Origin of the sequence: Brevibacterium picturae (assembly GCF_900105045.1) — a bacterium.
GTDB lineage: Bacteria > Actinomycetota > Actinomycetes > Actinomycetales > Brevibacteriaceae > Brevibacterium > Brevibacterium picturae.
Genome location: NZ_LT629739.1, coordinates 1,540,799 through 1,597,537 on the forward strand (window position 1 = coordinate 1,540,799; position 56,739 = coordinate 1,597,537).

The window sequence follows — 56,739 nt, forward strand, 5'->3', positions numbered from 1 at the left end:
GCCACATGAACGAGGTCCTCTCCCTCGACCCCGATGCGCAGGCCGCCTGGGTCCAGGCGGGATGCATCCACGCTCACCTGCAAGCCCAGGCGCGGCCACACGGTCTGCGCTTCGGCCCGGATCCTTCCACCCATACTCGCTGCACGATCGGCGGGATGATCGGCAACAACGCCTGCGGGCCACGAGCGCTGGGCTACGGTCGCACCGGCGACAACATCCTCGCGCTGGTGGTCATGCTCGTCGACGGCACGATCGTCACCCTCGACGACACCGATTCGTCCGAGCAGTTCCCGCGTCTCCACGAACTCGTCGGCAAGGAACTGGGCACCATCCGGATGAATCTCGGCACCTTCTCTCGGCAGGTCTCCGGGTACGGGTTGGAAGCGCTGCTGCCGGAGAACGACTTCGACCTGCGTCGGGCCTTCGCCGGGACCGAGGGCACCTGGGGCATCGTGCTGGCCGCGAAGATGCGCCTGGTCAAGGATCCGACCCACACCTCGGCGGTGGTGCTCGGATTTGAGGACATGGTCGCCGCCGCACATGATGCTCCGCTGCTGAAGGACTTCCCGGTCGCGGCCTGCGAAGGCCTCGATTCGCGCATGCTCGATCGAGTCATCGACACCAAGGGCGCCGAGGCGGTCCCCCAGTTGCCCAAAGGCGCCGGCTGGCTCGTCGTCGAACTCACCGGCGAGGACGAAGCCGAGCTCGTCGAAGAGACGAAGCGCCTGATCAGGGAGTCCAACGCAGTGGATTCTGCGGTGCTCGGCGCCAAGGCCGCCGCCGAGGTGTGGGGGATCCGCGCCGATGGTGCTGGCCTCGTCTCCCGCACCCCGGACGGACGCGACGCCCACGCCGGATGGGAGGATTCCGCGGTTCCGGTGGACCACCTCGGCGACTATCTGCGTGATCTCATGGATCTGCTCACCGAGCATGGTCTGTGGGGAATTCCCTATGGTCACTTCGGTGACGGCTGCCTGCACATGCGCGTCGATTTCCCGCTTGAGGATCCCGATGGCCCTGAGGTGATGCGCACATTCATGGTCGCGGCGACGAAGCTCGTGGCGCGCTACGGCGGATCGGTCTCGGGTGAACACGGCGACGGCAGGGCCCGGTCCGAGCTGCTGCGCCTCGTCTATCCCCCGGCGGTGATCGACCTGTTCAAGGAGGTCAAGGAGCTCTTCGACCCGCAGTATCTACTCAATCCCGGGGTCATCGTCGATCCGGATGCGTTGAGTGAGTCGCTGCGACTGACCCAGCTGCCCTTGCGAGAGGAGCTGCCCGGCACCTTGGCGATGGCCTACGAGGGAGAGTCGGCGGGGTTCGCCTCTGCCGTGCATCGGTGCACCGGCATCGGCAAGTGCCGCGCCGATTCCGCCGCTGGTGGCGAGGTCATGTGCCCGTCCTACCAGGCCACTCGCGACGAGCGGCACTCCACCCGCGGACGTGCCCGGGTGCTGCAGGAGATGGTGTCCGGCGACCTCCTCGACTCCTCGTGGCAGTCCCCCGAGGTCGCCGACGCCCTCGACCTGTGCCTGTCCTGCAAGGCCTGCGGAACCGAGTGCCCCACGGGCACGGACATGTCCACGTACAAGGCCGAGGTCCTCTACCAGTCCTATAAGGGCAGACTGCGCCCGATGAAGCACTATTCGCTCGGCTTCCTGCCGCAGCTGGCGCGCGTAGTCACGCCGCTGGCTCCCGTGGTCAACCGGGTCTCGGGCCTGCCGGGGCTGACGACCGTGGCGAAGAAGCTGGCCGGGATCGACGTTCGCAGATCCATCCCGCAGTTCGCGTCGACGACGTTTCGGAAGTGGTGGAAGACCGCTGACGGCACCGCCGCCGAGGTGGGGCCCGGGAATTCGGGTACGCCGGAGTCAGGTGCCGCGCAGTCGGATGCGACATCGGTGGGCCCACGGTCGAAGACCCATGAGGTGATTCTGTTCGCCGATTCGTGGTCGAATCATTTCGCGCCGCGCATCCTCGCCGCCGCCGTTGCCGTGCTCGAGCGTGCGGGTGTCACCGTGCGCGTCATCGACCAGACCGTGTGCTGTGGACTGCCGCTGATCTCAACGGGCCAGCTCGACGCGGCGAAGGCGAATCTGGGCGCGACGATCAGCGCCCTCGATGCGACCGGGGATGTGCCCATCATCGGGGTCGAACCCTCGTGTCTGGCGACGCTCAAGGACGATTCGCAGAAGCTGTTGGCCGATGAGGCCTCGGCCCGGGTTGCCTCACGCGTGCAGACCTTCGCCCAGTACCTGCTCAGCATGGGTGCCGAACTGCCACGCTTGGACGGAGTCGAGACGCTCGTGCAGCCGCACTGCCATCAGTCGGCGATCTTCGGCAACGCCGCGGATAAGGAGCTGCTGGCCAGAACCGGTGCCGCGTCGACGTTCCTGGGTGGGTGCTGCGGTCTGGCCGGGAACTTCGGAGTCGAAGAGGGCCACTACGAGACCTCGGTCGCGGTGGCAGAGGTGGCTCTGCTCCCGGCACTGCGCGAGCAGGAAGCACTGCGCAATCAGGAACCGCACGCAGTCGGAGCGGGAGGAGCTGCGGGGACAGGAGAAGTAGCCGGCGACGGTGACCGCACCCGGGTCGTCCTCGCCGACGGCTATTCCTGCCGCACCCAGATCGCTGACCTCAGCAACGCCCAAGGCGTGTCACTGCCGGAGCTGCTCGCCTGGGGCTGGGGTCTCGAACCCGCGCGTTAGGCCTTGGCTGTGAGGACCGGGACCTCTGCCTCGAGCAGGATTCGCTGGGCCTGCGAGCCGAGGATGAACTTGCCGATCGCCGAGCGCTTGCGCAGGCCGATGACGATGAGCTGAGCGTCGTGCTCTTCCACCAGTTCATTCAGCGTTCCCGGCAGGTCGTCCTCGTGATCGGGCTGAAGCACCTCGACCTCGACGTCCGAATCCTTGCCGAGAGAGACGATGCGGTCGATGACGTCTTGGTCGATCTCGGTCGGGGTTCCACTGGCTCCGCGTCGTTGGGAGTTGATCACGACAGCGTTGCTCGACCGAAGTTTGGCTTCTGCGAAACCCGCGCGCAGAGCCGCCTCACCCTCAGGAGCAGGAAGATAGCCAATGAGAATCGTCATATCGACTAGTGTATTAGCTCCGCTCTGATTCATTCATTCCCGTATCACCGTGAGGACACCCAGCGGTCATCGAACCGCACCGGCTACCCGAACCTGCAAGACCGCGCCGCCTGCACGACGCTTTTGCCGGTTCGGGTATCCGTTAGCACACACAGTGCCTCAGCCGCCGGCACACAGTTTCTCAGCCACCAGCGCACGTCATTGCTCAGGCGGGGCGGGTCGTGCCGGACCGGCTCACACGAGTCGCACGCTCTCCGAGCTCCTGCAGCGCGCTCAGCAGTTCCGGCGGCTCGACGACGCGGAAGGGAACCGGAGTCGCCGCAGTGATCACCGCCGCCCAGGTCAGGTCCTCGACTCCGAATTCGATACGGGAACCGGAGCGGGTCTTCGTGATCGTCGCCGTCCTCGTCGGGAACCAGGATTTGGTCTCGGGCACAGAGGCATCCACCTCCAAGACCACCGTGTGGCGGTACGCATCGGTGGTGACGGCGGAACTCACGGCCGCCTCGGCGTCGGGATGGTCCCTGTCAGCGAAGGCGAACGTCGTTTCGTGGACCTCGCTCATCCGGTCGAGTCGGAACACCCGCCAATCGCTTCGGGTGAGATCCCAGGCGTAGAGGTACCAGTGCGCGCCGAGGACGACCATCCGCACGGGCTCCACCCTGCGCCGCAACGTCTCGGATCCGGAGGCCTGTCGCTTCTCATGGGCGAATGTCAGGACGTTGCGAGATGCAATCGCCGAGGCGGTCGTCATCACAGCGCTCATATCGACCCCGGGCTCATGACCGGGAAGAACGGACACCGCCGCGCTGATGTCCCCGACGCTTTCGCGCGTCGTGGCAGGCAGCATCGCCCGCAGCTTCACGGTGGCCGAGTCCGCATTCGCGGTGCCCAATCCGGCGCCGTTGAGCAGGGCCAGGCCGACTGCCGTGGCCAGTGCTTCACCGGTCTCGAGCTGCAGCGGGGGCAGGAGGGTGCGCGACTGCGCTCTGTATCCGCCGGCAACACCGGGGAGGGACTCGACGATATAGCCGAGCTCGCGCAAGCTCGCGATGTCGCGTCGGATCGAACGAGGAGTGACCCCGAAGTGCGCGGCCAATTCGCGCGCGGAACAGGTCCGTCCCGCTGCGAGCATTCCCAGCAGAGAAAGCAGACGTGAGTCGGCGGTCATAGCGGACATTATACGTCCGCGTTCGACTGGAGACTTGTCTCATCGATCCGAACGAGCGGATCGACCACAGATGATCAGGAGCTCCCATGTCATTCTTCGCCCCGTCCGTCACGACCGAAGCCGACGCCCTGTTCTCCTACCTGGAGCAGCAGTGCACTCAGCTCAAACTCACAGCACTCGACCTCACCGATGAGCAGGCCCGCAGCACTCCGACGGCCAGCTCACTGAGCATCAAAGGTCTGTTGGCCCATGCGGCACAGGTCATCAACGGTTGGCTGCAGCAGGTGAAGGACCCGACCCGCTACATCGGTGAGGAGGAGTATCCGACGATCAATGACGGGCTCGGCCTCAACGGAATGTTCGACGGTTCTGGTCTCCCCGACCTCACCATCGCCGAGGTGGTTGCGATCTTCGAGAAGAGCCTGACCGAGATCAACGCGGCCCGTCGGTCCGTCGCGGAGAACGGAACCGACCTGGGGACCGTGGTGCCGACGCCCGGAAATCCGTGGATGCCGAAGGACTTCGTCATGAACGTCCGGTGGATCCTCAATCATCTGACTACCGAGATCGCTCGCCACGCCGGGCACGCGGACATCATTCGCGAGTCCATCGACGGTGCGATCGCCTATCAGCTCAATGCCCAGGCCGATGGCCAGCCCTGGCCACCCGCGGAGTGGAGCTGAGCGCCCGCCCACCGTGGCGCGACGCAAAAACTACCCGAACCGACAATAGCTCCGTGCACACGGGGAGCTATTGTCGGTTCGGGTAGCTGAAGGGTGGTGATCAGGCCGCGTATACGGTGCCCTTCGACACCCGGTCGACCAGGTGGTCGCTGTAGGCGGGCATCGTGAGGAACTCCGGGAAGTCCTCTTCGAGCGCGCTCTTGCGGAAGATCTCGACCGCCTCGGTGTAGTGATCGGCGGGATGGCGCTCGATGACCGCGAGCTCCTCGCCCATGTAGCGCTCCACCAGATCGCGGGTGAGCTGCTTCCCGTTGTCCAGGGTCACCGAGTGGCGGATCCACTGCCAGATCTGGGACCGGGAGATCTCCGCGGTCGAGGCGTCCTCGAGCAGGTTCTCGAGTGCGACGTTGCCATTGCCGCCCAGCCATTCGTTCATGTAGCCGATGGCCACGCGGATGTTCAGGCGAACGCCTTCCTCGGTGACGGTGGTGTCGAGTCCCGAGACGTCGAGCATGTGCTCGGCGCAAGCGTGGGCGTCGACCCGGCGGTTGTCGAGTTGATTCGGCTTGTCGCCGAGTGCCGCATCGAAGACCTCCAGCGCATCGTCGACCAGACCGGGCTCAGCCACCCAGGTGCCGTCGAAGCCGCGCGAGGCTTCACGAGCCTTGTCCTCGCGCATCTGCTCCAGCTCGGCCGCGACGAACTCCCTGTCCGGGTGCGTGGTCATGAGGTTGCTCATGGTGCCGATCGCGTGCGCTCCGCGGCGGTGGCAGGTCGACACGAGCCGGTCGGCGAACGCCTGCAGCAGGGGCAGTCCCATCGTCAGGTGTTCGCGATCCGGCAGCACCCACTTCGGGGAGTTGCGGAAGTTCTTCACCAGTGAGAACAGGTAGTCCCAGCCTGCAGCGTTGAGGCCCGCGCAGTGGTCGCGCAGCTCCCAGAGGATCTCTTCCATCTGGAACACGGCGGTGATCGTTTCGATGTGAGCCGTGGCCCGGATGGTTCCCTGAGGCAGGCCCATGTAGTCCTGGGCGAAGACGAAGATCTCGTTCCACAGACGAGCTTCACGGAAGGATTCGAGCTTCGGCAGGTAGAAGTAAGGCCCGGAACCGTTGTCGACGAGTCGGCGGGCATTGTGGAAGAAGTAGAGGCCGAAGTCGACCATGGCGCCCGAAGTCTCGCTCTGCCTGCCCTGGTCATCGACGCGCAGCAGGTGCTTCTCGGGCAGGTGCCAGCCGCGGGGGCGAAGGCCGATGGTGGGCTGGACACGGTTGTTCACGCCCGGCAGGTTGCCGCGGATGGCGTTGAACAGGTTGAGCTGTCCGCCGATGACATTGGCCCAGGTCGGGCTGGTGGCGTCTTCGAGGTCGGCGAGCCAGACCTTCGCACGGGAGTTCAGCGCTGCAACGACTTCAGGTTCGGACACGGGGCCGGTCAGCTCGACGCGTCGGTCCTCGAGACCCGGAGCGCCGGTCGCGCCGGCGACCTTCCAGCTGGTGTCGGCCCGGATGCCTGCGGTATCGGGGGTGAACCTCGGGAACGTGCCGTTCCGGATGCTCTGCGCCTGACGGCCGCGGACTCCCAGCAGCTTGCCCAAGCGGTCGCTGAAGCGATCGTGGAGTGCCGCGACGAAGTTGAGAGCGGACTCCGAGAGGATTGTGTCAAAGCCGGGTTCGATGGGGGCGTTGATCTTGATGTGAGACATGGGGCTTCTCCTCACCCGTCGGAATGTGTGCTGCTGATGTGCGTTGCGTTGGTGCGTGATCTGTATTGCGGTCAATCGGTACTGCTGGTGTCGCCGAGGTTGTGATTGGTTGTGGTGTGCGCCGGGGTGCCGGCGCGGATCAACAGTGCAAACCCCGTGAAAACGCTGTCGATCCGCGCCGAGTACTAGGTGACCGGGAACGAAGCGACCAGTCCACCGGCGTCTGCGGTGTCAGTCGTCGCGTGACCGGTCGGGTCACCGAAGGCTCAGTTGAACTGAGCGGATTCGGTCGAACCGGTCAGAGCAGTCGTCGAGCTCTCCGGGTTGAGTGCGGTCGAAACCAGGTCGAAGTAACCGGTTCCGACTTCACGCTGGTGCTTGGTCGCGGTGTAGCCGCGCTCCTCGGCAGCGAACTCGCGTTCCTGCAGCTCCACGTACGACGTCATCTGGTTGCGGGCGTAACCGTGAGCCAGATCGAACATCGAGTAGTTGAGCGCGTGGAAGCCGGCCAGGGTGATGAACTGGAACTTGTAGCCCATGGCTCCCAGCTCGCGCTGGAACTTCGCGATGGTGGCATCGTCGAGGTGCTTGCGCCAGTTGAACGAGGGTGAGCAGTTGTAGGCCAGCTTCTGGTCCGGGTACTCCGCGTGGATCGCATCCGCGAACTGCTTGGCAGCCTCAAGGTCAGGTGTCGATGTCTCCATCCACAGCATGTCCGCATAGGGAGCGAAGGACAGTCCGCGGGCGATGCCTGCTTCGATGCCGTTCCTGATCTTGTAGAAGCCCTCAGAGGTCCGCTCACCGGTGACGAAGCGCTGATCGCGCTCGTCGATGTCCGAGGTCATGAGCGTGGCTGCCTCTGCGTCCGTACGGGCGATGACGAGGCTGGGCACGTTCTCGACGTCGGCCGCCAGGCGAGCCGCGTTGAGGGTGCGGATGTGCTGCGAGGTCGGAACGAGAACCTTGCCGCCGAGGTGGCCGCACTTCTTCTCGGAACCGAGCTGATCCTCGAAGTGCACGCCGGCAGCACCGGAGGAGATCATCGAGCGCATCAGCTCGTAGACGTTGATCGAACCGCCGAATCCGGCTTCCGCGTCGGCCACGATCGGAGCGAACCAGTCATCGACCTGCTTGTTGCCCTCCGAAGTCTCAATCTGGTCGGCGCGCATGAGTGCGTTGTTGATCCGACGCACGACCTGCGGCACCGAGTTGGCCGGGTAGATCGACTGATCGGGGTAGGTCTGTCCGGCGGCGTTCGCGTCGGCGGCGACCTGCCAGCCAGAGAGGTAGATGGCGTTGAGACCGGCCTTGACCTGCTCAACAGCCTGGTTGCCGGTCAGCGCACCGAGTGCGTTGACGTACTCGCCGGACTTGATGTCGCTGGAAGAGACCTGGTTCCACAGGCGTTCGGCACCGTGGCGAGCCAGTGTGTGCTCTTCGATCAGCGAACCGCGCAGTTTGACGACATCCTCGGGCTCGTAGTCACGAGCGATTCCCGACCAGCGGGCGTTGGCCGCCCAGTCGCGACGGATGGCCTCAGCATCGTGCAAGTCGGCCTGCGTGGTGTTGTCAGTCATTGTCATTCACTCCTACTCGTTCGGGGTTGGTGAGATCAGTCTGCCGTGACTGCAAGGGGGTCGATAGAGGTTTTCGCTAGGAATAATCGACTATTTTCCGGTTTTAGAAATTTCGTGGTTATGTCATACTGATTGCAAGCGCGTGTGAACCAGCACACAACATCGATAGGGGCCGCAATGACGAGCAATCAGACGGATCTGGGAGCTGCCGAGCACGAGGCAGACACACTCAGCATCGGCAGAAGAATCCGCTTTTTTCGCAAACAGCGCGGGCTGACGCTGAGCGAGCTGGGCGAGAGAGTGGGGCGCGCAGCCTCTCAGATCTCGACGATCGAGAACGGTAAGCGAGAAACTTCTGTCACCCTCCTGTCCGCGATCGCGAAGGCCCTGCACACCGAGGTCGCCGAGCTCATCGACCCCACTCCCGTCGACGGCAGGCAGGCCCTCGAGCTCGAGGCCGAACGCAATCAGGCCTCGCCCATGTACTCCTCTCTGGGCTTGCCGCAGGTGCGGATCAAGTCGCTGCCGCCTGACGCTCTCGAGGCGATCGTGGGTCTGCAGCGACAGCTCGGCCAAGTCCTCGAACGCCGGGCCGCGACCCCGGAGGAGGCTCGTCGGGCCAACCGGGAACTGCGCGAGAACATGCGCGAGAAGAACAACTACTTCGCCGACCTCGAGGCTCAGGCCGCCGAGCTCCTGCGTCTGGCCGACTACGAATCGGGGACGGTCTCTCAGCGGCAGACGGCGACGATCGCGGAGAAGCTGGGCTTCAGCCTCCACTACGTCTCCGACCTGCCGTCATCGACCAGGTCGATCTCCGACACCGCGAACAATCGTCTGTACCTGCCCAATGCGGATGCTGCGGCTGACCCTCGTTCGCATCTGCTGACCAGCCTGGCCGCGCACGTCCTCGGCCACGATTCCCCGAAGGACTTCAGCGAATTCCTGCAGCAGCGCGTGGAGGCGAACTACTTGGCGGCGGCCGTGCTACTTCCGCAGAGTTCGGCCGTGCCGATGCTCGCCGAGGAGAAGAAGAAGCGCGAGATCTCGGTGGAGCATCTGCGCGACATGTTCGGCGTCAGCTACGAGATGGCCGCCCACCGATTCACCAATCTGGCCACCGAGCACCTGGGGCTGCCCGTGCACTTCATGAAGGTCCACCGCTCCGGAACCATCCACAAGGCGTATTCGAACGATGGCCTGCCCTACCCCACGGATCCGCTCGGCGCCATCGAGGGGCAGTTCGCGTGCAAACGCTTCACCTCCCGCACGGTCTTCCGCGTCGCGGACAGGTTCAGCCCGTACTACCAGTACACGGACACCCCGGAAGGTTCGTTCTGGTGCACCGCACGCGTACTGCCCGGCGGTGACTTCGCGATCAGCGTGGGAGTCCCGTTCGCCCACGTGAAGTGGTTCGAAGGTCGGGAATCTCAGATCCGTTCAAAGTCGGCCTGCCCGGATCCCGCCTGCTGCCGACAAGCACCCGAGGACCTGGCCGAGAAGTGGGAGAAGCAGGCGCTGCCCTCGGCGCAGATGCATGCCTCCCTGCTGGCGGCCGTTCCGCCTGGTGCCGTTCCCGGTGTCGACGACACCGAGGTCTACGAGTTCCTCGAACGCCACTCCGGCTGAGGCGATTTACCCCATCGAAGGTGGGTCCGTCAGTTCGTCGAATCGTCGGACGCGCCGAAGACTTGGTCCGCAATATGTTCGGCCACTGCCAGCGCCGAGGTGGCCCCTGACTTCGGCAGGCTCCTGACCATGGTGAGCCTGCCGCGCGTGGTCACGCGCAGTTCGTCGACCAACGAGCCGTCGGCATTGATCGCCTGAGCCCGGATGCCGCGTGTGCCCGGGCGAACGTACGAGGCATTGACGGCGGGAACGAACTTCTGGATCCCTTCGACGAAGGCGGAGGTGCTGATGCCCGGTTTGGCGCCGCGCGCGGCGGTCTTCGCGGTCTGCGCCGCGAATTTCCAGAACCCTTTGAACCCGACGGTCGATCCCACATCGCCGAGGTCGAAGCCGTGCTTGTCATAGCGTTCGCGGCCCAGGGACACGAAGGTGTTCGGGCCCAGGATCAGTCCATCGTTGATGCCTCTGACCACGGATTTATCAGAGAATGGGGAGGCCGGATCGGGAACTGTGCTGATGATTCCTCGAACCACCTCGGCGGAGTCGTCGACGGCGTAGTAGTCGCTAGTGAACGGGACGATGCGAGGTTCCTCGTCGAAGCCGGCCGCCGCTGCCAAACGATCGGCCTGGAGGCCGGCGCAGACGATGACGAGATCGAAGACCTCGGCGTCCTCGACGCGGGCTGGTTGTTCGCGTTCGTCTCCGGCAGGTTCCCGGTTCTCGTCTGCACCAGTGTGCCGGGGTTCGCCCCCGCCCGACTGGCGAGAGCGTCCCGAGGCGGGATTGGTGAACCGGTCGCTGAGGCTGTCGATCGTGTCTTCGACCTGTTTGAACCAGTCCTGAGAGCCGAAGCGGCTACGCAGCTCGTCGCGGAAGTCGATCACCGGTCCGCCGGTGTTATCCCCGCGATAAGTCCGCGGAGCCTCGTGCACCTGATCGTCGATATCGCCGTCGGATTCTGCGGCGGAGTCAGCGTCGCGGACTGCAGAGGAAGCATCGGAGCCTGAAGCGGAGTCATCGTCGGAGTCGGCAGCGGGCTCGCTGCGCTCGGGCGCTGCCACGCGCATGCGGACGCGAACCTCGTTGCTCATCACGTCGACGCCGGTGACCTCACTACCGAAGCGGAAAGCCCCGCCGGCGGCACTGACATCGGAGGCGAGTGCCTCGGTCAGAGCGGCGTAATCGGTCACGGCGGTGTGCGGCGAATACAGGGCGAGCACTCCCCTGGCGTTGGGTTCGATCTCCCGCATCTCCGTGCGGTCGAGCAGACGCACTCCCGGGACCTGGTTCGCTTCGGCGTGGGCGAGGATCTCCTCGAGTCGGTCGGCCTCGTCGGTGTTCTGCGCAACCAGCAGTTGGCCGCACTCGCGGTAGGGGATGCCGCGTTCGGACACGAACGGGACCAGTAGCTCAACACCTCGGCGAGCGAGCTTCGCTTCCGATGACCCCGGTTTCGCGTCGAGGGCGGGATCCACGATTCCCGAGCTGTGTCCGCTCTGATGTGCGGCAACCTGCTCGGCCTTGTCGAAGACGGTGACATCGGCTTCGGGGAGTCTGCTGATGATCTCGCGGGCGAGCGCCACGCCGACGATCCCGGCACCGACCACGGCTACTCGTGAAATACTCATACAACAATCTTGGCACCGATCGCGGCGAAGGAGAAGGATGTCGACGGCCCTGAACTGGACTGGCAAGGACGCCGCCTTCGCACTCGGTCGACGCCTGATCTCCGGTGACGCGGACGCTTCCGGCCACCTCGGCGACGGTCCGCACTTCATTCGCGACGGTGACACCTATGTTCCAGGCGTCGATGAGAATCTTCTGGTCGTCGGGGACAATCTGCCGGGGCTGACCGGGCTGCTGGCCACGCATCGCCGGCGAGTCAAGGTCGTCTACATCGATCCGCCGTACAACACGGGCAATGCGCTGGCGTACAAGGATCACGGGCACGATCACGCGAGCTGGCTGAACTTCATGACTCCCCGCCTGATGCTCGCTCGCGAACTCATGCGCGATGACGGGGTGATCTTCATCCACCTCGACGACGGTGAGAGCGCGTGGGCACAGCTGCTGGGTCACGAGATCTTCGGTGAGGACAATTCGCTGGGCACCCTCATCCATCAGCGTGCGAAGGGCGGCGGCAATTCGCCCTCGTTCGTCCGCGGCCACGACTACGTCCATGTGTGGGGCAGAGTCGGTGGTCAGGCGGGGGCGTTCCTGACTGAGAAGAAGGCACCGGCGAAGCTTGAGATCATCGACGGCAGACGCATGCTCGTTGAAACGGATGTGCTGCGCGCCGGGTTCGGCCGTTACGCCCGCGGCCAGGAGCGGCGGTTGATGTACGAGGACATCCTCGAGGTCAAGGGTGCGAAGAAGCTCGCCGAGGTGGACGCGAAGTTGGGCACGGGCGAGTACGTCCTGCGCCAATGGGGAGCGCAGGGAAAGCACGCGGTCGTGCGCGTGACGCCTGCTGAGAAGGCGAGCTCGAAGCTCTACTCGATCATCAAGGCCCTGGGCGGGCAGAACGACCTCGAAGACCTCGGGCTGGGTGGGATCTTCAGCTATCCGAAACCCGTCGACCTGGTCAAGACGCTCGTGGCCTCACAGACCTTCTTCGACCCTGAAGCCATCGTCCTCGACTTCTTCGCCGGCTCCGGCACGACCGCGCAGGCGGTGATGGCGGCCAACCAGCGCGACGAAGGCTCACGGAAGTTCATCCTCGTCCAAACCCCAGAACCCCTGCTGTCGAAGAATGCGCGCAGCCTCGTGGACGCGGATTCCGAAGACGGTTTCCCCGAGATCAGCAGGCTCACCGCGGAACGGATCCGACGTGCCTCGAAGCGCCACGACCCCGAGCTCCATTTCACCGAAATCGCAGTGACCGAGCAATGAATTCTCGCCAACACCCTTGAGTCTTTCCTGGTGACAGTGTATGAATGCATAAAGACTCATATGTCGGCAATGATTTCGAGAAGAGTGATCCAGTGCCCACCTACGTCTACCGATGCACGACCTGCGGCGACACCGAACAGGTCTTTCCGATGAGCCGGAAACCGGAATCCGTGACGTGCCCCGACTGCTGCGGAACAGCCGTCTCCGCATTCACCGCCCCCCACCTCGGCGCCGGTTCCGGCACTGCCTTCGGCGTCATCGACGCAACGAAGAAGACCGCAGAGTCACCACCCGTCGTCTCGCGCGTTCCCTCCTCTGGTCGCCGTGCGCAGCCGGTGAGTCGGGATCCGCGGCACGCGAAGCTTCCCCGCGCCTGAGGTCAAGCTTCCCCGCGCCTGAGGTCGATCGGCTTCCGGGCGGAGCTCCAAGAAAGGGAAAGAACAATGCCGGACAATGTATTTCCACTCGATTCGACTCAGCCCTTCACCGCCCAGGCGGTCACCGGTCACAACCGCTGGCATCCTGACATTCCTGCAGCCGTGCATGTGAAGCCGGGCGAATCGTTCCGGCTGGACTGCCGCGAATGGTTCGACGGCGCCATCAAGAACGATGACAGTGCCGATGACATCCGCGATGCACCGATGGACATCGTCCATGCCCTCTCCGGTCCCGTTGCCATCGAGGGTGCGAAGCCAGGCGATCTGCTCATCGTCGACATCCTCGATGTCGGGCCGATCCCGCAGGAGGAGGGACCGCTTGCCGGGCAGGGCTGGGGCTATACCGGAATCTTCGCGAAGAAGAACGGCGGCTCGTTCCTCGTCGACCAGTTCCCCGACGCCTACAAAGCAGTCTGGGACTTCTCCGGCGGCACCGCGACATCGCGCCACGTCCCCGGTGTCTCCTTCACCGGGATCGTCCACCCGGGCCTCATGGGCACCGCCCCGAGCAAGGACCTGCTGGGCAAGTGGAACACCCGCGAGGCCGCCCTCATCGCCACCGACCCGAACCGCGAACCACCCCTGGCCCTGCCTCCTGAACCTCAGGGTGCGATCCTCGGCTCGCTGAGCGATGCGGAGTTCGACCGCGTCGCATCCGAAGGTGCACGCACGGCTCCCCCGCGGGAGAACGGCGGCAACCAGGACATCAAGAACCTCACCAAGGGCACACGAGTCTTCTACCCGGTGTTCGTCGACGGCGCGAACTTCTCCGTCGGCGACCTCCACTTCAGCCAGGGCGATGGTGAGATCACTTTCTGCGGCGGCATCGAAATGGGTGGTTTCGTCGACATCAGCGTCGATCTCATCAAGGGTGGAATGGACACCTACGGGGTGAGCGAGAACGCCATCTTCCAACCCGGCAATACCGCCCCGCAGTACTCCGAATGGCTGGCGTTCTCCGGAACCTCGGTGACGCTTGACGGTGAGCAGCGCTACCTCGACTCCCATCTGGCCTACCAGCGGGCGTGCCTGCACGCCATCGATTACCTGGCCAAGTTCGGCTACAGCCCGGAGCAGGCCTATCTGCTGCTCGGCGCGGCACCGATCGAAGGCAGATTCTCCGGCGTCGTCGACATTCCCAATGCGTGTGCCACCGTGTACCTGCCGACAGCGATATTCGACGTCGACATCTCACCCAGTTCCAACGGGCCCACGCAGATCGATCCGGGCATCGGCGCACCCCACTCGGCGTTCTGAGGGCGGCGGCCTCTTTCATCTCACGCCGCTGAGACGCGGCGCGGTCTCATGTGGACAATTCAGCTCGGATCCAGATTTCGGTCGTAGCCTCGAGGAAGACACGAACGGTTTCGCCGTCGGTCTGTGAACCGTTGTTCTGCAGATAATTGTTCCCCAGCTTTAGGAGCCAGCATGTCCGTCGTCGCCATCAATACCCTCACCGTCCCCGAGGCGGCACGCGGTGAACTCGAGAAGCGCTTCGCGGCACGCAAGCACTCCGTCGACGGCTCACCCGGCTTCGAAGGCTTCCAGCTGCTGCGTCCGGTCTCCGGCGGCGACCAGTACTTCGTCTACACGCAGTGGGCCACACGTGAAGACTTCGATAACTGGCGCCAGGCCCGCCAGCCCGCACACGAAACCAACAGCAAGGAGCCCGTCTCGGAGCAGGCCAACCTTCTCGAGTTCGAGGTCGTCGACCTCGGCGAGTGATCTCCAAACAGGTCTGCCCTCACCGATCGGTGGGGGCAGACCTGTGTCAGCCTAGCCGTAGAAGCCGACCGAACTCAGTGCCTCGAGCCTGACCCAGTCGGCGTCGAGTCTGCCCGTATCCATCGTTTGGGACGAGCGCAGCTCATAGGCGATCATCGGTCGCTCGTCGATCGCGAGCACCGCCGCATAGATGCACGCGAGAACGTGTACGCAGTGCGTGGCTCGTGACCTGCAGTGACACCGGAATTCCAGTTGGTCGAGCGGAACCGAAACACTCACGTCTCTTTTCACAAGGTCATCGAACAGCTCCCGTGACAGCTCACCCCCGACAGCACCTCCACCGTGGACACGCAGCAGTTCCCCAGCCGTTTCACCCGCACCTTTGGTCCACGTGGGAACTGTGATCTCGACGGGAAGCGTCAATCCTCGTTCGACCACCTCGGCGGAGATCGTCCCGGGCGCTTCTCCCACCGAAACATCGAGATCACGGGCCATTCGTCTGGCGCGGGGCAGCTGTGGGCTAGGTGTGCCGCTGATCGGTTCCACGACACGCAGCCAGCTTCGGCCCCACATGGTTGCGCCGAAATCGATGCTCGCCATCAGCTCAGATCCTTTCCATCCAGGGCGAAGAGATCCCACAGCTGTTCATCGGGGAGTGTCGCAAGTGCTTGCTCCGAGTCCCCGGTGACGAGTTCGGAAAGCCCCTGCTTCTTCCGATGCAGCGCATCGATGTGGTCTTCGATCGTTCCGGCGGCGATGAGGGTATGGACATTGAGTACGCGGTGCTGGCCGATGCGATGAGCGCGGGCGGTGGCTTGCTCCTCGACTGCGGGATTCCACCACCGGTCGAAGTGGAGAACGTGTGATGCTCGGGTCAGGTTGAGTCCGGTGCCTGCCGCTCGCAGGCTGAGGATGAGAATCGGGGGTGCCTCGTCATCCGTCTGGAAGCGGTGCACGAGCTTGTCGCGTCGCGCAATCGGCATTCCGCCGTGGAGAAACGGTACCGGGCCGCTGCCCAAGTAGTCGGCGATGCCTGCTGACAGCAGGTCTCCCATCGCCCGGTACTGGGTGAAGACGATTGCTCGCTCACCGTTCGCAACGATTTCGGAGAGCACTTCGCAGGCGCGATCAAATTTTCCTGATCGGCCGAAGTAGGAGCCTTCGGTTACGTCACTGGTTCCGCCGCTGGTTCCGTCGCTGGTTACGTCATTGGTCTCATCGCCGGTGGTATCTCGAGCTGTGGCGGCCAGAGCCATTCGCCCCTTTCCCTTTGTCACCGCACGAGCCTCGTACTGCGCGGGGTGGTTGCAGATCTGCTTGAGCGCGGTGAGCAGTGTCAGCACGCGACCGTTCCTCTCAAATCCGGAGCCGAAGCCGTGGTCAAAGGCATCGTCGACCGCCGCGGAATAGAGTGCGATCTGTTCTGGAGTCAGCGTGCAGGTGAGCGTCGTGTTCACCTTCGGCGGCAATTCATCGATCACGGCAGATTTCGTCCGCCTGAGCAGATGAGGTGCAATCAGCTCTGTCAACGCGTTCGCGGCGCGCGTCGACCGTCCATTCTGTATGGGATTGACGAAGCGCTGCCTGAAACGCTTTCGAGGCCCCAGGATCGTCGGGTCCGCGATGGACAAGATCGACCACAGCTCCTCCAGACTGTTCTCCACCGGCGTTCCGGTCAGCATGATTCTGGCGTGAGTTTGCAGACTCTTCGCTGTGCGAGTCACTTTGGTTCCGGGGTTTTTGAGATTCTGTGCTTCGTCGAAGACGACGATGTCCCAGGCTCGAGCCGAGAGATCTTCGTCGGAGCGCAACAGTGTGTAGCTGGTGAGGACGACCTCGCCGGGAAGAAGGTCGGCCGGCAGCCGTCGGGTTGGACCGTGAAAAGTGCGCACGGGGAGTTGCGGTGCGAATCGCTCGAACTCTCTGCGCCAGTTGTTGACCAACGAGGTCGGGCACACCACCAGGTGCGGCAGCTCCGAACCACGTGCGGCAAGCAGGCCGATGGCCTGAACAGTCTTGCCCAGCCCCATTTCGTCCGCGAGGAGGGCACCGGTTCCAGCGCCGGCGTGTTCGCGCAGCCACGCGATCCCGTGCGCCTGATAGGGCCGAAGACGGGCTGTGAACCCTCGGTCCTGCAAGATGGACCCCGTACTCAATGCCTGCCGGAACCGTCGAATCGAAGCCTCTGCCGTCATCATCGCAGTCTCTGCTTCGTTGACGACTGCATGCGCCGCGAGCGGCAACGTGGTCAGTGCATCAGGATGTGCGCTGAGCTCACTCCACGAGCGAGCCGAGGGAGCCAGGGCCTCCGACCTAACCAGTGACTGCAGAGCATCGACTGTGGTGAGCAGATCGGTGATGTGGACGTCAACATCGTCAACGGCGATTCCGCTTCCGGATGGCTGGGCCAATCGCAGGCAGACACTGCGTCCGCGAGGCAAACCCAGGTCAGCAATCCACGTGGCGGTGTTCGGTGGCCCCCACCAGGCAAAGCCGTGTTCGGCAGGGACGAACGTAGCCTGGAGCATCTCCGAGTGCTGCTCGTGGACTGCGGGTCGTGGGGATCGGGCAGTGCATGTGGGCACAGTCTCTCCTGAGTGATTGGCGATGGTCCACGGCCGGGGAGTGCCGATGTGCTGGGTGGTGCTGGGTGGTGAAGCGGGGGCTGTGCCAGCGTAGTGAACCGGAATCTGGAGTTTCAAGAGAGATACATAAACTATTTTTTGGCAAGGTGACCTCGGCGACTGAGGGCGGTTCCTGGGGGCTCTGAAACGGCCGTTGCATCCGTTCGAAGGTTACTGGCACGGAACTTTCGGTTTTACTGCTACTGTGCAGAACTGTAATAGCGGGGACACGAGAGGCACGCAATGACGCAGCAGAATACGGAAATCGACGACCGGGGCCACGGCTTCGTCAAGGCACTCGGAACGGTCGATGCCCTGTTCATCGGGTTCGGAGCGATGATCGGCTTCGGCTGGGTCGTCCTCACCGGTGAGTGGCTCAGCGGTGCCGGAACCTTGGGTGCCATCCTTGCCTTCGTCGTCGGCGGTGTCATCATGTGCTTCGTCGGCACGGTCTACTCCGAGCTGGTTGCTGCCATGCCGCACGCCGGTGGTGAGCACAATTACCTCATCCGGGCGATGGGTCCTCGTGTCTCTCTGTTTGGCTCGTGGGCGATCACCGGCGGCTACATCAGCGTCGTCATGTTCGAAGCGGTCGCGGTGCCGAAGACCGCTCTCTACCTGTTCCCAAACCTCGAACATTTCAAGCTGTGGACCGTCGCCGACTTCGACGTGTACCTCACCTGGGCTCTCGTCGGCACTGTCACCGCAATCATCATCTCCTGGATCAACATCCGCGGCGTCAAGCTCGCCTCTCTGGTCCAGACATTCGTGGTCTCGTTCCTCATCATCGTCGCTTTCCTGCTGCTGACCGGTGGCCTGGTCGGGGGCGAGGTCGCCAATGCCGAGCCACTCTTCACCGGTGGTGGCGCCGGCTTCATCGCAGTCGTGGCCGTCGTGCCCTTCCTGTTCGTCGGCTTCGACGTGATTCCGCAGTCGGCAGAAGAGATCAAACTGCCACCGGCGAAGATCGGCAAGCTCGTCGTCATCTCAGTCCTCATGGCGATCGCGTTCTACATCATCATCATTTGGATGACCTCCCTAGCGATGCCTGCTTCGGAACTCGCCACCCACGACCTCGTCACTGCGGATGCTCTGGCCGCGATGTTCCACTCTGCGTTCTGGGGCAAGCTCGTCATCGCCGGTGGCCTGGCCGGCATCATCACCTCGTGGAATGCGTTCCTCATGGGGTCCTCCCGCCTGATGTGGGCTATGGCCGTCGCCGGGATGATCCCCGCCTGGTTCGGCAAGCTGCATCCGCGCTACCGCACTCCTGTCAACGCGATCATCTTCATCGGCATTCTCTCTGCGTTGGCTCCGTTCCTCGGCTCAGCGGCACTGGGCTGGATTGTCGATGCCGGCTCACCCGCCATCGTCATCGCCTACTTCCTCGTCAGCATCGGATTCCTCATCCTGCGCAAGCGCGAACCGGCGATGGACCGTCCGCTGCGCGTCGGCGGCAAGAGCAACGGCGGCATGATCATCGGCGTCATCTCGGCGGTGCTCACCCTGGCCCTCTTCGTCCTCTACCTGCCGATCACCACTTGGTCTGCACAGCTGGCATGGCAGTCCTGGGCCATGTTCGGCCTCTGGCTCGCAGTCGGAATCTTCTTCATGTTCCGCCTGCCCACCGGCATCAAAGCCGGACCGAACGCAGAGACCGAACTCCTCGCCAAGGTGAAGTCCCTGCGCAAGAAGTGACGTGATGAGAATCAGCCCGCCAAAGAGCGGCTGAAGAGCAACAGCGAACAGTTCTCGCTTCGTGAGAGTGCGGCTATCGGAGACATCTCCGGTAGCCGCACTTCTTTGCTCGAGGGCTGTGATTGAGGGCTGTGCTGATCGGATTGACGCTGCGCCGCCCGTGCTGGTGGGCTACCCCTCACCACGAGCAGCAAATCACCCCCGTGCACATGTATGAATTGGCGCTGCCGGTGCCGCGTGTAAAACCACCGGTTGTCATTGAGGCTGCGGGTAAGAAGTAATGGTGCGGGTAGAAAATGGAGCTACGGGTGCGGGGTGCACAGTTGAAGGGCGAAGGGGCAGAGGCGAGCGCGGCCACTGGCATGTCGCGCAGTGACCGCGCTCGGATCGGGGGATGACACCACGCGGCGGAGTCCCGCCGCTAGGCAGAAGCCCACCGCGGATCAGACGGCGGCGTCGAGGCCGTTCATCTTCAGGCGTTCGCGCTGGTTGGGGTTGACGCTCGCTCGGAACGGCATCTCCACCACCTCTGCGCGGACGGGCTCACCTGGGGTGTCGGCGAAGGGTTCGGGAAGCTGAACCCAGTACTCGGTTCCCAGTGCACTGCCCTCGACCGGCACATGTGCCATCGCGATATTGGCTTCGAGCTCCGGTGAGTACCAGGGCGACGTCACGTACCCGACCGGGTCGCCACCGGATGTGGCGCTGACCAGCCAGAAGTCGGGAGCGTAGTCCGTGATCGGCTTTCCACCGACCAGCAGGCCCACGAGCTGAGTCCTAAACGGTGCGGTGCCGGCAGCGATCTGCTCACGAACCGCCTCGAGTTTCGCCTTGCCGATGTAGTCGGCTTCCTTCTTCCTCGGCACCTGGTAGGCGAGGTTGACCTGGAAGGGGTAGGTCTCGAAGTCCATGTCCTGGCCCCACGAGAGGATGCCCGCGGCGATCCTGCGGTGGTGGCTGGGAGCAACGACCTTGAGGTTGTAGGGAATGCCGGCTGCGAGCACGGCATTCCACATGTCCTCGGCGTACTTCGTTGAGTCCTTGAGGTAGATCTCGTAGCCTTTCTCCCCTGTGAACCCGGTCTGGGAGATGATGACGTCGTGCCCGCCGACCTGGGCTTCCATGAGTCCATAGCTGGGCAGCGTGCGTCCCTCCTCACCGACGAGGTCGGCGATGACGTCGACGGATTTCGGTCCTTGGACCTGCACCGGCGAGACATCGATCTCGGCAATGGTGACGTCGAAGCCCTTGCCGACGTTGACGCCCTGCAGCCAGAGCATGAGGTCGGTGTCGGAGAGGCTGAACCAGAATTCATCGATCGCCACTCGCAGCAGGATCGGGTCGTTGAGAATGCCTCCGGCTTCATTGCAGAGGATCACGTAACGGGCGCGCATGACTGGAATCTTGGTCGCGTCACGGGTGATGACATAGTTCACGAACGCCTCGGCGTCGGGCCCTTTGACCTGGATCTGCCGTTCCACGGCGACGTTCCACAAGGTCACGTCGTTGACGAGAGACTGGTACTCGGCCATCATCCCGCCATCTTCGCGAGATACGTAGCCACGCGGGTGGTACATGCGGTTGTAGATCGAGGCTCGCCAGCACCCCTCCTGCATAGTCAGCTCCCAGTACGGGGACTTTCGCACCCTGGTGTCAATGAGCATCTCGACAGGCGTGGGGCCTGATTGGCGAAGGTTGATCGGGACTTGTCTGTCGCTTTGGTTCACTGATGGGACGTTGTTGTCCATGGTGTTCCCCCTGCTAAAAGGTTCTACATTGTAGAACTCGATTCCCATATGATGGGTACAATCAGTGTAGAATTGAAGTGTCGACGGAAGCAAGGGTTTCCATCCAGATTCATCAGCCGTCGGCCACTTTCCAGGGATCCTCTCAAAGGAGCATGGGATGTCACAGGAAGTTCTGACCACGCTGCTGAAATCCGCGCGCTATGAAATCCTTCCCACCGCGGGTGTCGTCGACCGTGTCCACGAGTACGTCGCACCCGGCCGTGTGATCACTGTGACCGCCTCGACCGGGCTGACCCTCGAAGCGACCCTGTCCACCGCCGAACAGCTGCAGGCGCTCGGCTTCCATGCGGTGCCCCATATTGCGGCACGGATGGTCCAGGGCAGAAGCGAGCTGGAGGAGATCGTCGACCGTCTGACGCAGGCCGGCATCGATCGGATCTTCGTCCCCGCCGGCGACGCCACGCCTCCGGCCGGCGGCTATGCGGGTGCACTCGACCTCATCATCGACCTCGCGAGCATGGCCGCACCGATCCAGCACCTCGGCGTCAGCGCCTACCCGGAGACTCACCCACTCATCCCCGATGACGTCACCATCCAGGCGATGTGGGACAAACGCGACTACGCCACCCACCTCGTATCGAATCTGTGCTTCGACCCCGGAACCATCGCCACCTGGCTGGCCAGGGTGCGAGCGCGCGGCATCGATCTGCCACTCGTCCTCGGCATCGCAGGCAAAGTGGAGCTGGCGAAGCTGGCCCGGGTCGCATCGAAGATCGGGGTCGGCGAATCCACGCGGTTCCTGCGCAAGAACACGGCCACCTTCACCCGGATGGCCAAGCCCGGCGGGTACAACCCTCGGAAGTTCCTCGACAAACTCGCACCTGTCCTGGATAACCCGGCCCTGGGCGTGACCGGACTCCACATCTACACGTTCAACCAGATCAAGGACACGGAGATCTGGAGGCGCAAGCAGCTCGGCATGGTCGACGAGGTGGAAAGTGTGCAGTAATTCCCCGGGGCGCCTCCCAACACGGTAGTCGCTGCGGCATCCCTCCCCCGCGAGCCCCCGTGAGGCCGTGCTCATCCGACGAAGCTCGAGTCGACCTGTCACACTTCACACCCGCGTTCAGGGGGACGTAGCTTGATCCGCTGACATGCGAAGAAGCGCGAGGTGGGTGTTCTGCTCTGAGCCTGAGAGATCGACCATTGGGTTAGTTCGGGAGCTCAGCGTCTCAGAACGAATTCCGGAGGTCACGGTCTACGGCCTCGACATCTTGGTCACCCGCAAGGACTCCATCAATGGAGAACGCGTCCTTGCGGGTGACCGAAATGTATCCAAACGGGGCACCCAGATTATTTCGCTGTCCGTTTGCTCCGCTGGGCTCTTCCTACCAGGAGCGCACTGATCGTGATCCATGCGATCAACGGCACTAGCACCCACCACGCGTTGTCGAGAACCGCAGTGGGAAGCAAGAACGAATCACCAGTACTCGAGGTGACAGCACTGTTGAACATTGAATTATCCGTTGTAAGTCGACCAGTTCGAAGTCCTTCTATCGCGACCAGCACAACGACGCCGGCAGCCAATAGCATTGAAATCATCAGCCCAGTGGTTCGAACTTTCATGACGTGCTCCTTCCCTTTCATGGATCCTGGTAACTCCACCATAGGAAGACTGGGACTGATGCGTAAGGATGGTGAGTCATCCATTTGAAGTCCGAATGTCATACCCGTGGTTCCGCGCTCCTACCGGAACGGATTGTGACCCGAGTCGAAATATCCAGAAAAATCGGGATTGTGTAGGTAGTTTTGCCGTCCCTAGCCTTGATATACAACCGAGTAAACCTACGCCTTATCAGAAACTGCGAGTTCAGGAGCTACTATGTTTCGCGACAACAACGATTCGACCGATCGGATAAACCTCGTTTCACCGAGTTGCATTCGGGAAGTCGACCGGTAGATGGTTCGGGCGAGCACTGCGCACTGTGAAGCACCCGCACTGACTGTTGCGGTCGCGTATCCTCGATCTTCATCTTCTGATCGCTTGTCCTGACTGAGGCAGTCTCAACTGACAGTTGAAGGAGAACTACGGGCCGAATTCGAGTCTCTCCTAGCCCTTTTCGCCTCAGGCCTGTCAGCAACCTTCCTGGACTCAGCCTGTCAGACACGCCGAAGTCCCAACCCGCAGCTGATTAAGTAGACATAATATGAACTCTCGCGTCCCATCCACCCGCCGTGCGTTCGTCGGTCTATACGAACATGGCCGTCGAGATGTGAAGGTTCAGCACCGCGCATACTCTGCGGATGCTCACCTTGAATGGGGATCGGTCACCAAGACAGTAACTGCAGGGTTGCTGAAGGTATTGTCGATTGACGGCGTACTTGACCTGCGCACCTCTGTCGCAGATTTACTCCCGATACCCAGCCTTGAACACACAAGTTTGCAAGAACTCACCCTGCATCGCGCGGGACTGCCGCCAATGCATGCAGGAGCCCCCACGGGGCTGGTTCGGGATCCGAGCACAGGTTGCGACCGTACTCGATTTCTGAGCGAGATCGCTCCACGGATCACGGTGAATGAGGAAATTTCCGGCAAGTTCAACTATTCCAACCTCGGATACGCCTTGTTGGGGCTAGCTTTGGAAGAAGCGACAGGACGGTCATGGTTTGAACTCGTTCGCACGCATCTGCTGCCAGCATCCAGATATCCGTCATTGACCACATGTCCACCGCTCGGTTCTTACCCCACGACAATGGGTATTTCGCGTAGACCTTGGCAGTTGGGTCGTGGCGTTTACGCGTCAGCCGGCGGCCTCTGGTCACGAGGAGACGACCTCCTCAGATATGCAGAGGACACCTCGTCCATGCCACCGTCCCCAGGGTGGTTCGTGCTCCGTGGCGGCGTACTCTTCCACAATGGTCAAACCCGCGATGCCGGGTGTTCAGTCATGGTCGATCAAAGGAACGGAAGGGCGAGTGTAGCCCACACACTTTTCCGGATGCCTCGGACACCGCAACGACTCGCCGAACATGCCCTGTTCGGAAATGGCGCGCATTCGTAGACGAACGAACCGTGCGAGCTACCAGAGTCCAGACGCCTGCAAGAGGCCGTATTGACCGGCCAGGGCGACTGCATGAGTCCGGTTATTGGCTCCAAGTTTCGCCCGTAGATGACGGGTATGTGAGTGGATTGTCGACACTTCGACGTAAAGGCGTCGTGCAATCATAGTGTCGGAGCATCCCTGAGCAATCAATAGCAGCACTTCAAGCTCACGCTCGGTTAGCGACGCAATACCTTTGGCCGTGGCCAAGTTCCGTGCAATGTGATTTCGAGCGATATACGTTCTCGGTTCCCTCACCGCGTGAATTGCGCTCAGCAGCTCCGAATAGTCCAATGGCGAACAGATAACCGCCGCCGCTATCCTGGTCATGGCATCGGGAACGCTCTCAAGACGCCTGGCTGCTAGGATCACCGGCGGCAGGTTCACCTGTTTGGGTATCTCAAGCTCCTCGAGAGCCTGCGGGCATTCGTCGACATCGATTAAAAGAGCTGCGCAGTCCGCGGGAATGCGCTGAGCCTTGTTGACCATGATCAAGTCGATGCTCATATCTTTGGCCGCTGAAGCTGCCCCGGCAATCACAGAAGGTCGCGACAAGGGCCCTATTACAGCTAGCTTTTTCATCTCTCTTGTTGCGTCCCTGGATCGTCTGCCCGGCGAAACACCGAAACAAGGGATGTCGTGTGTTCGGCGACAGGGGACTGCGCGAAATCGGCGTACCGAGACACGAGGAAAAGACCTGCCCTTTCTGCGACGAGCGTGAGCTCCCGCGGAGCGAGCCAGTAGCTCTCTTCTGGAAATGACTTTACCTTGTTGGGCGAGGTAACAGAGCGTAGTACAGTCACACGGTTTTCAAGTCGATTCACTATTGTCGTACTGGTCAGCAGTGTCGTGGCATCGAGAGGTATCGTCAGAGAGCTGGGCTCTGTCTGACGTTGGTAAATGAAAGGGTCGTAGGTCTCAACCACTAGTCGACCGCCCGGCTGAAGTTGAGTAGCAGCCTGGGCAAGTGCTTTGCCCTGTTCGTCTATTCCCGAGAGCATGAAAAGGGTATTCGTCGCGATCAGTACTATGTCATATCGCCCGTCAACCACGGCTCCTCGGAAGTCACCGCGGTGGCCAGTCACACTCAGATGATTCGTTCTCTCTTTCAGAATATCGAGCATCTTGGCCGAACTCTCAATCCCACTGACTTCGTACCCGGCCCGAGCCAAAGGAGCAGCCAGGCGCCCCGTCCCGATGCCGAACTCGAGCACATTCTTTGCGCTGGGGACTATTTCAGCGAGGAAGGGCGGCAGCTGATGCACGTCCGGTAGGTTCGCATAGAGGAGGTCGTATACGTCGATAAGCTCATCTCCGTAGACTCCGGTGGACGCGTCTATTGCACTCATACATTCTCCCTCAGTCGGTGAAAATCGGATAGAAAAACCGGGTCGGGAATCACGGAAGCCTCGTATTCAGCCGCACGCATGATGAGGAACTGAACACGGTCCGTTCCTGCTTCGTGCTGGCTTTGATAGGTCACAACGTTGAGCAGTGCTAGATACGATGTGCTGAGTTTGATGATGTTGAGATCGTCAGTGCTTTCCGTGACACTCAAGAGTTCGCTCGTGGCGTCAAACAATGCCTTCTCCAACCGTCGGTGCGGTGCCCACACAAGGTGCAGGGCTGACCGCCTCATACTCAGGTCAATCTCCTGCCACGAAGTCAGTGCCTCGTCCCCGCCCATGTCTCTGTATAGAAGGCGGTATTCATGCTCAGCCGGATGAGGCGCGAAGAATCTCCAATCTGGTATCAGTAGCCCTGTAGGATCAATCTTTCGGAGTAGATTACGGCCAATATTGAACTGGGCAGCGACAGTAAAGCCTGCCCACGCGACAAGCGGAAGCGTCATCGCGCCGGTCCCAACGATCGAACTCGTCCTAGTTTTCAAGACTGTTGCCCAACCTTTCTCGTGGTGAATGTGGCCTCGGCAACCACCCCAGCAATGGCAGAAGAGGCTAGCTCCGCGTACTCGGGTTCCATGATGAGCCCCTGGTGAGAGGCACCCTCCACTACCAAGTGGTGCCCCTTGTCGGATAACTGCGACAGTTCGGTCTGCAGCACCATGTGGGCAGGATCGTTCTCTGCCGTCAACCCCGCGGTGACAACTGCTAAGGGCAGATCACCGAAGTCCGTGGATTTACCTGCTTCCTTGGCCCAGCTTCCTCGCCACATTCGTAGCTCTGCCTTGCTTCCGCGAATGCCAGCTGGAGAATTCCCCCGGTGGTGTGTAAGGCTGGCATATGGCTCGGTCAATGGGGCGTACTCTGCGGGGGTTTCGTTCAGCGGTGGTGGGTTTCGCAACATTCGCAACATTCGAGCTTCTAAACGGTACATTACTTCGCGCTGACGAACCGAGCGCATCTGCTGATTCGGATGGCTCGAGTCAATCAACACCAGGCCGCTGACGAGTTCGGGATGCTGTGCAGCGTGGGAACGCACTAGTAGTCCTCCGACCGAGTGCCCGACGAAGACCGCTTCTCCTATATTTTCCGCAGCGAGAACCGATGCCAGACGACTCGCGTGTTTCACCGCTTTGTCTGGCCTGCGTCCGCCGGAGAACCCAATCCCTGGACGGTCATAGGCCAGGGATGATATGCCCCGCTCAGCGAGGGCTCTCTGCACAAGGACCCACGCTGTCGCGGGACACCCCAGCGCAGATTCGAGTACCGCCCATGGGCCACGTCCATTACCAGCATCATGACGGCAAACATGTATCTGCAACTCCTGTGCGTTGCAGAAATGCCCAGGTGCGGAACCGTCCGATGGACTGACCAGCCTTCGACCGTCTGAACTCGTCCTCATACTCCGCATGGCTCACTCCTTGTTTCCACGGTCGATAGCCTTGATCTTTCGCGCAGTGCTAACAACGAGAGGATAGGTACCGAGAAATGCCCAGAAGAACCTGTTCAGCCCCATAAATCTTGCGTTGCCAACGTGGAATCCCGCTGCCAGAAGTATGAGGCACTGCCGAGGTCCATGCGGAAGGACGAGCACCAGGGGAAATGCTGTCTCCGCTAAGGTAACCGACCAGGCTAGGGTCTTCTTCGCCCACGGACGTGCTGAAACAAACCGGTATAGCCATTCATCCCCGTAGGTTTGAGTGCGAAATATGCCGTCGATGGCTGAGCCGTCACGCCAGCTCGTGGACAGGACCTTCGCGCTACCGGCAACGAAGTACGACAGGACACTTTGGAAGGTGACAAAGCTTTCAAGGGCAGTGCGCTGCGCTGGCGAAATGCCAGGGAGCTGCGCGACGGCAGAAGTTGTGTGCACTATCATCGACATTTGGTCGGACCCGTCGGAACCGTAATTTCCTCTGTAGCTCTTCGCCAACAGGAGGGCGGTGAGCACACATGAGGATGCCGCGCGGATCCTAGAACGCGATGGCGCGGCGATCACTCCGAGTGCGGCAACGGCTCGCGTTGCGACTAATACTTGATATCGGGGATGCTCAAAGCATCTCAAGAGCGGCTGGGCTCTCTTCTTACCGAACGCGCGCAACGCCGTGCGGCGAATAGGCCAGGCGAACAGATGCCTATCCGCCATATCGGCTGGCCGCGAGAGTTCTTCGAGTGCACCGAGAAGACTCCCGATCGCTGCTAGCCGACTTCCCTTAGTGAAGGGGCTATGCCCAAAATGGACTTCATGTGAAGCCTGCGAGGTTGTAGCTGTCATCTCATCATCCCACTTTCATCCGTTGGCAATCTCAGCGGCGCGGTTCCCATTTGAAGAAGAATTTGGATGCGACGAAGGCGATTGCTGTCCAGGCCACAGTGACGATCAAAGGTATTGCCGCTTCCTGCCATTGAGTTCCCTGCCACGCACCGAGCAGGAGCTCGGCCGCGGCCCCTCCGGGCAGTGCTAGCTTGAGCAGCGTCAGTGTCTCGGTACCAGAAACAGCAACCCAGAATGCGACTCCCATGACACCGAGTGCGACCGGGAGAGTTGTCACTTGAGCGCTGTCAGGACTCTTTGTCACTCCTGCAGTAGCTAGACCAAAACCGACATAGAGTGCCAGCACCAAAGTGACTGCGACGATGAATAAGAAGAAGTTGGATGGAGGCGTCTGAAGAATGGAGAACACCGTTATCATCCCGATCGTCTCGGCTGCTGCCAAAAGAATGAATGTGAGGATCAGCCCAATCACGATTCCGGCCGACGATTCAGAAGTGCACCGGAGGCGCTTGAGGAAGAGGTTCTGTCGGCGGGCGGCCAATGTCGTCACTGAGCTTCCATAGATCACGAACGACCCCATGAAGAACGGAACGAAGACAGCAGCAAGAGCGATATTGGCGCTTCCCAAACTCCAATAGATGAATCCGCAGGCTGCCAGGGGAATCAGCGTCGACATCAAGAGCACAAGCGGATCTCGAAGCAACTGAATGCCTTCATATTTTGCGATTGTGAACATACTGCTTCCTTGATCAGTGTGAGAGTGTGCGGAAGATGTCGTCGAGATTGGCGCGTCGGACACTGAGCCCGTGTATGCCGATCCCTTGCTGACGCGCCCAGGACTGCAATTCGAAGACGTCGCGCTCAGCATTCTCGGTGGAAATTGCCCAGGCGTATGGCCCCTCGGCTTCCACTGGAAACGGGATCGCTGCCTTCTCCGCTGCTGCCTCGAAGTGAATCTTCGCGGGAAACGAGCTGGCTAAGTCGCTGAAGCATCCTTCCATCTGGATTTTTCCGTGGTGCATTAGCCCGATGCGGTTGGCGTACTGCTCTGCCTCTTCGAGGTAATGCGTTGTGAGGACAATCGTGCAACCTTGATCGCGGATCTCGTTAATGGCCGCCCACAATTGATCTCGCGCACCGATATCCAAACCAACTGTCGGTTCATCAAGGAAGATAAGTTCAGGATTGCCAAAAATAGCGGTAGCGAAGTCGAGTTTGCGCTTCTCTCCGCCCGAGAGCTGTGAGACGCGCACGTTCGCCTTGTCTGACAGGCCTGCAACATCGACAACTCTCCGCGCATCGTCAATGCGACCACTTAAGTCACCGAACAACTGCACCGTTTCCGCCACTTTGAGGGTCGGAGCGAAGCCGCTTTCCTGCAACATGATGCCAGTGCGCGGGCGTACTTTCTTAATGTCACGCGGATCCGCCCCGAAGACAGCGACCCTTCCGCTAGAGGGCCCGCGGTGACCTTGCAACGTCTCCAGCGTAGAAGTCTTGCCCGCTCCGTTGGTCCCGAGCAATGCGTAGAGCTCTCCTTGGGCTATCGCGAGGGAGAGTCTGTCGACCGCGATGAAATCTCCGTATCGGACTGAGAGCTCCTTGGCTTCGATCAGTGTGTTTGAGGTCATGTATCTAGTTGATCTCTTAGCCGGAAGCACTAACAGTCGTCATGCATCACTATTCGAAATGACTTTGCTTCATTGAGCATGTGACAGTGTGTCATAACAATCGACTACCGGTGAGCTAGTTAATCGGGTGCTCAGCAGTGATTTATCCATAGTTTTATGGATTCAAACTCCCCTCGCGCTTCGATACGGTTGTTGTATCCGGGAGGTAATGAATCCGGCCGTTTAAATCGCACATATAGTAGCAGGAGACAGACAATCATGCAGAACCGCATCACCCGCTTCGCCGACTCAGCCGAAATCACTCGGATTGGTCGAAACATCGACGCCCAGCCCGTACTTGCGACCCCCGTGACGACTACTGCGACAACAGCGGTCACATGTATCACGGCGGCCTTCGGATCCCACGATTCCGAGCGCAACGACGTGACGTCGTCCTTTGAATCCGATGAGACCGTTGACGGCCTTCTGAAGGCACGTGTGGTCGCCATGTCGAGCTGACACCACCCCAGCCGGCTGGCGGTGTGGAGACTTCATGGTCCTCCGCACCGCCAGCCGGCGTTATTGTCTCCGTCAACTTTTGCATCGGCAGTGACTGGTGGATTAACCATATTTTGCGCAGAACCAGAGTCGGCGTATCGGTTGTTAAATGCAAACGAAACGCTGCGATTACCCAGAACTGCACTAACCGCGTCCAAATGACGGAATCTCTCCGGGTGAGGCGCCGGACCGTCTATGAATATGACGCTGCGTCAGTTGTTCCGTGCCATCAGACATGGAAGGCTGGTGGAATGGCAGCGGAAGGAAGCAGATGAACAAGGTTCAGGTAGCCCTTCTCGCGATACTCTCTATTTCCGGAGCGATCGGTGGAGTCTGGATACTGGCAAATCTTCCCACTGGGATCAAAATCGTTCCGGGTTGGATTGCTTCCAACCTTCCGTCGCCACAATCGATTGGCGCTGGATGGTTGATCTTCGCTCTCGTCGGAACCATCGTTGCCACTGCAATAGCGCTTGCATTTGTCGGCAAGAACAGCGACAACGATTCCGACTCCCCCCACTCGGAGGACGACGAAGCATGACTGTCCCTGCGGAGACGACCAGCCCGACTAGAACTCTCGCGCGCATGCGTGTATTGGTCAGCCAGGGGTTTATCGTGGCCTGGGCAGTAACGTGGTTGACCACGCTTGCATCTGCCGCTGACTCTTGGTGGCACCCGTTGCTGCTCCTGCCATCGGCAGGACTCACGTTACCGCCGGTCCTTCGTTGGCAGCAGACCTACGCTGGAACAAGAGCGACCCTCGGGCTGTCCGTGGGCATTGTGACCTGGACGATATCGTCGCTTCTGCACATTTCACCAGGGGCCGTTGTAGCCGTTGCCATTCCTGCAGCGGCGATGATTCGCGGCAAGACAAACATCTCTCTATTCGCTAGCACCGGCACCATAATGGGTTGCGCAGCCATCGGTTTGCTCGTCTCCATCACACAGTCACAGTTGACCTTGCTCTACGTAGGCTTGGCCGTGTTGCTACCTGCCATTTGGGCATTGGCTTTCTGGGGTACACGTGTGTCATGGAACCTGCTAGTCGAACTTGACGCAGGCCACCAGACATACACAAACCTGGCAGTGTTGCGAGAGCGGTTCAGAATTGCTGCTGACCTTCACGACATACAGGGCCACACTCTTCATGTGGTCAAACTCAAGACTGCATTGGCACAGCGCTTGCTCCGTGCTGATCCAGATGCAGCTGAGGTGGAGATTGCTCAGATCCAGGAACTTCTCTTGGAGACGATCGGACAGTCCAAGTCGCTGGCTCACGGTGAGCGCAATCTGACTTTGGCAGGTGAGTTGGAGAATGCACGACAGCTCTTCGAAGCAGACAACATTGACGTCAGCGTCCGTAATGGGGGGACGCCTACGGGGATTGTCGAGACTCTGAGTAGTCTCGTGCTTCGGGAGGCAACGACAAATATTCTCCGACACGCTCAAGCCAATCAAGTGCATATCACTCTCACACCTGCGAGTATCCTCATCACCAACGACGGCCTATCCACGTCTGTGGACCCAGACCTCAATGGCTTGGCGGTACTACGAAAACGAATTAACGAGGCAGACGGCCATTTGATAGCCCGAATCGAGAACGATGAGTTCATCACGGAAGCAGAGTTTCCTGGCACCCAGGAGAGGAAATCACTATGACAATCTCTATCGTCCTCGCCGATGACGAAACCCTGTTGCGCAAAGCTCTCGCATCACTCCTTCCCCTCGAAGGTGATATTGAGGTCGTGGCAGAAGCCGCAGACGGCAAACAGGCTGTCTCAACTGTGTTGGCTCATTTGCCTGACGTCCTTGTGATAGATCTTGAGATGCCAGGCAGTGATGGCCTCGATGCAGTGGAAGCGCTTCGCCAGGAGCGATCCGAACAAGCAGTGCTGATGTTGACCCGCCATGCTCGACCAGGTGTGTTGCGCAAAGCGCTCTCCTTAGGCATCCGAGGATTCGTCAGCAAGTCGGCGGACCCTGCACAGATCGTCGAGGTCGTCGTCGCTGTCCACGAGGGACGCCGCTGGATAGATCCGGATGTTTCTGCTGCAGCTGTCATGGATGACTGTCCGCTCACTGATCGAGAGATCGACGTACTTCGAGTCACCAGTAACGGCTATTCCGTGGCGGACATCTCCGAGCAACTGCACCTGGCGCAGGGCACCGTACGAAACTATCTCTCCAATGCGATCAGCAAAACGAATGCACGTACTCGCCATGACGCTGCCCGCTATGCCCGTGAGAACGATTGGCTTTGATCCCTGCCCCTGGTTGAAACCAGAGCAGAAGTGTTTGGTTCCCGAAGTAGTCGAACGCTCGAAGGGGCCCTACAGCCAACGAATCCCTTCTTCATGGGCAATCTCGTCATCGAGTGGAGGCTGAACAAGGTGCGTTCTGTCAAACCCGGGGCTTGATAGAGGGCATCCACGAGTACCGCCTGAATCGCGCTTAGCGAGTCAGATCAGCTGTCACCCCCTATTGCACCTCAAACTCGGCCGGATCTGATCGCCTCTGCCTCGCCGACTCGGCACACATGAGCTCCTAAACCGATGTACCGACGGAGACAATCTACCGGTGAGTGACCTTGCGCTTGAGACTGCGGGAGAGCAGACCCGCCTCGTCGACGAGGAGTTTGCCGACGGTCTCGTGGTGGTCAGCGATGCGCATGGTCGGACCCGAGATGCCAACGGCTGCGACGACCCTGCCGTCAACGCCGTACACGGGTGCGGCCAGGGCATCGAGTCCCTCTTCGAACTCCTCGTGCACAATCGCGTACCCACGTTCGCGCACCTCGGCGAGGTTGTCCATGAGATCTTTCCGCGACCCCAAGGTGTACTGGGTGCGACGTTCCAAACGGCCGGCAGGAACCGGGATGATGTCGAAGGCGTACATGATCTTGCCCAGCGCCGAGCAGTGCGGTGGCACCTCTACGTCGACCCAGTTCGTGGCGCCGAGAACGAAGGTCGAATCGACCTGGGCGACCTGCACGACGCCCGTGGCACTGGGGACGGCGAGGTTGACCGTCTCGCCGGTCTCCTCGCTCAGCCGCTGCAGTGTGGGATCAGCCGCCGTGACCAGCGTTTCGACGCGATCAAAGCGCGAAGCGTAGGTCGCAAACAGGGAACCTCCACGATAGAGCCCGTCCCCGTCACGTTCGACCAGCCCGTTGCGTTCGAGGGCGGAGAGCAGACGTGAGACCGTCGAGCGCGCCAGCTCCGTCGACTCCACCACCTCGGTGTAGGAGATCGGGGCATCCGCCTTCACCACCAGCGACAATATCTCTGCCGCACGATCGATCGACTGCGTCCCATTGGTCATAGCGCTCAACTCCGTCGGGGAAAGATAGGCCGCAGCACCATCGGCACTCCGGCGGCATTCACCCTACAGCACACGTGATTCAGGCCTGTCCGTGTTGTGCCATGTGAGCTACAGTTTCGAAATGAGCAACAGCGAGACGAATTCCGGCTCCGTGCAGTCGGTCGACCGCGCGGTCACGATCCTCGAGGTCATCGCCCGCACCGGCCTCGCCGGCGTCACCGACATCGCCGCCGAACTCGGCGTGCACAAATCGACCGCCTCCCGCATCGTCTCCACGCTCGAGGCGCGCGGTCTCGTCGAACAGGACCAGCATCGCGGCAAGTACCGCCTGGGCTTGGGCATCCTCCGCCTCGCCGGCGCCACCACCGCACGTCTCGACATCGTCCAGGAAGCCCGCCCCATCGCGAAGCTCCTCGCCGAGCGCACCGGCGAGACGATCAACGTCGCCGTCCTCTCCGATGGCGCGGCCCTCTACCTCGACCAAGTCTCCGGCAACGCCTCGGTCCAGAGCCACAACTGGGTCGGCCAGCGCATCCCCCTGCACGCGACATCGAACGGCAAGGTCCTCCTGTCAGGACTGAGCGAGGCGGGCATCCGCACCGCCCTCGAAAAAAAGCTGCCGACCTACACCCCGCACACGGTGACCTCGATCCCCCACCTGCTCACCGAAATCGCCGAGGTGGTCGCCGCCGGGCATTCGATCGTCACCGATGAGCTCGAGGTCGGCCTCACCGCCGTCTCCGCGCCCATTCACAATGCCCACGGCGATGTCATCGCCTCAATCTCTGCCTCGGGACCGGGGTTCCGCTTCACGGAGAAGAAGGTCGATGCCGCCAAGGACCTGCTGGTGGCGGCGGCCGCTGACATCTCGTCACGGTTCGGCTGGCGCGAAGGCTGACTGGCGGCTCCCGATCCCGAGGTGCCTCACATTAAGGCCCAGGTTGTTGCTGGACGTTGGATGTCACAGGTCGGAGCCAGTAGGTACCTGTGTCCGGTCATCGATGTCGTAACGCACTTGCCAGCGTGCGCTCCTTCGTCGTTCTGAACATAAATTGGGTACGCCTTCCAGATGCCTACTTAGTTGACAAGGTTGACACTCCCCGGCACAGGTGACATCGTGTAATACATAGTCCTAGTTGACAAGGTTGACACTAAATAATCGAACGAAATAACGAACTGAACGAGGAATAAGCCATGACTGCTGAGGCAGCTGCTCGAAACAGGCAAGAAATTCTCGCCAGCGTGCAGCGCGGTCTTGAAAAACTCCCTGACACCGACATCGAAGGTGTGAAAGACGCTGTGTCCCTGGGCGCAAGTATGGCTGCGATGGTACCGCGCACGGCTGGTGAGTTCGGCAGAATCGTTGGGCCTCTCTACACCACGAAGGCGCTTACGGTGATGTGGAACATCGGACGCGCAGCGATAAGTAAGAGAGTTGCTGAAAACAAACTCCTAGCACTGAAGGTAGAGGGAGATAACCTGTTCCCCATCTTTCAGTTCGACGGAAAGATGATCCGCGACGATGTCATGGAGATCGTTCAAATTCTCCGCGCATCTGTCGATCCATTCACTATTGCTCAATGGCTGCGCACTCCCGTGCTCGAGCTTGATGATCAAACTCCTCTTGACCTGCTTGATGTAGGTAATAAAGCAGCCGCTGTTCGCATTGCCAAACGCACCGCCGCACGCTGGGCTATGTGACACTATCGATCTATGGATCGCGACGAACCCGCACAGCAGCCACCAAGACAGGGGGTTGACCTCACGGAGTTCCCCGCCCGCCGAGTCGAGCAGGGCACCCGATGGAGGCGCACCCACCAAAAGAAGTACAAACCCTGGTTCTTCGACTCTGCCTCCTTTTCTCGATTCAACCTGTCTCAGCCGATGGGAACCTGCTATTTGGCGAACAGCAACGAAGTCGCCGCCCGTGAATCTATCGGTCCGGACATAATGAAAACAGGGGTGGTTGCTGCGAACTTCGCTCAATCGCGCGTTGTTTCGTCTCTAGTGCTTCCAGACCCGATCAAGGCAGCACACGTCTCCACTGACGGCGCTTTCTCTTTCGGAGTTTCCAGCGAACTATGTTCGATGCCTAATTACAGCGTAACTAGACAATGGGCCCATGACCTGCAGAATGCAGGTTTTGAGGGAGTCTGGTACCACCCTAGATTTACCCCAGGGCTAAGCGCGCGTGCCCTCGCAGTATTTGGTGCAGCGGGAGAAGCGGAAGGTGAGGTGCATGAAGAGACATCATTCAGAAAAGTGCTGGAAAGCATGGGAGTTTCTGTAATCGACACTGACTGCCGCGACGAATACGAAATACTTGACGCACCTGTAGACCCATAGGGACCCGTGCGTGTAGCGGTTGAGGCTGGCACAGAGACGGCTACCGGAGGACCCCAGCCAAACGGGAAGATGCTGTCAGAGGGCGGACCGGTCCAGCCCACTGGGCACCCTTCCGCTCGATCAAATCTTCACATCAAAAACAACGCTTTTTGCGGAGCTAATTTCTCACGCGGCAGCGCATCTGCCGCCCATACAGCCGAGGCCAGCTGTCCCAGCAAAGGGTCCGATCGAGACTTGCCTAAATCGCGGCCCGACGCTCCGGGCGCGAGAGGACAGTGCGGGTCACGAACTTAAAGCACGCGCCGTCACAGGACAGGCGCATTTCGCCTTAGGCGCGTGATCCCTGTGCCGCCAAGGACCTGCTGGCGGCTGCGGCCGCCGACATCTCGTCAGGGTCCGGCTGGCGCGAGAGCTGACGACCAGTCGTCGGATAGAACCCTTGACACACCTCGGCGGGCGGAGGACGATCAAAGCACCCAGTTTCACATAGTGCGTCACGTTGCACAGTACGCAACATGTGTCGTTGAAGGCGAAGAAGCCTTCGGAGAGGAGCCTCCCGTGGCTTCCATTCCCACCCAGGCCAGTGTCGTTGTTGTCGGTGCAGGCATCGTCGGCAACAGCCTCGTCCATCATCTGGCCGAGCTCGGCTGGAGAGACATCGTCCAGGTCGACAAGGGCCCGTTGCCCAATCCGGGCGGCTCGACCGGACATGCCTCGAACTTCATCTTCCCGGTCGATCATTCCCGCGAGATCACGGACCTCACCCTCGACAGCGTGCGCCAGTACAAGGAACTCGGCGTCTTCACGCAGTCCGGCGGCTTCGAAGTCGCCCGCACCCAGGAGCGCATGCAGGAGCTGCAACGGCGGATGGCCTCGGCGAAGGCCTGGGGCATCGAATCCCACCTGGTCACTCCCGAAGAGGTCGTTGAGAAGGTCCCCTTCCTCGACCCGTCCGTCATCGTCGGCGCCTTCTGGACACCCACGGTCGGCGTCGTCGACTCCGTGGGGGCTGGCACGATGATGCGCGAATCCGCACAGAACAAGGGCGCGCTCACGGTGTCACCGAACACCGAGGTGACCGGCATCGACGTCGAGAACGGGGCGATCGCACGCGTCCACACGACCAAGGGGCCGATCGAGACGGATAAAATCCTCATCGCCTGCGGAGTCTGGAGTCCGCGCATCGCGGCCATGGCCGGTGCCGCGATCCCGCTGACTCCGGCGGTGCACCAGATGATCAGCGTCGGCCCGGTTCCGCAACTGGCCGAGCAGACGGGTGAGATCTCCTTCCCGATCGTGCGCGATATGGACACCTTCTGCTACGAACGGCAGCACGGCTCGGACATGGAGATCGGCTCCTACGCTCACCGGGCGATTCTCCACGAACCCGACGAGATCCCATCGATCGAGGCCGCGAAGCTCTCCCCCACGGAGATGCCCTTCACCGACGACGATTTCGACCCGCAGCTCGAACAGGCCCTCGAACTCATGCCCGATGTCCTGTCCAACCCCGACGTCGAGATCCGCTACGCGATCAACGGCCTCCTGTCCCTGACCCCCGACGGCGCTCCCATCCTCGGCGAATCACCCGAGGTCAAGGGCTTGTGGTCGGCGGCAGCGGTGTGGGTCAAGGAAGGCCCGGGCGTGGGACGAGCCGTGGCCGAGTGGATGACGAACGGATGTCCGGAGGTCGACGTCCAGGGCGCCGACATCGCCCGTTTCCATCCGCACCAACGCACGCGCGAACACGTGCGCGCCCGCACCTCGGAAGCCTTCATCAAGACCTACGGCATCGTCCACCCGGGCGAGCAGTGGAACTCCGACCGCAATGTCCGCCTCTCCCCCATGCACGAGCGCGAGAAGGAACTCGGCGCCGTCTTCTTCGAAGTCGCCGGCTGGGAGCGTCCCCAGTGGTACGAATCGAATGCGCCGCTGCTCGAGGAATTCGGCGAGCGCGTCATGGACCGCACAGCCGAATGGGACTCCCGCTGGTGGTCACCGATCATCAATGCCGAACACCTCGCACTGCGCGAGCGCGCCGGACTCGTCGATCTCTCGAGCTTCGTCATCTTCGACGTATTCGGACCTGCAGCCCTCGATGCCGTCCAATCCATCGTGCTGGCCCAGATGGACGTGAGCATCGGTCGAGTCGTCTACACCCCGGTCCTCGACGAGACCGGCGGGTTCCGCTCGGACCTGACCATCATGCGACTGGCCCACGACCGATTCCGCGTCGTCACGGGCGCCGCCCACGGCATGGTCGACGTCAAATGGTTCGCCGATCGGCTCCCGGCGACCGGCACCCAGATCGCCGAGCTCACCTCCTCGTGGACGACCATCGGCCTGTGGGGACCACGAGCACGCGACATCCTCTCCCAGGTCACGAACGCAGACGTCTCCCACGAAGGCTTCAAGTTCGGCACAGCCCGGACCATCGAAGTCGGTTCGCTGCAGGTCCTGGCCTCCCGCATCTCCTACGTCGGCGATCTGGGTTGGGAGCTCTACATCCCCATGGAATCCGGACTCAGACTCTGGGACGTCCTCACCGAGGCGGGGACAGAACACGGCCTCGCGCCGGTGGGACTCGGCGTCTACGGCACGACCGGTCGCATCGAGAAGGGCTATCGCGCCTTCGGTGCCGAACTCGACTCCGAGCGCAGTGTCATCGAGGTCGGCATGGCCCGGCCGAAGGTGAAGTCGCAGAACTTCGTCGGCCGCGATGCCCACCTGCGTCACCGTGAGGAGGATCCGAAGGCCATCCTGTGTTCTCTCACGGTCGACGATCACACGAGCGCCAGCGGCGAGAAGCGCTACATGCTCGGTGGGGAACCCATCCGATCGCAAGACGGGCAGCCGCTCATCGACGGGCACGGGCACCACGTCTTCGTCACCTCGGCGGGGTCGGCCCCGAGCCTGGGCAAGCATGTGCTCATGGCCTTCCTCCCTCCCGCCGAGGCGGTCCTGGGCAACCAGCTCACCGTCGTCTACATGGAGGAGGCCTACCCCGTGACGGTGGCCTCGATCGACGCCACCCCTCTGTTCGATCCCAGCAACGAGAGCATCAGGAGGTAGGTCATGGACATCCTCGTCTGCATCAAACGCATCCCCGACATCTCTGGCCAGATCACGCTCGACGCCTCAGGCACGGACATCGACGACTCCGGCCTGGGCCACACCACCTCGGCGCATGAGGAATGCGCGGTGGAGCTGGCCATCCAGACGGCCGCAGCCACCGGCGGCAAGGTCACGGTACTGACCTTGGGCCCCGCCGAGGCGGTCGAACAGCTGCGCGCGGCCGTGGGCGTGGGCGCCAACGACGGAATCCTCATCGAAACCGAGGATCCGGGTGCGTTCGGGCCCGAGGACATCGCCCAGGTCATCGGCGACGTCATCCGCGACCGCGCCGAAGGGGGCCAGAGTTTCGATCTTGTGCTGCTGGGCAATGATGCCGCCGACACCGGCGACTTCCAGGTTCCCATCCGCCTGGCCTACGACCTCGAATACCCGGTGCTGACGGGGATCCAGACGCTGAGCGCGAGCACGGGTTCCGGCTCAGACAGGTCCGGCAGCTCAGGTGGCGGGTCAATCGAGGCACGCGGGATCGGGCCGGCCGGCACAGAGATCTTCTCTCTCGAACTGCCCGCCGTCATCGCGGTCCAGGAGGGCGGCGTCGACCCGCGCTATCCCTCGATCACCGGACGGATGAAGGCGAAGAAGGCTCGCATCGCCGAATATGTGGCACCCGAACCGGGTGCCGGAAATCCGCGCATCGGCCTCGAGCTGCCACCGGACACAGCGAATGAGGTCACCATCCTCGGCGAGGGCCCGGATGCAGCTGGGGCCCTGGTCGACGTGCTGGAAGAGATCGGAGTGATCAGGTCATGACTCTCGTATTCGTCGAGACCGATGAGAGCGGTCAGGTGGCGCTGACCTCCGCCGAGGCGCTCACCTTCGCCCGCACGAACGCGGACGTCCTCGCCGCCGACTCGTTCTCGGCAGGAGTGGAGGCCGCTGTGATCGGCGCGCTTACCGAGGCCGCCACCGAGCAGTTGGCCGCCCTCGGCGTGGACCGAATCCACCACCTCGAGACTGCGGATCTCGAGGCCTATTCGGCTCCGGCTTGGGCGCAGGCCCTCGTCGACATCGCGCCGGAGACCGGGGCGGTTCTGGCCTCGGGCACTCCGCGCGGAATGGAGCTCATGACCCATGTGGCTGTGAGAACCGGGGAGCGGATGGCGGCCAATGTCGTGGCCGCCGATGAGGAAGGACTGCTGCGGCAGGTGCTCGGCGGGGCCGCGTTCGAACGTCTTCAGGTCGGCGGTGACTTGCAGGTTCTCACCCTCGCCGGTCACGCCTGCAACCCAGAGGAGACCACGCCGACGACGCCGGAGATCTTCACCCACTCCCCCGAAACAGCTGCAGAGGATCTGCGCGTTCGCGTTGTTCGCACCGAGGTCGAGACCGCTGACGACAATGACACCTCGGGCCTGACCCAGGCCCGCGCCGTCGTCGGTGCTGGTCGCGGGGTCGGTTCGGAGAACGGATTCGGCGAAGTCCTCGAGCTCGTCGACCACCTCGGCGGGGCGCTGGGCGTTTCTCGTGTGGTCACGGGTCTGGGCTGGCGCCCCCACACAGAGCAGGTCGGCCAGACCGGCAGCCGGATCACACCGGATGTCTACATCGCATGCGGGATCTCCGGCGCAATCCAGCACATGGCCGGAATCGAGGGGGCGAAGACGCTCATCGCAATCAACACCGATGAAGAATCGACGATGGTCCAGCGTGCCGACTACGCGATCATCGGTGACCTCCACGAGGTCATCGGCGCGGTCAACGAGGAGATCAGGAACCGGCGCGGCTGACCTCAGCCCCTGAGCTCGTTCACAGACCCAATTCGGCGAACACCGAGTCGGTGTCGGCACCGATGACCGGCGCCCGCCGAGGTTGGCCTGCACTGGCCATGCCATCCGAGGTGGGCACAGTTGAGGTGGCCGCTCCGGTTGAGGTGGCGACGGTTGCCGGGCCGAACCTCGGTGCCGGTGCGGGCTGCTCGATTCCGGCCTCATCGGTGTAGAAGAGCCCCCGCTGTACGTTATGAGGATCGGTCTTCGCCTCAGCCATGGTGCGGACCGGTTCGACGCAGGCGTCGCTGTCGGCGAAGAGTTCTTCGAGTTCAGCCAAGGTGCGTGAGGCGAGCTCCTCGGCGAAGACTGGCCGCATGAGGGGCCAGTGCTTCGGCTGCCAATGGTTGATCTCGCCCAGCGGTTCGGGCAGGCGGTCCTCGATGTCGAGAGTGCGGATGAATTCGGCGAAGAAGGCCGGTTCGATGCAGGCAACGGACACGTACCTGTCATCGGCGGTGGGATAGACGTCGTAGAACGGTGCTCCGGAATCCAGGAGGTTGCGCCCGCGTGCGTCGTGACGCCACATGCCGACCTCGGAGAAGCCATGCATCATCGAATACAGGAGATTCGCGCCGTCGATCATGGCGGTGTCGACGACGGTGCCGATGCCGCTGGTGCGGGCACTGGTGAGGGCGCCGAGAACGCCGACGACGAGGAGCATGCCGCCCCCACCGAAATCGCCGATGAGGTTTGCGGGGAACTGCGGTGGCCCATCAGCGCGACCGAGCTGGTTGAGCAGTCCGGCAGAGGCGATGTAGCCCAGGTCGTGCCCGGCCTTCTGCGCCTTCGGTCCGTCCTGTCCGTAGCCGGTGATGCGGCCGTAGACGAGGGCAGGATTGAGCGCGTGGAGATCGTCAGGGCCCAGGCCCAAGCGTTCCGCGGCGCCTGGGCGGAAGCCTTCGATGACGATGTCGGACTTCGCAGCCAGGGACCGGGCGAGGTCGATGCCGGCTTCGGACTTGAAGTCTGCGGTCATCGACCTTTTGCCACGGTCGAGAACAGGGTTCATGGGCTGGCCGGCTGTCTTCGGCGGATCAAGGCGAATCACCTCGGCGCCCATATCTGCCAACATCATTGAGGCGAAGGGGCCGGGGCCGATTCCGCCGAGGTCGAGGACACGCACGTCTTTGAGCACTGTCATGATTTCCTTTCGTCGATCTGTCCTGTTTAACTATAGAACGATCGATCAGGCCCGAAGAGGCAGCAGGGCCGCACCCGACGATAAGAGGTCCCGGTGATCTGGATCGTCCGGTCGCCCTGGTAGCGTCCCATAGTCGGAGGTGGAGAGTCTCCGAAGCAGATGAGTCGAAAGGTTGTCCGTGAAGACATTCGAGTATTCCCCAGAGGTTCGCTGGTCCGATCAGGATCTGCTGGGTCATGTGAACAATGCCCGCATGATCACCCTCATCGAGGAGTGCCGCATCAGGTGGCTCCACGAGGCCAAGGCCGGGAGTTTGACCGGCGGTGGCATGCTCGTCGCCAACCAGTCGATCGACTACCTGCTCCCCGTCATGTACGGCCCCGAACTCACAATGACGGTGACTATCAAGAGGATCGGCAACACCTCCTTCACCGTCCACACGCGCGGTGACCAGAGCGGCCAGAAGGTGTTCAACTCCGACGTCGTCCTCGTCCACATCGACCGGGAGACCGGCAAGCCCTCGCCGATCCCCGAGGGCATCCGCAGCATCCTCGGGGAATATCTCGCCGAAGCCGACTGATCACTCAGTGGACCATCGGCGCGCAGATGCAGGCTCGGTTGCCGTCGGGATCCTCGAGAACCCAATAGGACGGAGCAGCTGTGTCGCTGACGAGGTGGCCGCCCGCAGCGATAGCTGCAGCAATCCGCCCTTCGGCCTCGTCATGGCTCACCCAGACATCGAGATGCCAACTCTGCGGGACGGCTGACTCCGGCAGAGGGAACTGGCTGTCGTCTCGTGGCCTCTGCCACCACAGCAGCGTATTCATCTGACCAGTTGGGTCGACGAGGTCACCACCCGCATGCACTCCCGCAGGTTGACCGCCGAGGAGTGCCGCGTAGAAGTCAGACACTCGATCACTTGAATTCGTGTCGAGAGCGAATTCGGCCTGCATCAGGCTTGCGGTGTCAGCAGTCAGGCCCGCTTCAGCGGCGATCGTGCTGATCTTTCGAGCGAGAGTGATATCCCGGTCGGTCACACCGCCGACGTCATGACTGCTCACAGTCACGGTGACACCGGTCTTCGTCAGAGTGATGTCGGGGGCATGGTTCGACAGTTCTACTGCCTCCCCGATCGCGTTGACGAAGGCCAGACCTTGGCCGAATTCGTCGGTTCTGAATCTGGCCCTGATCGGCCCTGCCAACTGCCGCCAGTCCTCGACGTCAGCGTCGAAGATCTGCGAACTGGTGAGTACGGCATCGTGCCCCACAACTCGCTCCTCCCGTGATGCGTGATTGTGTTTGGTCGCAGGAGTCACGCTATCGGAGGAATGGTGATTCTGCGGGAAGATGGCCGTTCTGTTCATGCTCGACCGGGCCTCGTGCCCATAGCCTGAGAACATGAAACTCGACGCGATCTCAATCATCACCGCAGACATGTCCGCAGCAGTGCAGTTCTACTCTTCGCTCGGCCTCGACCTCGTCGACGGCGGCGCGGATGCTCCGCACACGGAGTTCTCCTCGGGCAGCCTCCGCCTGCTCCTCGATACTGAGGCGGTCATGCTCAGCATCGATCCCGAATGGACCTGGCCGACCGGTGGCCACAAGATGTCCCTGGCCTTCGACTGCACCACCGCCGAGGCGGTTGATACGACTTTTGCCCAGCTCACTGCCGGTAGTGCCGGTGGTGCCGGTTCAGATCCCGTGGCCGGAGTCGTCCACGAACCGTGGGACGCGTTCTGGGGCCAGAGGTACGCCGTGGTCTCCGATCCCGACGACAACTATGTCGATCTCTTCGCAGCACTGGGTTCACCGGCCCAGCAGTGACTTCTCGTCTCTCCACAGATGGGCTGCATCGGCGTAACCCGTCGCCGTTGCGGCCGCTGTGCGGGTGGAACCTGCGTCGATGAGTGCGCGCGCGGCCTGCCAGCGCAGGACCTTCGACAGGTGCTTGGGTCCGTAGCCGAACCATGCGGAAGACAGCCTCCGCAGCTGTCTGGGTGAGTAGGCGAACTGTGCGGCCACCTCGGCGATGTCCGGCGCTGGTGATTCCGCACGCACGCCCAGCAGACCCGCCAGCTGAAGCGGCGTCGAGTCGATGTCGGCCCGAGCCGTCAGCATCTCGGCGATGTCCACCAGCTGCCGCTGCTCGACGCCAGGTCCGAGTTCGGCGATGATTGCGCGGCTGCCTGCAGTCATCACAGCATCGAGAGGGGTCACTGTGTCGGCGAGTTCGGCCGCCGAGGTGGCCAGCAGCTGCGGGAGCACTCCGGGGTCGAAGCGCAGACCCACGACCGGATCCGCTGCACCACTCGTCGACGCAGAATGGAAGGTTCTTGCGGTGGAGTCTGCTCCAGCGATGACGACGCGGGAATCGATGACGATGAGATCCATGCAGCCATCGGGCACGATGAGGGAAGGCTCGGACGGGACGCTCACAGCCACCTCGGCGAGGGCCGATGTCGGGCGGGTGTCGGGGGCCGACGACCACAGCGAAGCGCGGAGCTTGGGGATGCGCATCTCCGTGTACATAGGGTGCTCGTCCTTCTTCAGTTTCGAGCGGTATTCTTGGAACTCGTCGGCCCGTCCCAGGCCGACGCCGTCTGTTCTCAGACTAACCGGAACTCGACTCCCCAGGAAGGAACAATGGCAGCTGCATCCGCCTCGCCGACACCGGCACGTCGACAAGCACGGCATGTCACTGTCTTCCTCGACGTCGACGGAGTGCTCAACTCCTACCCGGTGCCCAAGCTGCGCATCATGACCGAGGGACGCAAGAAGCTGCAGGCCTGGCATTACGAGCTGCACTACAAGCCCGCGGTCATCGCCTTCTTCGATCGTCTCGTCGAAACCCATGATGTCGACATCGTGTGGCTGTCGACCTGGTCCGAGCGGTGCAAAACCGAGTTGGAGCCGAAGTTCGGTCTGCGCAACTCCTTCGAGGTCATCGAGATGCCCGATGCGAGCCACAACCGATACGCCAACGACCCACACCTGTGGTGGAAGGCCCGCGCCATGGAGGACTGGCTCGCGGAGCACGAACACGGTCGGGCCGTCTGGATCGACGACGATCTCGCAGCACCGGATACGCACGATTACTTCGTCGAGCACTATCCGGCGAACCGGCTCAAACTCATTGCTCCTGAATTCGCGCAGGGCCTGACGAAGGCGCACTTGAAGGAAATCAGAGAATTCGCCTACCCGAAAGAGGATTCATGACGCGTATCGGTCTGCTCGATTCCGGACTCGGGCTGCTCGGCACCGCCGATGCGCTGTTCCACCTGGCTCCGCACGCGGACCTGATCCTGGCGATGGACCCGGATTTCACCCCGTACGGCAGCCTCAGTCCCGAAGCGCTCGAGGCCCGGGCCCTGAACTCGGCAGCGGTGCTCGCCGAGTGGAATCCCGATGCGATCGTCATCGCCTGCAACACCGCATCTGTCCAGGCCCTCGAAGCTGTGCGCGCCCGCTACGAACCCGACATTCCCGTCATCGGCACCGTCCCGGCCGTGAAGATGGCGGCCGGGACCGGGCAGGACTTCGCCATCTGGGCGACCCCGGCTACGACGGGCAGCGCCTACCAGCAGAACCTCATCGACACCTTCGCCGCCGAGGTGGCCGTGTCCAAGGTGGCATGCCCGGGCCTCGCCGAGGCGATCAATGCCGCCGACCTGCCCACCATCGACGCCGCCATCGATGCGGCCCTGGCCCAGATGGACCCCGGTATGGAGACCATCGTGCTCGGCTGCACCCACTATGGTCTGGTCGCCGAGCGGATCATGGCCGCTCGGGCCGGAGCGATCACGCTCTTCGACTCCCCGATTCCGGTGGCGAAGCAGACCCTGCGCAGAATCGGAGTCGAGGCCCACGGCATCGGCCCGAACCGACCCGACACCGGAACGGTCATCGCCACGTACGCCTCGGGTCGTCGTCTCCGGCTCCCGCGCTCACTGGATGCCTATCCGGCAGGGAAGCGTCTGCTGGCGCGTGAGCGGGAAACTGCGCCGACTTCTTGAAGCCTTCTCGCTTGTTGAAGCGTTCCCGCTTCTTGGACCTTTCCCGAACTTCGGCTCGGCATTGTAACCGAACCGGATTCATCTGACGAATCCGGTGCTAATCTTGAATGGACAGGCAATCGTCGAAGGAGGCGATTCAGATGTTCATCCTCTACATCATCTTCGGGCTGATCGTGCTCGGGGCCATCGGCGCCGGAAACAGCCTGAGGATCGTCAAACAGTATGAGCGCGGTGTCGTGTTCCGGCTGGGGCGGGTCACCAGCGAAGCGAAGCAGCCGGGCATGACGGCCATCGTCCCGTTCGTGGACAAACTGGAGAAGGTCAACCTCCAGATCATCACCATGCCGATCCCAGCGCAGGAAGGCATCACCCGCGACAATGTCACGGTCCGGGTCGATGCGGTCATCTACTTCAAGGTCGTCGATCCCAGGCGTGCCATCGTCGATGTCGAGAACTATCAGCTCGCCGTCGGGCAGGTCGCGCAGACGTCTCTGCGCTCGATCATCGGCCAAAGCGAACTCGACGATCTGCTCACGAACCGGGAGCGCCTCAACCAGGGCTTGGCCATCATGATCGACAACCCAGCCGTTGACTGGGGTGTCCACATCGACCGCGTCGAGATCAAGGACGTCGCTCTGCCCGAGTCGATGAAGCGATCGATGTCACGCCAGGCCGAAGCCGAACGAGAACGCCGCTCACGCGTGATCATCGCCGACGGCGAACTCCAGGCCTCGAACAAGCTGGCACAAGCTGCGGAGGCAATGGCGGACACGCCCTCGGCCCTCCAGCTGCGTCTGCTGCAGACCATCGTCGAAGTTGCCGCCGAGCGGAATTCGACACTGGTTCTGCCCTTCCCCGTAGAGCTCCTGCGCTTCCTCGAAGGAAACACTCCCGCCGCAGGCAGTGCCGCCAAGGCAAGCAGCAGCGCTGGGGGCGCCAGCGGCTCGGATGCAGTGCCCGCTGCGGCTGCCCCAGCGGACACTACGGGTGCCACAGGCGAGGGCGACGCAGCGCAGACCTCGGCCGACCTCGACGAGATGATGCGGGCACTGGCCGCCTCGGTGAAGCTGACGGAACCGGAGACGGTCCCAGCTGCGACTGATCCAGCTGGGAATGCGCCAGCTGAGACTGGTCCAGCCGGGGACGGCGAACAGACGACAGTCCCGAACGAAGACGGAACAGACGAAGGAGGCAAGGTCTGAGTGCTCAGCGACTTTCCATCCCGCATGACTACGCTGGAGTCATGGACCTGAAGCGCACCAGCCGAACAGTCATCGTCAACGGAGTCATCGCCTTCCTCGTGGGGCTCCTGATGATGGTGTGGCCCGGTGCCACCGCCGAGGTGGTTGTGCGCATCTTCGCTGTCTGGCTGGCCGTCATCGCCGTGTCCTCCTTCGTCCTCGCCCCGAAGGGCGGGCGCTCGGGAAGCCTGGTGGCCCGGTCCGTTCTGCTGATCCTGCTGGGCGCGCTGATCTTCTTCTCACCCATGTTCTTCGCGGCCTTCGTCACCATACTGACCGGGTTCGCCATCATCTTCTTCAGCTTCCTCGCCGTCACCGCCTCTCTGTTCATTCGCAGCATGGGTGTGCGGACGTGGTGGGTGCTGACACTCATCGGCGTTGTCGGAATCATCCTCGGCGGCTTCTTCCTCTTTGCGCCCGACGCCGGCATCACCGCGCTCATCTTCACTCTCGCGGCCTTCATTGTCCTCGTCGGCATCGCCCTCGTCGCGCTCGGCTGGCGACTGCACAAGACAGCGCAGGCCATCCGACAGGATCCGCACCGCAGGCCACCTGAGGATGGTGGCGACGACGTCATCAGCGGCGAAGTCATCGAATAGGATACGGCCACCTCGGCGATAGGAACCACCATGGCGGATACGCGTTCGATCACCCCCTTCCTCATGTTTCAGAACGGATCGGCCGAAGAGGCCATGAACTTCTACGTCGAACTCTTCGACGGTGCGACGGTCTTCGTCGACCGCTATGGGCAAGAGACTCCGGAGATGGATGGGAAGATCCGGCTCGCGACCTTCGCCATCGCGAACCACCAGGTCAACATCATCGACAGCTCGGTGCAGCACCAATTCGACTTCACTCCGTCGATGTCGCTGTTCATCCGCGTCGGTTCCGCTGAGGAGTTCGACCATCTCTGGGAGGGCCTGGCCTCCGGAGGCCAGGCCCTCATGCCGAAGGGCGACTACGGCTTCGGCACATTCGGGTGGGTCAACGACCGCTACGGAGTCTCCTGGCAGCTCAACGTCGAAGCCGCCGCCTCGGCGAACTGAGCCGATCCGGGTGCTGAGCTCCTCGACCAGAATTCCGATGAATTCGGAGAAACCCTGGCTGACCGGCACAGCCGCGTGCTATCTTATTCAGCATGGGAACATTAAATCGCGGCGCAATGACAGCGCTCAGCTTCTACATTCGCAATCGCCGCGCCTGACAGCGCGCTCGATTCTCTTTCTGTGATCCGCTGACTTCATCGTGTGATCGGCGGCATTGGTCCGTCGCCGGACCTGCCACCGCCGAGCCGATTGAGCAGGATCTGTAGCAGCGCGTTGTCGACCCGGACACTCATCTGCATCCGGGGCGAAGCCGCAATCCTCTGACTCGTCAGTCACCGCTCGTTGCGCTGCCTTGGGTGCTCCCTTCTTCACTTCCGGAGCGCGCCCATGCGACCTCATTCATCATTCGGCGGCCGACACGAACTCGGCCAGAACTTCCTGCACTCAGACGCAACCCTGCACACGATCGCGAACCTGACCCGCGCCACCACCGGCCCCATCCTGGAGATCGGCCCCGGCACCGGCGCGGTGACTGCTCAGCTGTACAGACTCGGCAGACCGCTCACGCTCGTGGAACTCGACGAGACGAGGATCAGACACCTTGAGCACTCATTCCCCCGCGCCCAAATCAGGCACGCAGATGTTCTGACATCCCGACTCGATCAGCCGGTGATCGTCGGCAGCCTGCCGTTCCACCTGACCACACCCATTCTGCGCAGAATCCTTCACGCCAAGAAATGGCAGAACGCCATCCTGCTCACGCAATGGGAAGTGGCTCGCAAGCGCGCCGGTGTCGGCGGCTCGACCATGATGACTGCCCAATGGGCCCCCTGGTTCGACTTCCGCCTCATCGAACGCGTACCAGCACACGCCTTCACACCGAAACCCAGCGTCGACGGTGGAATCCTCACCATCGATCGCTTGACGACCAGCCTCGTGCCCAAGCGGCACAGGTCCGATTACCAGCAGTTCGTCCGCGCAGCCTTCACCGGGCGCGGACGTGGAATGAAAGGAATTCTCACAACAATGAATCTCACTGACCGCGCCACGCTGCACTCGACCATGGACCGCAACGACTTCAGAGGAGACACCTTGCCACGAGACCTCAATCCAGACCAGTGGGCCGGACTGTACTCAGCCCTGAGCACCACTGCCAAGACCACCACCAAAAATCCCTCAGCTGCACAGAAGCAGAACAGGAAACCACAGGAGAAGGAAAACACCATGCACAACGACAAGGACCACAAGAATCCAACCATTCCGGCCGCCACCGGAGAGATTCCCACCATCGCGGAGAAACCCGTGATCACAGGCGAGCTCCCCATCGTCGGCGGTGACCGGGCGGCTAAGAAGCTCGAGGCCTCGATCCCAGGAGTCGATCCTGAGGCCAAGGCGAAGAGTCATGACAAGGGCCATCTGCAGGCCGAACGCGGATTCATGCCGCAGCACGCCAAGGCGTCCCAGCCCCAACCGCGGTGGAATCTGCCCCGACGCCGAGGCTGAGGCTCCGTTCTCGGCCTACGACTCAGGCCGAGAACGGAGGCTCACATCACACGCGGGCACGAGCACTCGTGCCCGCGTGTCCATCATCACAACTCGAAATCTGCCCGGCAGCGAGGACTGCCTGGTCGGCGAGCGCCGATCCGCGAATACCATCTGACCTGGAACTTTATGTGAACGCCGGGCAAACTACAACTACTGTGCATCTACTGTTCCTCGGTAGCGATGCACGTATTCATCTGCCGTTCACCTTTCCCTTAACCTTGCGGACATCCAGAGTGCGAATCATTGGAGACAGGTGGAAATACATCTCATGATCCTCGCTAGGAGACGCGCATGACCCAGGCTCTGGCCTCAGAGACCTTCACACCGGCACACACTGTCGGTCGCAGCAATGATCGCCGCTGGCACCTGGCCTTCGGCCTGCTGCTCGCGATCAGTCTCATCGCCTTCACCCTGTGGTCGTTCGGCTATGTCAGCCAGGGCGCACCGCGCATGGTGCTGATCACGACAATCATCTTCGGCGCGTTCATGGCCTTCAATATCGGAGGCAACGATGTGGCGAATGCCTTCGGCACCTCGGTGGGCGCAGGCACCTTGACGATGAAGCAGGCCCTCCTCGTCGCGGCAGTCTTCGAAGTCAGCGGTGCACTGCTGGCCGGCGGCGAGGTCACCGACACCATCAAGAGCGGAATCGTCGACCTCGGCGCAGTCTCCCTCGACCCGATGGAGTTCGTCTACATCATGATGGCCGCCCTCCTCGGCGCGGCAGTATGGCTGCTGATCGCCACCCGCATGGGCTGGCCGGTCTCGACCACGCATTCGATCATCGGCGGCATCATCGGCGCCTCCCTGACCATCGGCTTCGTCACCGGCGCCGGAGGCTTCGCCATGGTGCAGTGGTCGGAGGTCGGCATGATCGCGATCTCCTGGATCCTCTCACCCGCGCTCGGCGGCCTCGTCTCCTTCCTCATCTACGGCGCGATCAAGAAGCACGTCCTCGGCGATGCCCTGTCACAGACCCTGAAACCGCACATGCTGGCCCCGACCGGCGGCGACAATCATGCTGCTGAGGCCGAAATGGACATCGAACGCGATGCCGCGACCTCAACCGACGCGAGTATCGGCTCGCACTCCACGCTGCAGCGTTGGGTTCCACTCATCGCCGCCGGTGCCGCTGTCGTCATCACCGCGATGCTCCTGTTCAAGGGCCTGAAGAACCTCGAGGTGGGGATCAGCACAGTCGGCGGCGTCCTCGTCATGGCGATGATCGGCCTCGCCGTGTGGATGGCGGTCTTCGTCTTCGCCAAGACCCTGCGCAAGCAGACCGTTCCCCGCGCGACCTACATCCTCTTCTCCTGGATGCAGGTGTTCACCGCCTCCGCCTTCGCCTTCAGCCACGGCTCCAACGACATCGCAAACGCGATCGGACCCTTCGCCGCCGTCCTCGACGTACTCAAGACCGGCACCATCAGCTCCGAGGCGACCGTCCCCTTTGCCGCCATGCTCACCTGCGGGATCGCCCTCATCGCCGGCCTCTGGTTCATCGGCCGCAAGGTCATCGCCACGGTCGGGACCAAGCTCACGGAGATCCACCCGGCATCCGGCTTCGCCGCCGAACTCGCCGCCGCGGGCGTCGTGATGGCGGCCTCGGTCAGCGGCCTGCCCGTCTCCTCCACCCACATCCTCATCGGTGCGATCATCGGCGTGGGGCTGGTCAACCGCTCGGCGAACTGGAAGCTGATGAAACCGATCGCCATGGCCTGGGTCATCACCCTGCCCGCTGCTGCAACCATCGGCGCCATCGGCGTCCTCACCCTGCGCACGTTCTTCGGCTGATTCGCTCCGTTCATCACGGCGGCCCGGTCCAATAGCAGAAGCATTGGTCCGGGCCGCCGTGCGTTTCGGCTCCGGTCGCGACGCTCCAACCGTCGGAAACTGTGAAGCGGCCCTCATCACAAGCGTCCAGCTTGATTGGGAACTTCGAATGAAGTTTAATTATAAACAACAACACCTTGCCGAGTGATGGAAGCAAGCTACCCAGATGCTTGCCGCTCCAGTAGAAAGCCCGACACAGAATGACGACCGCGCCCCCGACTCCGCCATTTCATCAGAACAACGAGAACTTCCCTCAGAAGCCACAGTTCAAGCCACATGTCCCCTTCCCCGATGGTCCACGAAAGTCCAGGCGTCACATCTGGTTCGGCCTCGGCGGAGTGGTCATCGGTGCCGGGTTTGTCGGAGGAATCGTCGGAATCAATGCTGCAGTGGAATCAAGTGAACAAGCAGCACAAGCAGATCTGATTGCCGAAGTCTACGAGGTCTGCTCGCTGGATTCGGCCGACGGCGCGTTTCTCAGTTCAGACGAAATGAGCATCACCTTCGACGGTGTCGGTGAGTACGACGGACCTGACGTCACTGATCTGCACTGCGTCGGAGTTGGGCTCGACATGCCTGACTCGGTCACCTCTCGGATGGGCCAGACTCGGGCACTCGATGGAACGCAGACTTCTGACTGGGACACCTTTACCGTGTCATGGAACTACCACCCCGACAACGGTCTCGGAGCCGTCTTTGAGTTCGTGCCTCCAGCAGACTGACGAGATCGAATCGCTCGGTGGCCCGGATCTGCACGGCTGCAGATCCGGGCCATTGTCGTGAAGTGCCAAAACGACGCCGGTGCAGTCGGTCCAGTCCCGTGTCAGGACGGACGAGTAGGATTGTTCACACGTTCACGAGTCGTGGCCATCGGTACCTGGCCGGCCACGCGGCAACCCGTCATCGACCGGGTGCCCCAGGGAAAGAACGGGCCGATGCCACGTGGCATCGGCAAGATTCGATCCGGGGGCGACGCGCTCCCGAGAAAACGGTGCCGTCATGACACGTGAAACCAACGAAAGCTGGCCAGGATTCTCATCAGAAGAGTCCCTCCAATGGGCCCGCGCTCTCCTCAGTCACTCGCCTCAGGCGCTGCCGGCCAGCTACAAGGGACTCGCGCTCGCAGACATCAAGAACGGGAAACCCCATGCCGGACCAGACTGGGTGAGAACCGCCGAGCAGGCACGCGCCATCGACTTCACGCCAGTTCTCTACAACTCGCTCTTCAATTCTCTGCAGGCGATCGACCCCGACTCCTTCCTCTGGCACCCGCAGAATCGGCAGATCTCGCAACGCGCTTGCGTTCCGGGGATTCCCTTCGAGACCCAGCTGTGGAAGGAGTGGCCGCAACTGGTCCTCACAGACGGGTTCTCTCCGGGAACCGCAGCAGAGCTGGTACTCACGTTCGCTGACCTGACCTATCGCAGCTGAGGTGGCCGGCCGCAGCTGATGCCGCAGAACCACGAGAACGCCTGCGTCCTCGTCGGTGTGCTCAGTTCACTGACAAGTACACCGCCGAGGCGGCTGCCGGGTCGATCCCGACCGGCATCGGACCACCCGGCATCGTCCCCGTAGGGTCGACTCCGATCGCGACCAGGATCTGGATTGCACCCAATTGATCGAGAACCTCAATGTTCGCCCCCGGCCGCACCCCCACCTCGGCGAGGTGGGACAGGACTGTGGGGTCGGCATCGGAGACTCGAATGACCTCGTATGTCCCGGGACCCGCCTCGGCGAGGAGGATCGAGGAATCATGGGACTCGACCTGCCCATCGGGACCCGGGATAGGGTCACCGTGTGGGTCGGCCTGGGGGCGGCCGAGGAACGCATCGATGCGGTCGATGAGCAGATTCGAGGCCGCGTGCTCGAGGATCTCAGCCTCGTCGTGGACCTCGTCCCAGCCATAGCCCAAGGATTCGACGAGGAAGGTCTCGAGCAGCCGGTGCCGGCGCACCATCGACAGGGCAATCGTCTCGCCCTGCGCGGTGAGGACGGGTGGACGGTAGGGCACGCGGACGATGAGGCCGAGCTCGTCGAGACGTTTGAGCACCTCGGTGACATTGGCCTTCGTGGTACCGAAACGGTTCGCCAACTCGGTCGCGGTCATTGCCGTCCCACCCCATTCCTGGGCCGACCAAATCGCCTTGAGGTAGTCCTGGCTGACCTCGGACACTTCGCCTGCACGCATGCAATCAGCGTAGCCGATGGGATCAGGACGGATCCCTCGTCTAAGGTCGAGGATGAGACCTGAACAGACCCAGCGGAGCAGACGACAATGACCATGCACCTCGGCCGCACCATCACCACCGGTGTGATCTCCGCGGCCATGCTCATCGGCCTCTTCGCGGCCATGAACGCCGGCCAACCGCTGCGCGCCGACGACACTGCCGATCCCTCGCTTGCACCGGGACTCGCCTTCGCCCTCCTCGCACTGTTCTCGATCTTCTCCGTCGCGATCTCCTTCGGACGCTGGTCCTCGAAGCACGAACGGCAGATGCGCGAGAAGTCTGGTCCGACGTTCCTGATGGTGCTCAACGAGTATTCACTGTCCGGCATCCTGACGATGGGAGCAGTCCAGGGCGCCTGCTTGTCTCTGGCAATGCTGATCGCTCGCGGCTTCGCCGTCGACACGGGCATTCCGGGCACCATATGGGCAGACTTCTCCGCCAGCCCACTGCCCTTCTTCGCAGCCTTCGCCGCGGCCTGGGCGAGTACGAACATCGGACTCGCGTACTTGTCATTGGTGATGCTCGTGCGCCGGGTCATCGCCCTCGCGCTCCTCTCGCTCCTTCTCTTCCTCGCCCTCGGCGTCGGCATCATGATGGCCTTCGGCTGGCTTGAATCGGCCGATCCCGTCGCTGGCTTTCTCGTCGCCGTCCTTGCCCTCCTGGTGACGATTCCGATGCTGATCGGATCACGGAAGCTGGCGCTTGCCGCCGGCCCAGCCAGAATCTGAACACCGGCCCAGCTCGTGCCTGGCCGCCGGCCGGGCATGACTCCGACACAGAACTGGAACATTCCGTCGCGTCGTGCGGCCAACCGAAGTGAAAGAATCACAGCATGAGGTTCAGAACGCATAAGTTGAGCACGACCCTGGTCTACGCTGTCGCGCTCACTCTCTTCATGCTGGGCGTCTTCGCCCTCACGAACGCCGGGATCGACCCCCGGGCCGGCCGCGTCGGAGATTTCGACCCCAAGGACGCCGCGACCGCGTGCTTCGGCATGCTCGGCCTCTACCACTCCATCGCGATCGTCTTCTTCGACGACGATGACTCAGAGAAGACCGCTGACGCGGCCACCGACGCGCACATTCCCAGGCCAGCCGATTCATTCACCGGCTTCGTTCGACAGGCCTGGTACAAGGTGCTGTCCGTGGGACCGATCTTCGCAGCCTTCTGCACAGCCTCGGTGTTCATCTGGCATTCGTTCGCCGAATTCCCTGGAACTCTGGGAACGGTCTGGGGCGACTACATCGCGTCACCGCTGCCTGCCCTCGCCCTCTTCTTCTTATGCTGGGCCGCGACCAACGTCGGGTTCGTGTTCGCCTCCATCGCCGAGGCATTCAACCGTGATCTCTACGGACTCTTCCTCGCAGCCATGATCGTCATGTTCCTCGCAGGCCTCGGCATCACTGTCAGTTTCTTCTTCCTCCCGGATCAGCCGACCGGTTCTGCACTGACCGTGGCCGTCATCGCGCTGCCAGTGAGTCTGATCGCTCTGCTCGGCGCCCGCGCGTGTGCCATCGTCCGAGTGTCCCGCTACGATGCGACCCACCCCAGACTGACTGCCCGGGAACGACGGCGTCAGGCCCGGTTCGGCCACCAGAACAAGCAGCATCAGCCGCACCCCGACGGGCCACCGCACGACATGCTCCGCGATGGCGAGAAGCTGCTCATGCACTTCCACGGCGACCGCACTCCAGAGCCGCAGATGCTCATCGCCACGGATGAGAGATTCGCCCGAGCCTCGATCCTCGGATCCGATCGAACCTTCGTCCTCGAACAGGCGGCCCCCGGACAGCTGGCAGGGGCAAGTTCGCAGTGGGTGCAAGGCGATCTCGTGACGATTGCACACTTCCGTGATCGCCAGGACATGCGCGTCGTCGGCGGCAATCCCGAACAGTCCCGAACCTTTGCCGAGGCGGTCACCCTGCTGGCGCGCACGGGACAGGTTCGCCGCTGACGAGGCGACACAGATCTGGAACAATCCTGCACCTCCTGCGACGACCGCAGCTGTAAGACTGCAAAGCATGAGGTTAAGAACACACACATTCTTCGCGACAGTGGTCTGCGGTGCCCTCCCTGCTGCCTTCGCCGCAGCCGCGGTGTTCATCTGGCAAGCGATCGCCGCAGTCCCGGGAACGCCGGAAACAGTGTGGGGCGACTACCTGGCCTCGCCCCTGCCAGCCATCGTCGTCTTCCTCGCCTGCTGGAGCGCCGCGAACATCGGATTCGCGATCGCTGCCTGCGCCGAGGCATTCCATCGCACCCGGTCCGGACTCGTCGCCACGATCCTCGTCGCCATGTTCATCGTCGCCATGTTCATCGTCGGCCTCGGAATCACTGCCGGGTTTGCATTTCTGCCATCGCGGCCGACGAGCCTCGCGCTGCTCGTGACTGTCATCGCGTTCCCGCTGAGCCTGCTCGCCATGACCGGGGCCCTGGTGTGGGCCCTTTCGCGAGTCGCCCGTTGGGAAGCACGCCGTCCTGCCTCGGCGCTGTGGCCGGAATCCCGTGCTCAACACCTCGACTCCATGCGTCCGGGAGCTCCGGGGACGTCCTATCCCGGCGGACCACCGTTCGACGTCCTCGAGCCCGACGAGACGGTGCTCACGTATTTCAAGAGTGAGCGCACACCGGAACCGCAGCTCCTCATCGCCACGAATCAGAGGTTCGTCCGTGCCTCGATCCTCGGAACCGACAGGACCTTCATCCTCGAACAGGCTGGACCCGGGCAGTTGGCCGGAGCCCGGTCGGAGCGCGTGGGGCGCGACCTGATGACCACTGCGCACTTCCATGATCATCCGGTGATGCGTGTCGTCGGTGGAGATCCCCGACAGTCTCGGGCCTTCGCTGTTGCGGTCACTCGTCTGACGCGATCGGGACAATTACGTCGTTGAAAACACAACCATCGCAGACGCGCCCTCGCCGTGATTGCCGGGCCTCACGCCTGACCTGCAAGTAGCGACTTCGTCCTGAAAGCAAGGGGCAGAGTCAATGGCAAAATTCCGAGAGCCTAGGATGGATCGGTGCCCTTTTGGGCGAGTCCACAGTTTCCGACCGGAGGTTATGCGTGCAGGATCCGAACGATGAGAAGATGAAACGGCCGATCGTCGAGCGTGAGCGCTTCGGCGGAACCGACAGGCCCTCCCGAGACGTCGACCCGGAGAAGCGCCCTCCGATCTCCAGTACGGAGATGA

53 protein-coding genes, 1 pseudogene and 1 riboswitch (2 of these 55 only partly in view) are annotated in these 56,739 nt (G+C 62.1%); of the genes and pseudogenes, 35 read left to right on the top strand and 19 right to left on the bottom strand.

All coding sequences use genetic code 11. The features are described 5' to 3' along the window. Positions 1–2,708: the 3' portion of an FAD-binding and (Fe-S)-binding domain-containing protein gene (locus tag BLT92_RS07245; protein WP_092108935.1), read on the top strand. It extends 268 nt beyond the left edge of the window; only the last 2,708 of its 2,976 coding nucleotides appear in the window; its start codon lies beyond the left edge, outside the window; its stop codon occupies positions 2,706–2,708. On the opposite strand, the gene BLT92_RS07250 is transcribed toward BLT92_RS07245, so the two are convergent. Continuing rightward, positions 2,705–3,094, bottom strand: coding sequence for a universal stress protein (locus tag BLT92_RS07250; RefSeq protein WP_009883440.1), 390 nt, complete (start codon positions 3,092–3,094; stop codon positions 2,705–2,707). The two genes, BLT92_RS07245 and BLT92_RS07250, sit on opposite strands and share 4 nt — an antisense overlap. 205 nt (positions 3,095–3,299) lie before the next feature. Next, the gene (locus BLT92_RS07255; RefSeq protein WP_092104422.1) at positions 3,300–4,265 is read right to left on the bottom strand and encodes a helix-turn-helix transcriptional regulator; all 966 of its coding nucleotides are present in this window, start codon (positions 4,263–4,265) and stop codon (positions 3,300–3,302) included. A gap of 86 nt (positions 4,266–4,351) precedes the next feature. On the opposite strand from BLT92_RS07255, the gene BLT92_RS07260 reads away from it, so the two are divergent. After that, positions 4,352–4,948, top strand: a complete 597-nt coding sequence (locus tag BLT92_RS07260; protein WP_092104424.1) for a DinB family protein — start codon at positions 4,352–4,354, stop codon at positions 4,946–4,948. 100 nt (positions 4,949–5,048) lie between these two features. Here the strand turns inward: BLT92_RS07260 and aceB are convergent, their stop codons facing one another. Both aceB and aceA read right to left on the bottom strand, forming a co-directional pair. Then, positions 5,049–6,653 carry a malate synthase A gene (gene aceB, locus BLT92_RS07265; protein ID WP_092104426.1) on the bottom strand — a complete coding sequence of 535 codons (1,605 nt, stop codon included), beginning with the start codon at positions 6,651–6,653 and terminating at the stop codon, positions 5,049–5,051. A gap of 266 nt (positions 6,654–6,919) precedes the next feature. Beyond that, positions 6,920–8,230, bottom strand: coding sequence for an isocitrate lyase (aceA, locus tag BLT92_RS07270; RefSeq protein ID WP_092104428.1), 1,311 nt, complete (start codon positions 8,228–8,230; stop codon positions 6,920–6,922). 177 nt (positions 8,231–8,407) lie between these two features. On the opposite strand from aceA, the gene BLT92_RS07275 reads away from it, so the two are divergent. Next, the gene (locus tag BLT92_RS07275; protein ID WP_092104430.1) at positions 8,408–9,859 is read left to right on the top strand and encodes a helix-turn-helix transcriptional regulator; all 1,452 of its coding nucleotides are present in this window, start codon (positions 8,408–8,410) and stop codon (positions 9,857–9,859) included. A gap of 29 nt (positions 9,860–9,888) precedes the next feature. On the opposite strand, the gene BLT92_RS07280 is transcribed toward BLT92_RS07275, so the two are convergent. Continuing rightward, a complete protein-coding gene (locus tag BLT92_RS07280) occupies positions 9,889–11,487 on the bottom strand; it encodes an FAD-dependent oxidoreductase (RefSeq protein ID WP_092104432.1) in 1,599 nt (532 codons plus the stop codon). Between the two features lie 37 nt (positions 11,488–11,524). Here BLT92_RS07280 and BLT92_RS07285 point away from each other — a divergent pair, with 37 nt between their 5' ends. The 4 genes from BLT92_RS07285 to BLT92_RS07300 all read left to right on the top strand — a co-directional run bounded on the left by BLT92_RS07285 (position 11,525) and on the right by BLT92_RS07300 (position 14,913). After that, the gene (locus BLT92_RS07285) at positions 11,525–12,751 is read left to right on the top strand and encodes a site-specific DNA-methyltransferase (RefSeq protein ID WP_092104434.1); all 1,227 of its coding nucleotides are present in this window, start codon (positions 11,525–11,527) and stop codon (positions 12,749–12,751) included. Positions 12,752–12,795: 44 nt separating this feature from the next. Continuing rightward, positions 12,796–13,128, top strand: a complete 333-nt coding sequence (locus BLT92_RS07290) for an FmdB family zinc ribbon protein (protein ID WP_197679684.1) — start codon at positions 12,796–12,798, stop codon at positions 13,126–13,128. Positions 13,129–13,194: 66 nt separating this feature from the next. After that, complete coding sequence (gene fmdA / locus BLT92_RS07295; RefSeq protein ID WP_092104436.1) at positions 13,195–14,445, top strand: formamidase; 1,251 nt, start codon at positions 13,195–13,197, stop codon at positions 14,443–14,445. A 171-nt stretch (positions 14,446–14,616) separates the two neighbouring features. After that, on the top strand, positions 14,617–14,913 hold the full coding sequence (locus BLT92_RS07300; RefSeq protein WP_092104438.1) for an antibiotic biosynthesis monooxygenase family protein: 297 nt from the start codon (positions 14,617–14,619) through the stop codon (positions 14,911–14,913). A 51-nt stretch (positions 14,914–14,964) separates the two neighbouring features. Here BLT92_RS07300 and BLT92_RS07305 read toward each other — a convergent pair whose 3' ends face one another. Together BLT92_RS07305 and BLT92_RS07310 are read right to left on the bottom strand one after the other, a co-directional pair. Further along, a complete protein-coding gene (locus tag BLT92_RS07305; protein WP_092104440.1) occupies positions 14,965–15,513 on the bottom strand; it encodes a hypothetical protein in 549 nt (182 codons plus the stop codon). Further along, positions 15,513–17,498, bottom strand: a complete 1,986-nt coding sequence (locus BLT92_RS07310) for a DEAD/DEAH box helicase (protein WP_157691372.1) — start codon at positions 17,496–17,498, stop codon at positions 15,513–15,515. Before BLT92_RS07310 ends, BLT92_RS07305 begins: the two co-directional genes overlap by 1 nt. A gap of 282 nt (positions 17,499–17,780) precedes the next feature. On the opposite strand from BLT92_RS07310, the gene BLT92_RS07315 reads away from it, so the two are divergent. Further along, on the top strand, positions 17,781–19,235 hold the full coding sequence (locus BLT92_RS07315; protein WP_092104443.1) for an APC family permease: 1,455 nt from the start codon (positions 17,781–17,783) through the stop codon (positions 19,233–19,235). Positions 19,236–19,678: 443 nt separating this feature from the next. Here BLT92_RS07315 and BLT92_RS07320 read toward each other — a convergent pair whose 3' ends face one another. Continuing rightward, positions 19,679–20,899: a glycine cleavage T C-terminal barrel domain-containing protein gene (locus tag BLT92_RS07320; protein ID WP_197679685.1), complete on the bottom strand. Its 1,221-nt coding sequence runs from the start codon at positions 20,897–20,899 to the stop codon at positions 19,679–19,681. Positions 20,900–21,140: 241 nt separating this feature from the next. On the opposite strand from BLT92_RS07320, the gene BLT92_RS07325 reads away from it, so the two are divergent. After that, a complete protein-coding gene (locus BLT92_RS07325; RefSeq protein WP_092104446.1) occupies positions 21,141–21,992 on the top strand; it encodes a methylenetetrahydrofolate reductase in 852 nt (283 codons plus the stop codon). 1,198 nt (positions 21,993–23,190) lie between these two features. Next, positions 23,191–24,045, top strand: coding sequence for a serine hydrolase (locus tag BLT92_RS21220; protein ID WP_092104450.1), 855 nt, complete (start codon positions 23,191–23,193; stop codon positions 24,043–24,045). 18 nt (positions 24,046–24,063) lie between these two features. Here BLT92_RS21220 and BLT92_RS07340 read toward each other — a convergent pair whose 3' ends face one another. The 6 genes from BLT92_RS07340 to BLT92_RS07370 all read right to left on the bottom strand — a co-directional run bounded on the left by BLT92_RS07340 (position 24,064) and on the right by BLT92_RS07370 (position 29,393). Then, complete coding sequence (locus BLT92_RS07340; protein WP_157691374.1) at positions 24,064–24,591, bottom strand: helix-turn-helix transcriptional regulator; 528 nt, start codon at positions 24,589–24,591, stop codon at positions 24,064–24,066. 71 nt (positions 24,592–24,662) lie between these two features. Then, complete coding sequence (locus BLT92_RS07345; RefSeq protein ID WP_092104454.1) at positions 24,663–25,433, bottom strand: class I SAM-dependent methyltransferase; 771 nt, start codon at positions 25,431–25,433, stop codon at positions 24,663–24,665. Beyond that, positions 25,430–25,936 carry a hypothetical protein gene (locus BLT92_RS07350; protein WP_157691375.1) on the bottom strand — a complete coding sequence of 169 codons (507 nt, stop codon included), beginning with the start codon at positions 25,934–25,936 and terminating at the stop codon, positions 25,430–25,432. Before BLT92_RS07350 ends, BLT92_RS07345 begins: the two co-directional genes overlap by 4 nt. Positions 25,937–25,971: 35 nt before the next feature. After that, positions 25,972–26,898: an alpha/beta hydrolase gene (locus BLT92_RS07355; RefSeq protein ID WP_092104458.1), complete on the bottom strand. Its 927-nt coding sequence runs from the start codon at positions 26,896–26,898 to the stop codon at positions 25,972–25,974. An 895-nt stretch (positions 26,899–27,793) separates the two neighbouring features. Continuing rightward, positions 27,794–28,498: an ABC transporter permease gene (locus tag BLT92_RS07365; protein ID WP_157691377.1), complete on the bottom strand. Its 705-nt coding sequence runs from the start codon at positions 28,496–28,498 to the stop codon at positions 27,794–27,796. 13 nt (positions 28,499–28,511) lie between these two features. Next, the gene (locus tag BLT92_RS07370) at positions 28,512–29,393 is read right to left on the bottom strand and encodes an ABC transporter ATP-binding protein (RefSeq protein ID WP_092104463.1); all 882 of its coding nucleotides are present in this window, start codon (positions 29,391–29,393) and stop codon (positions 28,512–28,514) included. 258 nt (positions 29,394–29,651) lie between these two features. On the opposite strand from BLT92_RS07370, the gene BLT92_RS07375 reads away from it, so the two are divergent. The 4 genes from BLT92_RS07375 to BLT92_RS07385 all read left to right on the top strand — a co-directional run bounded on the left by BLT92_RS07375 (position 29,652) and on the right by BLT92_RS07385 (position 32,191). After that, a complete protein-coding gene (locus BLT92_RS07375; protein WP_092104465.1) occupies positions 29,652–29,891 on the top strand; it encodes a hypothetical protein in 240 nt (79 codons plus the stop codon). Positions 29,892–30,201: 310 nt separating this feature from the next. Beyond that, positions 30,202–30,471: a hypothetical protein gene (locus BLT92_RS20385; protein ID WP_157691378.1), complete on the top strand. Its 270-nt coding sequence runs from the start codon at positions 30,202–30,204 to the stop codon at positions 30,469–30,471. Positions 30,472–30,515: 44 nt separating this feature from the next. Beyond that, the gene (locus tag BLT92_RS07380; RefSeq protein WP_157691379.1) at positions 30,516–31,589 is read left to right on the top strand and encodes a sensor histidine kinase; all 1,074 of its coding nucleotides are present in this window, start codon (positions 30,516–30,518) and stop codon (positions 31,587–31,589) included. Beyond that, complete coding sequence (locus BLT92_RS07385) at positions 31,586–32,191, top strand: response regulator transcription factor (RefSeq protein WP_092104469.1); 606 nt, start codon at positions 31,586–31,588, stop codon at positions 32,189–32,191. Before BLT92_RS07380 ends, BLT92_RS07385 begins: the two co-directional genes overlap by 4 nt. Positions 32,192–32,501: 310 nt before the next feature. Here BLT92_RS07385 and BLT92_RS07390 read toward each other — a convergent pair whose 3' ends face one another. Continuing rightward, complete coding sequence (locus BLT92_RS07390) at positions 32,502–33,251, bottom strand: IclR family transcriptional regulator (RefSeq protein WP_092104471.1); 750 nt, start codon at positions 33,249–33,251, stop codon at positions 32,502–32,504. 121 nt (positions 33,252–33,372) lie between these two features. On the opposite strand from BLT92_RS07390, the gene BLT92_RS07395 reads away from it, so the two are divergent. The 6 genes from BLT92_RS07395 (at position 33,373) to BLT92_RS07420 (ending at position 40,459) form a co-directional block, all read left to right on the top strand. After that, the gene (locus tag BLT92_RS07395) at positions 33,373–34,149 is read left to right on the top strand and encodes an IclR family transcriptional regulator (RefSeq protein WP_092104473.1); all 777 of its coding nucleotides are present in this window, start codon (positions 33,373–33,375) and stop codon (positions 34,147–34,149) included. A gap of 296 nt (positions 34,150–34,445) precedes the next feature. After that, on the top strand, positions 34,446–34,952 hold the full coding sequence (locus tag BLT92_RS07400) for an antitoxin Xre/MbcA/ParS toxin-binding domain-containing protein (protein WP_092104475.1): 507 nt from the start codon (positions 34,446–34,448) through the stop codon (positions 34,950–34,952). 12 nt (positions 34,953–34,964) lie between these two features. Further along, on the top strand, positions 34,965–35,597 hold the full coding sequence (locus tag BLT92_RS07405; protein WP_092104477.1) for an RES family NAD+ phosphorylase: 633 nt from the start codon (positions 34,965–34,967) through the stop codon (positions 35,595–35,597). Between the two features lie 558 nt (positions 35,598–36,155). Further along, a complete protein-coding gene (locus BLT92_RS07410) occupies positions 36,156–38,669 on the top strand; it encodes a GcvT family protein (protein ID WP_092104479.1) in 2,514 nt (837 codons plus the stop codon). Positions 38,670–38,672: 3 nt separating this feature from the next. After that, the gene (locus BLT92_RS07415; RefSeq protein WP_092104481.1) at positions 38,673–39,482 is read left to right on the top strand and encodes an electron transfer flavoprotein subunit beta/FixA family protein; all 810 of its coding nucleotides are present in this window, start codon (positions 38,673–38,675) and stop codon (positions 39,480–39,482) included. Continuing rightward, positions 39,479–40,459: an electron transfer flavoprotein subunit alpha/FixB family protein gene (locus BLT92_RS07420; RefSeq protein ID WP_092104483.1), complete on the top strand. Its 981-nt coding sequence runs from the start codon at positions 39,479–39,481 to the stop codon at positions 40,457–40,459. The genes BLT92_RS07415 and BLT92_RS07420 overlap by 4 nt, the downstream gene beginning before the upstream one ends. A gap of 19 nt (positions 40,460–40,478) precedes the next feature. Here the strand turns inward: BLT92_RS07420 and BLT92_RS07425 are convergent, their stop codons facing one another. Continuing rightward, on the bottom strand, positions 40,479–41,642 hold the full coding sequence (locus tag BLT92_RS07425; protein ID WP_092104484.1) for a CaiB/BaiF CoA transferase family protein: 1,164 nt from the start codon (positions 41,640–41,642) through the stop codon (positions 40,479–40,481). 178 nt (positions 41,643–41,820) lie between these two features. Here BLT92_RS07425 and BLT92_RS07430 point away from each other — a divergent pair, with 178 nt between their 5' ends. After that, entirely contained in the window at positions 41,821–42,222 is a 402-nt protein-coding gene (locus BLT92_RS07430; protein WP_092108940.1) for an acyl-CoA thioesterase, read from the top strand. A 4-nt stretch (positions 42,223–42,226) separates the two neighbouring features. Here BLT92_RS07430 and BLT92_RS07435 read toward each other — a convergent pair whose 3' ends face one another. Next, the gene (locus BLT92_RS07435; RefSeq protein WP_231939080.1) at positions 42,227–42,910 is read right to left on the bottom strand and encodes a 4a-hydroxytetrahydrobiopterin dehydratase; all 684 of its coding nucleotides are present in this window, start codon (positions 42,908–42,910) and stop codon (positions 42,227–42,229) included. A 130-nt stretch (positions 42,911–43,040) separates the two neighbouring features. Here BLT92_RS07435 and BLT92_RS07440 point away from each other — a divergent pair, with 130 nt between their 5' ends. Then, a complete protein-coding gene (locus BLT92_RS07440) occupies positions 43,041–43,466 on the top strand; it encodes a VOC family protein (RefSeq protein WP_092104486.1) in 426 nt (141 codons plus the stop codon). Here BLT92_RS07440 and BLT92_RS07445 read toward each other — a convergent pair. Then, positions 43,449–44,171 (bottom strand): helix-turn-helix domain-containing protein, encoded by a 723-nt coding sequence (locus tag BLT92_RS07445; protein ID WP_157691380.1) that lies wholly within the window; start codon positions 44,169–44,171, stop codon positions 43,449–43,451. The genes BLT92_RS07440 and BLT92_RS07445 overlap by 18 nt on opposite strands. A gap of 114 nt (positions 44,172–44,285) precedes the next feature. Between BLT92_RS07445 and BLT92_RS07450 the strand changes: the two genes are divergently transcribed. The 9 genes and pseudogenes from BLT92_RS07450 to BLT92_RS20390 all read left to right on the top strand — a co-directional run bounded on the left by BLT92_RS07450 (position 44,286) and on the right by BLT92_RS20390 (position 52,751). Then, positions 44,286–44,858, top strand: coding sequence for an HAD domain-containing protein (locus BLT92_RS07450; RefSeq protein ID WP_092104490.1), 573 nt, complete (start codon positions 44,286–44,288; stop codon positions 44,856–44,858). Then, positions 44,855–45,655, top strand: coding sequence for a glutamate racemase (locus BLT92_RS07455; protein WP_092104492.1), 801 nt, complete (start codon positions 44,855–44,857; stop codon positions 45,653–45,655). The genes BLT92_RS07450 and BLT92_RS07455 overlap by 4 nt, the downstream gene beginning before the upstream one ends. A gap of 107 nt (positions 45,656–45,762) precedes the next feature. Beyond that, on the top strand, positions 45,763–46,857 hold the full coding sequence (locus BLT92_RS07460) for a slipin family protein (protein ID WP_231939081.1): 1,095 nt from the start codon (positions 45,763–45,765) through the stop codon (positions 46,855–46,857). 41 nt (positions 46,858–46,898) lie between these two features. Next, on the top strand, positions 46,899–47,495 hold the full coding sequence (locus BLT92_RS07465; RefSeq protein ID WP_092104494.1) for an HdeD family acid-resistance protein: 597 nt from the start codon (positions 46,899–46,901) through the stop codon (positions 47,493–47,495). Positions 47,496–47,525: 30 nt separating this feature from the next. After that, a complete protein-coding gene (locus BLT92_RS07470; protein ID WP_092104496.1) occupies positions 47,526–47,942 on the top strand; it encodes a VOC family protein in 417 nt (138 codons plus the stop codon). 387 nt (positions 47,943–48,329) lie between these two features. Continuing rightward, positions 48,330–49,082: pseudogene (erm, locus tag BLT92_RS07475) on the top strand (23S ribosomal RNA methyltransferase Erm); the annotation flags it as partial. 696 nt (positions 49,083–49,778) lie between these two features. Next, positions 49,779–51,281, top strand: a complete 1,503-nt coding sequence (locus tag BLT92_RS07480) for an inorganic phosphate transporter (RefSeq protein ID WP_092104500.1) — start codon at positions 49,779–49,781, stop codon at positions 51,279–51,281. A 239-nt stretch (positions 51,282–51,520) separates the two neighbouring features. After that, on the top strand, positions 51,521–52,042 hold the full coding sequence (locus BLT92_RS07485) for a hypothetical protein (protein ID WP_092104502.1): 522 nt from the start codon (positions 51,521–51,523) through the stop codon (positions 52,040–52,042). Between the two features lie 130 nt (positions 52,043–52,172). Next, positions 52,173–52,284: riboswitch (SAM riboswitch) on the top strand. Between the two features lie 35 nt (positions 52,285–52,319). Beyond that, on the top strand, positions 52,320–52,751 hold the full coding sequence (locus tag BLT92_RS20390; protein ID WP_157691381.1) for a hypothetical protein: 432 nt from the start codon (positions 52,320–52,322) through the stop codon (positions 52,749–52,751). A gap of 61 nt (positions 52,752–52,812) precedes the next feature. Here the strand turns inward: BLT92_RS20390 and BLT92_RS07490 are convergent, their stop codons facing one another. Further along, positions 52,813–53,508: a metal-dependent transcriptional regulator gene (locus BLT92_RS07490; RefSeq protein WP_092104504.1), complete on the bottom strand. Its 696-nt coding sequence runs from the start codon at positions 53,506–53,508 to the stop codon at positions 52,813–52,815. 87 nt (positions 53,509–53,595) lie between these two features. Here BLT92_RS07490 and BLT92_RS07495 point away from each other — a divergent pair, with 87 nt between their 5' ends. The 4 genes from BLT92_RS07495 to betT form a co-directional block, all read left to right on the top strand. Further along, entirely contained in the window at positions 53,596–54,276 is a 681-nt protein-coding gene (locus tag BLT92_RS07495) for a hypothetical protein (RefSeq protein WP_092104506.1), read from the top strand. 104 nt (positions 54,277–54,380) lie between these two features. Further along, entirely contained in the window at positions 54,381–55,502 is a 1,122-nt protein-coding gene (locus tag BLT92_RS07500; RefSeq protein ID WP_157691382.1) for a hypothetical protein, read from the top strand. Between the two features lie 67 nt (positions 55,503–55,569). Continuing rightward, positions 55,570–56,439: a hypothetical protein gene (locus BLT92_RS07505; RefSeq protein ID WP_157691383.1), complete on the top strand. Its 870-nt coding sequence runs from the start codon at positions 55,570–55,572 to the stop codon at positions 56,437–56,439. A 197-nt stretch (positions 56,440–56,636) separates the two neighbouring features. Then, on the top strand, positions 56,637–56,739 hold the start of the coding sequence (gene betT, locus BLT92_RS07510; RefSeq protein WP_092108949.1) for a choline BCCT transporter BetT. Its footprint extends 2,153 nt past the window's final position; only the first 103 of its 2,256 coding nucleotides appear in the window; it begins with the start codon at positions 56,637–56,639; its stop codon lies beyond the right edge, outside the window.

Coding starts and splice junctions, on each gene's coding strand:
- BLT92_RS07250 (WP_009883440.1), bottom strand. CDS start 3,094: ATGACGATTCTCATTGGCTATCTTCCTGCTCCTGAGGGTGAGGCGGCT.
- BLT92_RS07255 (WP_092104422.1), bottom strand. CDS start 4,265: ATGACCGCCGACTCACGTCTGCTTTCTCTGCTGGGAATGCTCGCAGCG.
- BLT92_RS07260 (WP_092104424.1), top strand. CDS start 4,352: ATGTCATTCTTCGCCCCGTCCGTCACGACCGAAGCCGACGCCCTGTTC.
- aceB (WP_092104426.1), bottom strand. CDS start 6,653: ATGTCTCACATCAAGATCAACGCCCCCATCGAACCCGGCTTTGACACA.
- aceA (WP_092104428.1), bottom strand. CDS start 8,230: ATGACTGACAACACCACGCAGGCCGACTTGCACGATGCTGAGGCCATC.
- BLT92_RS07275 (WP_092104430.1), top strand. CDS start 8,408: ATGACGAGCAATCAGACGGATCTGGGAGCTGCCGAGCACGAGGCAGAC.
- BLT92_RS07280 (WP_092104432.1), bottom strand. CDS start 11,487: ATGAGTATTTCACGAGTAGCCGTGGTCGGTGCCGGGATCGTCGGCGTG.
- BLT92_RS07285 (WP_092104434.1), top strand. CDS start 11,525: ATGTCGACGGCCCTGAACTGGACTGGCAAGGACGCCGCCTTCGCACTC.
- BLT92_RS07290 (WP_197679684.1), top strand. CDS start 12,796: ATGCATAAAGACTCATATGTCGGCAATGATTTCGAGAAGAGTGATCCA.
- fmdA (WP_092104436.1), top strand. CDS start 13,195: ATGCCGGACAATGTATTTCCACTCGATTCGACTCAGCCCTTCACCGCC.
- BLT92_RS07300 (WP_092104438.1), top strand. CDS start 14,617: ATGTCCGTCGTCGCCATCAATACCCTCACCGTCCCCGAGGCGGCACGC.
- BLT92_RS07305 (WP_092104440.1), bottom strand. CDS start 15,513: ATGGCGAGCATCGATTTCGGCGCAACCATGTGGGGCCGAAGCTGGCTG.
- BLT92_RS07315 (WP_092104443.1), top strand. CDS start 17,781: ATGACGCAGCAGAATACGGAAATCGACGACCGGGGCCACGGCTTCGTC.
- BLT92_RS07320 (WP_197679685.1), bottom strand. CDS start 20,899: ATGCTCATTGACACCAGGGTGCGAAAGTCCCCGTACTGGGAGCTGACT.
- BLT92_RS07325 (WP_092104446.1), top strand. CDS start 21,141: ATGTCACAGGAAGTTCTGACCACGCTGCTGAAATCCGCGCGCTATGAA.
- BLT92_RS21220 (WP_092104450.1), top strand. CDS start 23,191: ATGAACTCTCGCGTCCCATCCACCCGCCGTGCGTTCGTCGGTCTATAC.
- BLT92_RS07340 (WP_157691374.1), bottom strand. CDS start 24,591: ATGAGCATCGACTTGATCATGGTCAACAAGGCTCAGCGCATTCCCGCG.
- BLT92_RS07345 (WP_092104454.1), bottom strand. CDS start 25,433: ATGAGTGCAATAGACGCGTCCACCGGAGTCTACGGAGATGAGCTTATC.
- BLT92_RS07350 (WP_157691375.1), bottom strand. CDS start 25,936: ATGACGCTTCCGCTTGTCGCGTGGGCAGGCTTTACTGTCGCTGCCCAG.
- BLT92_RS07355 (WP_092104458.1), bottom strand. CDS start 26,898: ATGCGGAGTATGAGGACGAGTTCAGACGGTCGAAGGCTGGTCAGTCCA.
- BLT92_RS07365 (WP_157691377.1), bottom strand. CDS start 28,498: ATGTTCACAATCGCAAAATATGAAGGCATTCAGTTGCTTCGAGATCCG.
- BLT92_RS07370 (WP_092104463.1), bottom strand. CDS start 29,393: ATGACCTCAAACACACTGATCGAAGCCAAGGAGCTCTCAGTCCGATAC.
- BLT92_RS07375 (WP_092104465.1), top strand. CDS start 29,652: ATGCAGAACCGCATCACCCGCTTCGCCGACTCAGCCGAAATCACTCGG.
- BLT92_RS20385 (WP_157691378.1), top strand. CDS start 30,202: ATGAACAAGGTTCAGGTAGCCCTTCTCGCGATACTCTCTATTTCCGGA.
- BLT92_RS07380 (WP_157691379.1), top strand. CDS start 30,516: ATGCGTGTATTGGTCAGCCAGGGGTTTATCGTGGCCTGGGCAGTAACG.
- BLT92_RS07385 (WP_092104469.1), top strand. CDS start 31,586: ATGACAATCTCTATCGTCCTCGCCGATGACGAAACCCTGTTGCGCAAA.
- BLT92_RS07390 (WP_092104471.1), bottom strand. CDS start 33,251: ATGACCAATGGGACGCAGTCGATCGATCGTGCGGCAGAGATATTGTCG.
- BLT92_RS07395 (WP_092104473.1), top strand. CDS start 33,373: ATGAGCAACAGCGAGACGAATTCCGGCTCCGTGCAGTCGGTCGACCGC.
- BLT92_RS07400 (WP_092104475.1), top strand. CDS start 34,446: ATGACTGCTGAGGCAGCTGCTCGAAACAGGCAAGAAATTCTCGCCAGC.
- BLT92_RS07405 (WP_092104477.1), top strand. CDS start 34,965: ATGGATCGCGACGAACCCGCACAGCAGCCACCAAGACAGGGGGTTGAC.
- BLT92_RS07415 (WP_092104481.1), top strand. CDS start 38,673: ATGGACATCCTCGTCTGCATCAAACGCATCCCCGACATCTCTGGCCAG.
- BLT92_RS07420 (WP_092104483.1), top strand. CDS start 39,479: ATGACTCTCGTATTCGTCGAGACCGATGAGAGCGGTCAGGTGGCGCTG.
- BLT92_RS07425 (WP_092104484.1), bottom strand. CDS start 41,642: ATGACAGTGCTCAAAGACGTGCGTGTCCTCGACCTCGGCGGAATCGGC.
- BLT92_RS07440 (WP_092104486.1), top strand. CDS start 43,041: ATGAAACTCGACGCGATCTCAATCATCACCGCAGACATGTCCGCAGCA.
- BLT92_RS07445 (WP_157691380.1), bottom strand. CDS start 44,171: ATGTACACGGAGATGCGCATCCCCAAGCTCCGCGCTTCGCTGTGGTCG.
- BLT92_RS07450 (WP_092104490.1), top strand. CDS start 44,286: ATGGCAGCTGCATCCGCCTCGCCGACACCGGCACGTCGACAAGCACGG.
- BLT92_RS07455 (WP_092104492.1), top strand. CDS start 44,855: ATGACGCGTATCGGTCTGCTCGATTCCGGACTCGGGCTGCTCGGCACC.
- BLT92_RS07460 (WP_231939081.1), top strand. CDS start 45,763: ATGGACAGGCAATCGTCGAAGGAGGCGATTCAGATGTTCATCCTCTAC.
- BLT92_RS07465 (WP_092104494.1), top strand. CDS start 46,899: ATGGACCTGAAGCGCACCAGCCGAACAGTCATCGTCAACGGAGTCATC.
- BLT92_RS07470 (WP_092104496.1), top strand. CDS start 47,526: ATGGCGGATACGCGTTCGATCACCCCCTTCCTCATGTTTCAGAACGGA.
- BLT92_RS07480 (WP_092104500.1), top strand. CDS start 49,779: ATGACCCAGGCTCTGGCCTCAGAGACCTTCACACCGGCACACACTGTC.
- BLT92_RS07485 (WP_092104502.1), top strand. CDS start 51,521: ATGACGACCGCGCCCCCGACTCCGCCATTTCATCAGAACAACGAGAAC.
- BLT92_RS20390 (WP_157691381.1), top strand. CDS start 52,320: ATGACACGTGAAACCAACGAAAGCTGGCCAGGATTCTCATCAGAAGAG.
- BLT92_RS07490 (WP_092104504.1), bottom strand. CDS start 53,508: ATGCGTGCAGGCGAAGTGTCCGAGGTCAGCCAGGACTACCTCAAGGCG.
- BLT92_RS07495 (WP_092104506.1), top strand. CDS start 53,596: ATGACCATGCACCTCGGCCGCACCATCACCACCGGTGTGATCTCCGCG.
- BLT92_RS07500 (WP_157691382.1), top strand. CDS start 54,381: ATGAGGTTCAGAACGCATAAGTTGAGCACGACCCTGGTCTACGCTGTC.
- BLT92_RS07505 (WP_157691383.1), top strand. CDS start 55,570: ATGAGGTTAAGAACACACACATTCTTCGCGACAGTGGTCTGCGGTGCC.